The 56,495-nt window shown below is 63.1% G+C and carries 54 protein-coding genes (2 of these 54 only partly in view); 24 read left to right on the top strand and 30 right to left on the bottom strand.

Annotation, left to right across the window (positions count from 1 at the left end):
* Together SJ05684_RS03870 and SJ05684_RS03865 are read left to right on the top strand one after the other, a co-directional pair.
* Positions 1–341, top strand: the 3' portion of a protein-coding gene (locus tag SJ05684_RS03870; RefSeq protein ID WP_034854224.1) for a CGNR zinc finger domain-containing protein. The gene continues 220 nt to the left of window position 1, outside the view; the window shows 341 of its 561 coding nt (coding positions 221–561); its start codon lies off the left edge, out of view; the stop codon is at positions 339–341.
* Entirely contained in the window at positions 338–841 is a 504-nt protein-coding gene (locus SJ05684_RS03865) for a hypothetical protein (RefSeq protein ID WP_034854225.1), read from the top strand. Before SJ05684_RS03870 ends, SJ05684_RS03865 begins: the two co-directional genes overlap by 4 nt.
* A 73-nt stretch (positions 842–914) precedes the next feature.
* Here SJ05684_RS03865 and ndk read toward each other — a convergent pair whose 3' ends face one another.
* Both ndk and SJ05684_RS03855 read right to left on the bottom strand, forming a co-directional pair.
* The gene (gene ndk / locus SJ05684_RS03860; RefSeq protein WP_034854226.1) at positions 915–1,337 is read right to left on the bottom strand and encodes a nucleoside-diphosphate kinase; all 423 of its coding nucleotides are present in this window, start codon (positions 1,335–1,337) and stop codon (positions 915–917) included.
* Positions 1,338–1,440: 103 nt separating this feature from the next.
* The gene (locus SJ05684_RS03855; RefSeq protein ID WP_034854227.1) at positions 1,441–2,130 is read right to left on the bottom strand and encodes a glutathione S-transferase family protein; all 690 of its coding nucleotides are present in this window, start codon (positions 2,128–2,130) and stop codon (positions 1,441–1,443) included.
* A gap of 179 nt (positions 2,131–2,309) precedes the next feature.
* Here SJ05684_RS03855 and SJ05684_RS03850 point away from each other — a divergent pair, with 179 nt between their 5' ends.
* On the top strand, positions 2,310–2,822 hold the full coding sequence (locus SJ05684_RS03850) for a DinB family protein (protein WP_034854228.1): 513 nt from the start codon (positions 2,310–2,312) through the stop codon (positions 2,820–2,822).
* Here the strand turns inward: SJ05684_RS03850 and SJ05684_RS03845 are convergent.
* Both SJ05684_RS03845 and SJ05684_RS03835 read right to left on the bottom strand, forming a co-directional pair.
* Positions 2,763–5,426: an AMP-binding protein gene (locus SJ05684_RS03845; protein WP_085939039.1), complete on the bottom strand. Its 2,664-nt coding sequence runs from the start codon at positions 5,424–5,426 to the stop codon at positions 2,763–2,765. The genes SJ05684_RS03850 and SJ05684_RS03845 overlap by 60 nt on opposite strands.
* Before the next feature lie 469 nt (positions 5,427–5,895).
* Positions 5,896–6,180 (bottom strand): hypothetical protein, encoded by a 285-nt coding sequence (locus SJ05684_RS03835; protein ID WP_172901110.1) that lies wholly within the window; start codon positions 6,178–6,180, stop codon positions 5,896–5,898.
* A 355-nt stretch (positions 6,181–6,535) separates the two neighbouring features.
* Here SJ05684_RS03835 and abc-f point away from each other — a divergent pair, with 355 nt between their 5' ends.
* Entirely contained in the window at positions 6,536–8,425 is a 1,890-nt protein-coding gene (gene abc-f, locus SJ05684_RS03830) for a ribosomal protection-like ABC-F family protein (protein WP_034854230.1), read from the top strand.
* Between the two features lie 120 nt (positions 8,426–8,545).
* Here abc-f and SJ05684_RS03825 read toward each other — a convergent pair whose 3' ends face one another.
* On the bottom strand, positions 8,546–9,385 hold the full coding sequence (locus SJ05684_RS03825) for a GNAT family N-acetyltransferase (protein ID WP_034854231.1): 840 nt from the start codon (positions 9,383–9,385) through the stop codon (positions 8,546–8,548).
* 175 nt (positions 9,386–9,560) lie between these two features.
* On the opposite strand from SJ05684_RS03825, the gene SJ05684_RS03820 reads away from it, so the two are divergent.
* The gene (locus SJ05684_RS03820; RefSeq protein WP_034854232.1) at positions 9,561–10,487 is read left to right on the top strand and encodes a Gfo/Idh/MocA family protein; all 927 of its coding nucleotides are present in this window, start codon (positions 9,561–9,563) and stop codon (positions 10,485–10,487) included.
* 123 nt (positions 10,488–10,610) lie between these two features.
* On the opposite strand, the gene SJ05684_RS03815 is transcribed toward SJ05684_RS03820, so the two are convergent.
* Together SJ05684_RS03815 and SJ05684_RS03810 are read right to left on the bottom strand one after the other, a co-directional pair.
* On the bottom strand, positions 10,611–11,060 hold the full coding sequence (locus tag SJ05684_RS03815; RefSeq protein WP_034854233.1) for a DNA polymerase III subunit chi: 450 nt from the start codon (positions 11,058–11,060) through the stop codon (positions 10,611–10,613).
* Between the two features lie 38 nt (positions 11,061–11,098).
* A complete protein-coding gene (locus SJ05684_RS03810; protein WP_034854234.1) occupies positions 11,099–12,592 on the bottom strand; it encodes a leucyl aminopeptidase in 1,494 nt (497 codons plus the stop codon).
* 383 nt (positions 12,593–12,975) lie between these two features.
* On the opposite strand from SJ05684_RS03810, the gene lptF reads away from it, so the two are divergent.
* The 6 genes from lptF to rsmA all read left to right on the top strand — a co-directional run bounded on the left by lptF (position 12,976) and on the right by rsmA (position 20,672).
* A complete protein-coding gene (lptF, locus tag SJ05684_RS03805) occupies positions 12,976–14,145 on the top strand; it encodes an LPS export ABC transporter permease LptF (RefSeq protein ID WP_034854235.1) in 1,170 nt (389 codons plus the stop codon).
* Positions 14,142–15,224 carry an LPS export ABC transporter permease LptG gene (lptG, locus tag SJ05684_RS03800; protein WP_034854236.1) on the top strand — a complete coding sequence of 361 codons (1,083 nt, stop codon included), beginning with the start codon at positions 14,142–14,144 and terminating at the stop codon, positions 15,222–15,224. Before lptF ends, lptG begins: the two co-directional genes overlap by 4 nt.
* Positions 15,224–17,572 carry an LPS-assembly protein LptD gene (locus tag SJ05684_RS03795; RefSeq protein ID WP_034854237.1) on the top strand — a complete coding sequence of 783 codons (2,349 nt, stop codon included), beginning with the start codon at positions 15,224–15,226 and terminating at the stop codon, positions 17,570–17,572. Before lptG ends, SJ05684_RS03795 begins: the two co-directional genes overlap by 1 nt.
* A 296-nt stretch (positions 17,573–17,868) precedes the next feature.
* Complete coding sequence (locus SJ05684_RS03790) at positions 17,869–18,813, top strand: peptidylprolyl isomerase (protein WP_034854238.1); 945 nt, start codon at positions 17,869–17,871, stop codon at positions 18,811–18,813.
* A 6-nt stretch (positions 18,814–18,819) separates the two neighbouring features.
* Positions 18,820–19,848, top strand: a complete 1,029-nt coding sequence (gene pdxA / locus SJ05684_RS03785; RefSeq protein WP_034854239.1) for a 4-hydroxythreonine-4-phosphate dehydrogenase PdxA — start codon at positions 18,820–18,822, stop codon at positions 19,846–19,848.
* Entirely contained in the window at positions 19,848–20,672 is an 825-nt protein-coding gene (gene rsmA, locus SJ05684_RS03780) for a 16S rRNA (adenine(1518)-N(6)/adenine(1519)-N(6))-dimethyltransferase RsmA (protein ID WP_034854240.1), read from the top strand. The genes pdxA and rsmA overlap by 1 nt, the downstream gene beginning before the upstream one ends.
* Positions 20,673–20,737: 65 nt before the next feature.
* Here the strand turns inward: rsmA and gmk are convergent, their stop codons facing one another.
* From gmk to fabD, 7 genes are all read right to left on the bottom strand, one after another.
* Positions 20,738–21,397 carry a guanylate kinase gene (gene gmk / locus SJ05684_RS03775; RefSeq protein WP_034854241.1) on the bottom strand — a complete coding sequence of 220 codons (660 nt, stop codon included), beginning with the start codon at positions 21,395–21,397 and terminating at the stop codon, positions 20,738–20,740.
* Between the two features lie 3 nt (positions 21,398–21,400).
* Positions 21,401–22,288: a YicC/YloC family endoribonuclease gene (locus tag SJ05684_RS03770; RefSeq protein ID WP_034854242.1), complete on the bottom strand. Its 888-nt coding sequence runs from the start codon at positions 22,286–22,288 to the stop codon at positions 21,401–21,403.
* Positions 22,289–22,389: 101 nt separating this feature from the next.
* Positions 22,390–23,577: an endolytic transglycosylase MltG gene (mltG, locus tag SJ05684_RS03765; RefSeq protein ID WP_034854348.1), complete on the bottom strand. Its 1,188-nt coding sequence runs from the start codon at positions 23,575–23,577 to the stop codon at positions 22,390–22,392.
* Positions 23,578–23,961: 384 nt separating this feature from the next.
* Positions 23,962–25,227 carry a beta-ketoacyl-ACP synthase II gene (gene fabF / locus SJ05684_RS03760; RefSeq protein ID WP_034854243.1) on the bottom strand — a complete coding sequence of 422 codons (1,266 nt, stop codon included), beginning with the start codon at positions 25,225–25,227 and terminating at the stop codon, positions 23,962–23,964.
* A gap of 219 nt (positions 25,228–25,446) precedes the next feature.
* Positions 25,447–25,683, bottom strand: coding sequence for an acyl carrier protein (locus SJ05684_RS03755; protein ID WP_003531676.1), 237 nt, complete (start codon positions 25,681–25,683; stop codon positions 25,447–25,449).
* Positions 25,684–25,995: 312 nt separating this feature from the next.
* Positions 25,996–26,733: a 3-oxoacyl-[acyl-carrier-protein] reductase gene (fabG, locus tag SJ05684_RS03750; RefSeq protein WP_034854244.1), complete on the bottom strand. Its 738-nt coding sequence runs from the start codon at positions 26,731–26,733 to the stop codon at positions 25,996–25,998.
* Between the two features lie 43 nt (positions 26,734–26,776).
* Entirely contained in the window at positions 26,777–27,721 is a 945-nt protein-coding gene (fabD, locus tag SJ05684_RS03745) for an ACP S-malonyltransferase (protein WP_034854245.1), read from the bottom strand.
* A gap of 346 nt (positions 27,722–28,067) precedes the next feature.
* Between fabD and SJ05684_RS03740 the strand changes: the two genes are divergently transcribed.
* The gene (locus tag SJ05684_RS03740; protein WP_034854246.1) at positions 28,068–29,111 is read left to right on the top strand and encodes an aldo/keto reductase; all 1,044 of its coding nucleotides are present in this window, start codon (positions 28,068–28,070) and stop codon (positions 29,109–29,111) included.
* A 23-nt stretch (positions 29,112–29,134) separates the two neighbouring features.
* Here the strand turns inward: SJ05684_RS03740 and SJ05684_RS03735 are convergent, their stop codons facing one another.
* On the bottom strand, positions 29,135–29,467 hold the full coding sequence (locus tag SJ05684_RS03735) for a four-helix bundle copper-binding protein (protein ID WP_034854247.1): 333 nt from the start codon (positions 29,465–29,467) through the stop codon (positions 29,135–29,137).
* A gap of 389 nt (positions 29,468–29,856) precedes the next feature.
* On the opposite strand from SJ05684_RS03735, the gene rpsF reads away from it, so the two are divergent.
* The 5 genes from rpsF to SJ05684_RS03710 all read left to right on the top strand — a co-directional run bounded on the left by rpsF (position 29,857) and on the right by SJ05684_RS03710 (position 34,159).
* Positions 29,857–30,303, top strand: a complete 447-nt coding sequence (gene rpsF, locus SJ05684_RS03730; RefSeq protein WP_034854248.1) for a 30S ribosomal protein S6 — start codon at positions 29,857–29,859, stop codon at positions 30,301–30,303.
* A 26-nt stretch (positions 30,304–30,329) separates the two neighbouring features.
* Positions 30,330–30,578, top strand: coding sequence for a 30S ribosomal protein S18 (rpsR, locus tag SJ05684_RS03725; RefSeq protein ID WP_003531693.1), 249 nt, complete (start codon positions 30,330–30,332; stop codon positions 30,576–30,578).
* Positions 30,579–30,766: 188 nt separating this feature from the next.
* Positions 30,767–31,720 carry a YybS family protein gene (locus SJ05684_RS03720; protein ID WP_095694200.1) on the top strand — a complete coding sequence of 318 codons (954 nt, stop codon included), beginning with the start codon at positions 30,767–30,769 and terminating at the stop codon, positions 31,718–31,720.
* A 35-nt stretch (positions 31,721–31,755) separates the two neighbouring features.
* The gene (gene rplI / locus SJ05684_RS03715) at positions 31,756–32,331 is read left to right on the top strand and encodes a 50S ribosomal protein L9 (protein WP_034854250.1); all 576 of its coding nucleotides are present in this window, start codon (positions 31,756–31,758) and stop codon (positions 32,329–32,331) included.
* A 328-nt stretch (positions 32,332–32,659) separates the two neighbouring features.
* On the top strand, positions 32,660–34,159 hold the full coding sequence (locus SJ05684_RS03710) for a replicative DNA helicase (protein ID WP_034854251.1): 1,500 nt from the start codon (positions 32,660–32,662) through the stop codon (positions 34,157–34,159).
* Positions 34,160–34,201: 42 nt separating this feature from the next.
* Here the strand turns inward: SJ05684_RS03710 and SJ05684_RS03705 are convergent, their stop codons facing one another.
* From SJ05684_RS03705 to SJ05684_RS03695, 3 genes are all read right to left on the bottom strand, one after another.
* Positions 34,202–34,507 carry an AzlD family protein gene (locus tag SJ05684_RS03705; protein WP_034854252.1) on the bottom strand — a complete coding sequence of 102 codons (306 nt, stop codon included), beginning with the start codon at positions 34,505–34,507 and terminating at the stop codon, positions 34,202–34,204.
* Entirely contained in the window at positions 34,504–35,157 is a 654-nt protein-coding gene (locus tag SJ05684_RS03700; protein ID WP_085939048.1) for an AzlC family ABC transporter permease, read from the bottom strand. Before SJ05684_RS03700 ends, SJ05684_RS03705 begins: the two co-directional genes overlap by 4 nt.
* A gap of 119 nt (positions 35,158–35,276) precedes the next feature.
* A complete protein-coding gene (locus SJ05684_RS03695; protein ID WP_034854254.1) occupies positions 35,277–36,134 on the bottom strand; it encodes an AraC family transcriptional regulator in 858 nt (285 codons plus the stop codon).
* A gap of 243 nt (positions 36,135–36,377) precedes the next feature.
* On the opposite strand from SJ05684_RS03695, the gene alr reads away from it, so the two are divergent.
* From alr to SJ05684_RS03670, 5 genes are all read left to right on the top strand, one after another.
* Positions 36,378–37,517 carry an alanine racemase gene (alr, locus tag SJ05684_RS03690; protein ID WP_034854255.1) on the top strand — a complete coding sequence of 380 codons (1,140 nt, stop codon included), beginning with the start codon at positions 36,378–36,380 and terminating at the stop codon, positions 37,515–37,517.
* A 119-nt stretch (positions 37,518–37,636) separates the two neighbouring features.
* A complete protein-coding gene (gene radA / locus SJ05684_RS03685) occupies positions 37,637–39,040 on the top strand; it encodes a DNA repair protein RadA (RefSeq protein ID WP_034854256.1) in 1,404 nt (467 codons plus the stop codon).
* Between the two features lie 114 nt (positions 39,041–39,154).
* On the top strand, positions 39,155–39,739 hold the full coding sequence (locus SJ05684_RS03680; RefSeq protein ID WP_034854257.1) for a CvpA family protein: 585 nt from the start codon (positions 39,155–39,157) through the stop codon (positions 39,737–39,739).
* A 142-nt stretch (positions 39,740–39,881) separates the two neighbouring features.
* Entirely contained in the window at positions 39,882–41,372 is a 1,491-nt protein-coding gene (purF, locus tag SJ05684_RS03675) for an amidophosphoribosyltransferase (RefSeq protein ID WP_034854258.1), read from the top strand.
* Positions 41,373–41,384: 12 nt separating this feature from the next.
* Positions 41,385–42,125, top strand: coding sequence for an SDR family NAD(P)-dependent oxidoreductase (locus SJ05684_RS03670; RefSeq protein WP_034854259.1), 741 nt, complete (start codon positions 41,385–41,387; stop codon positions 42,123–42,125).
* A gap of 215 nt (positions 42,126–42,340) precedes the next feature.
* Here SJ05684_RS03670 and SJ05684_RS03665 read toward each other — a convergent pair whose 3' ends face one another.
* The 4 genes from SJ05684_RS03665 to SJ05684_RS03650 form a co-directional block, all read right to left on the bottom strand.
* Positions 42,341–43,207, bottom strand: a complete 867-nt coding sequence (locus SJ05684_RS03665) for a CDP-alcohol phosphatidyltransferase family protein (protein WP_034854260.1) — start codon at positions 43,205–43,207, stop codon at positions 42,341–42,343.
* A gap of 24 nt (positions 43,208–43,231) precedes the next feature.
* Positions 43,232–43,930: a phosphatidylserine decarboxylase gene (locus SJ05684_RS03660; protein ID WP_034854261.1), complete on the bottom strand. Its 699-nt coding sequence runs from the start codon at positions 43,928–43,930 to the stop codon at positions 43,232–43,234.
* Between the two features lie 303 nt (positions 43,931–44,233).
* Positions 44,234–46,126, bottom strand: a complete 1,893-nt coding sequence (locus SJ05684_RS03655; RefSeq protein ID WP_034854262.1) for an ABCB family ABC transporter ATP-binding protein/permease — start codon at positions 46,124–46,126, stop codon at positions 44,234–44,236.
* A gap of 196 nt (positions 46,127–46,322) precedes the next feature.
* A complete protein-coding gene (locus SJ05684_RS03650; protein ID WP_034854263.1) occupies positions 46,323–47,987 on the bottom strand; it encodes a LysM peptidoglycan-binding domain-containing protein in 1,665 nt (554 codons plus the stop codon).
* Between the two features lie 243 nt (positions 47,988–48,230).
* Here SJ05684_RS03650 and SJ05684_RS03645 point away from each other — a divergent pair, with 243 nt between their 5' ends.
* Positions 48,231–48,851 (top strand): LOG family protein, encoded by a 621-nt coding sequence (locus SJ05684_RS03645; RefSeq protein WP_083846112.1) that lies wholly within the window; start codon positions 48,231–48,233, stop codon positions 48,849–48,851.
* Positions 48,852–48,900: 49 nt separating this feature from the next.
* Here SJ05684_RS03645 and rarD read toward each other — a convergent pair whose 3' ends face one another.
* From rarD to cysS, 7 genes are all read right to left on the bottom strand, one after another.
* Positions 48,901–49,839 (bottom strand): EamA family transporter RarD, encoded by a 939-nt coding sequence (rarD, locus tag SJ05684_RS03640; RefSeq protein WP_034854265.1) that lies wholly within the window; start codon positions 49,837–49,839, stop codon positions 48,901–48,903.
* Between the two features lie 384 nt (positions 49,840–50,223).
* Entirely contained in the window at positions 50,224–51,840 is a 1,617-nt protein-coding gene (gene cimA, locus SJ05684_RS03635) for a citramalate synthase (RefSeq protein ID WP_034854266.1), read from the bottom strand.
* 49 nt (positions 51,841–51,889) lie between these two features.
* Positions 51,890–52,852 (bottom strand): prolyl aminopeptidase, encoded by a 963-nt coding sequence (pip, locus tag SJ05684_RS03630; protein ID WP_034854267.1) that lies wholly within the window; start codon positions 52,850–52,852, stop codon positions 51,890–51,892.
* Complete coding sequence (locus tag SJ05684_RS03625) at positions 52,842–53,348, bottom strand: GFA family protein (protein WP_034854349.1); 507 nt, start codon at positions 53,346–53,348, stop codon at positions 52,842–52,844. The genes pip and SJ05684_RS03625 overlap by 11 nt, the downstream gene beginning before the upstream one ends.
* On the bottom strand, positions 53,348–53,824 hold the full coding sequence (locus SJ05684_RS03620) for a GFA family protein (RefSeq protein WP_034854268.1): 477 nt from the start codon (positions 53,822–53,824) through the stop codon (positions 53,348–53,350). The genes SJ05684_RS03625 and SJ05684_RS03620 overlap by 1 nt, the downstream gene beginning before the upstream one ends.
* Positions 53,821–54,303, bottom strand: coding sequence for a GFA family protein (locus tag SJ05684_RS03615; RefSeq protein ID WP_034854269.1), 483 nt, complete (start codon positions 54,301–54,303; stop codon positions 53,821–53,823). Before SJ05684_RS03615 ends, SJ05684_RS03620 begins: the two co-directional genes overlap by 4 nt.
* A gap of 49 nt (positions 54,304–54,352) precedes the next feature.
* Entirely contained in the window at positions 54,353–55,753 is a 1,401-nt protein-coding gene (cysS, locus tag SJ05684_RS03610) for a cysteine--tRNA ligase (RefSeq protein WP_034854270.1), read from the bottom strand.
* Between the two features lie 202 nt (positions 55,754–55,955).
* Here cysS and SJ05684_RS29945 point away from each other — a divergent pair, with 202 nt between their 5' ends.
* Complete coding sequence (locus SJ05684_RS29945) at positions 55,956–56,303, top strand: hypothetical protein (RefSeq protein ID WP_162098808.1); 348 nt, start codon at positions 55,956–55,958, stop codon at positions 56,301–56,303.
* Between the two features lie 9 nt (positions 56,304–56,312).
* Here the strand turns inward: SJ05684_RS29945 and SJ05684_RS03600 are convergent, their stop codons facing one another.
* Positions 56,313–56,495: the final stretch of an SOS response-associated peptidase gene (locus SJ05684_RS03600; protein ID WP_034854271.1), read on the bottom strand. Its footprint extends 588 nt past the window's final position; only the last 183 of its 771 coding nucleotides appear in the window; its start codon lies off the right edge, out of view; the stop codon is at positions 56,313–56,315.

Genomic DNA, 56,495 nt, shown 5'->3' with positions numbered 1-56,495 from the left:
TTGAATTGCGCGAGGCAACGGACCGACATGTCCGGGCGATCATCAGGGCAGAGGATAGGCCGTATCTGCTTGCGGATCTGCTTGAGGCGATCGCCGCCATCCTGCGCCGGACGCCGCGGCGCGGCAGCTCCGTCGCGCTCGACGCGGCGACGGCGCATTCAGCGCTCAGCCTCGTCGCCAATCCGGAGACGGACCGCCTGAAAATCTGTCCCAATTGCGAATGGCTGTTTCTCGACCGCAGCCGCAACAGGAGCCGAACCTGGTGCGACATGGCTGTTTGCGGCAACCGCACGAAGGCCCGGCGCCACTATCGCCGCAACAGGGAGGAAACGCAGCCATGAAGAGAATAGTCCTTTGCGCCGTTCTGGCCGCGGCCGCTCTTACCGGCTGCCAGCGCGAAACCGGGCCGGACGCGTTGAAGCTGACCGGCAAGATGTTCGTGTTCAACTACCGGTTGGCCTACGCCACCTACATGATCACGCTCAACAAGGCGGGGCCGGTGCCGGACGGCAGCATCGTGGTGGCGAGTTTCGAGAACCCGGCCGGCGGCGATCCGCTGACACTCACGCGCAAGCTCTTCCCGAAGCTCGACAAGGTCGTGCTGGAAAGCCCCGATGTTACCTGCGTCAGGAAAGAGAGGCCCTATGCCGTGACGATCGAGGTCAAGGGGCCGGACGGAGCAACGCTGCAGAAGCTGGAGACGACGGTGATCTCCGACGTGGATCAGGATGTTCTGCCGGCGAGGCCCCTGGTGGTGGGGCCAGCCTATGACAAGAACCCGGAGGTCTTCCGCAACGGGCTGGCGCCGACGCAGTTCGACATGGCCGCCTGCCCGCCATAAAGCAAACGGGGCGTCGCCGCCCCGTTTCATGGAATCGTTTCAAGCCTTTGCGGCCCAAAGCGAAGACTTTGAATCAGCCGACGATCTCGGTGCCGGCGAACCAGTAGGCGATTTCCTCGGCGGCTGTTTCCGGACCGTCGGAACCGTGAACGGAGTTTTCGCCGATCGACAACGCGAAGACCTTGCGGATGGTGCCCTCGTCGGCATTGGCCGGGTTGGTGGCGCCCATGATTTCGCGGTTCTTGGCAATCGCGTTCTCGCCTTCGAGAACCTGAACGACGGTCGGACCGGAGGACATGAACTCGACCAGTTCGCCGAAGAACGGGCGCTCCTTGTGGACTGCGTAGAAGCCTTCGGCCTCGCGGCGGCTCATCCACACGCGCTTCGAAGCGACGACGCGCAAGCCGGCGTCTTCGAGCATCTTGGTGATGGCGCCGGTCAGGTTGCGCTTCGTCGCATCCGGCTTGATCATCGAAAAGGTACGTTCAATCGCCATTGGCTCAAATCCTCGTTTCTGGGGAAAGTGGCGGTTCCCTTAGCCGCCAATGCCGATCAAAACAAGGGGGCGCGGCGATGATTCGCCGCCGCCATGCGTCGTTTCACGCCGCTGTCACGGAGCGGCCGAGCCCGTCGTGCAGGTCGAGGCAGCGCTCGAACCAATCGGTTACCACGTCGCCGTCCGCCAGCAGGCGCTGCCTCGAAACGATGCGCGCCCATTGCAGCGCGCCGAAGACGATATAGTCGGCGAAGAGAGGACGGTCGCCGCCGAGGAAGGGCTGAAACTTCAGCATGTGGCGGAGCGGTTCGAGCTTGGCCGAAAAGGCTTCGAGATCGGCCTGCCCCGCTTCGGCAACCGCTTCGAGCGGCTTGCCGAAGCGTTGCTCGCGGCTTTGCCGGAAATAGGCTTGGTCGACCGGATCGAGGCGGTCGTGGATATCCATGATGGCAATGCGCCCGATCGCCGGGTGCAGCGTCGTTTGCGACCAGCCCTCGACGAAGCGAGCGGTCGCCTTGCCGCCCTCCCCGCCGAAGAGCGTTGGGCGCTCGCGATAGGTCGCTTCGAGATAAAGCGCGATCTCGAAACTGTCGCTGACGAGTATGTCGCCGTCGCGCAGCAGAGGCACGATCGTCGTTGCGCCCCGTTCCAGCTTCGGAATTTCGGTGAATCCGCCTGGCGCCACGTCGAAGTCGAGCCCCTTATGCGCCAGGGAAAGCTTGGTCTTCCACACATGCGGCGAGAAGGGGCGCGTGCGGTCGGTGCCGCAAAGGGCATAGAGTCTGCGGGTCATTCCACCTCCAGATGAGCGATTGCATCCTCGATTTGAGAGGAAATGCGGTAGGCGACCCATAGGACGACAGCGACGCCGTCCAATCAAATCAGTAAATTTCATGAATGGCATTCCACACGGAAATGCCTGCTCGCGGTAGTCTGCTTCAGCCAATGGAATCAGTATCCACGGAGAAGCCGATGCTCGAACATTACCGGATGTTTGCCGATTACAATCGCTGGGCCAACCGTCGGCTCTATGCCGCCGCCTCGGAGCTATCCGATGCGGAATACCGCACGGACAAGGGAGCCTTCTTCGGGTCGCTGCATGCCACACTCAACCACATCCTCGCCGCCGACCGGATCTGGATGAGACGCTTCACCGGGGAAGGCGAGGCACCCACGCGGCTCGATGCCACCCTGCACGAGGATCTCGCCAGCCTGGAGGCGGCGCGCCGGGCCGAAGACGAGCGCATCATCAGCTATGTCGACGGTCTCGACGAGGCCCGTCTTGGCGCGCATTTCACCTACACGCCCATCACCATGCCAGGCGAGATCAGGCAGAAGCTCGGACCGACGCTGGCCCACTTCTTCAACCACCAGACCCATCATCGCGGTCAGGCGCACGCCACCCTCACCGCGCTCGGCCGCCCATCACTGACGCTGGACCTGGTTTTCTTTCTGCGGACCGAAGGCGAGAAGTGGGCGGTCTGAGGCAATCCAGGGCCGCGTTGCGTTCGCCCATTCCATCGGACGAAGGCCAATTAGGGCGCGCGAGAGCCGGGTGAAGAGCCGGCGCTGCGCTGCCCATGCCGCAAGGCCGAGCAGGATGCCGCCGACGATCGCCAGGAGCGAATTGGCAATGGGCGACAGCAGCGGCTGCGCCGGCGCGAGCAGGAGCTCCGGCACGAAGCGGTGCAGGATGTAGATGTGAAAGCCTGCCGCGGCGACCGGCAGGATCAGCCGCGCGCCCCATTGCGGCAGTCGGATGCGCGGCAGGAACAGGAGTGCCCAAAGAACGGGGATCTGCAGGAGATACTTGATCTTGGTGCCGATCCAGACGCCCTTGTAGATGCCGAAGAAGAGAAAGATCGCCGTACCCGCCACCATCAGCGCCAGCCGCTGGCGCCGAGTCTCGGCGATCGCCGCGCACCAGCCGATAGCTGCGAGATAGAATATCCACGGCAAGGTGAAAATCTGGCGATTGCCGATATCCCAGAATTGCGGCAGCACGAGCCGGGCTGCAAGAGCTGCGGCCAGGAAAGCCATGCCGGTTTCGAAGGGCCGGGCGATTGCCGAGCGCCGGACGAAAGGCACGGCGAACAGGGCTGCAAAAACCAGCAGCATTTGGCAATAGGCCTCTATGAACCAGTAGAGATAGGGCAGCATGCTGTGGCGCTCCGGGTCGGCGAAGCCGAAATTGCCGACGAGGAAGACGGAAGCCCAGGGCACGTCGCCCCAGGCAAGCGCGTAAGCTGCGACGATCAGATAATAGGGAACGAGAATATGGACGAGCGGCCGCAAGAGCTGCTTGAGCGAACCGGAAATGAGCGCGCCGCTCTGAAACCGCGCGAAGCCAAAACCAACGAGAATGACCATCGCGGCCGCCCCGCCCGGTATCGGCCAAAGGGTTTCGTGATGGACTACGACCAGCAAGATCGCCAGCGCGCGGATGACCAGATCGATACCGATCTGCGGGCGTTTGCTGTCGCTTCGGTCCAAGGCCGCCAAGTCCCGGACCGGCATCCGTTCCCATTTGTCCGGCACCTCGCCGAGGATCTTCTCGAGGCCGAGCGACAATTGCACGAAGCGGAGCGAATCGCCGCCGAGCGACAGAAAGCTGTCCTCCGCCCGAATCCTTGCCGGAAAGAACAGCTGTTCGAACAGCTCCTGTACGCCTTTGCTTTCAGGAACCGCATCCGCCCTGCCCGCGCGATTGCGTAGCGCCTGATAGTCGATCTTGCCCGACGGCAATCGCGGCAGCGCGTCGATGCGTGAGGCTTTGACTTGCAGCAGAGTCAGGCCGCTTGCGGCGACGAGAAGCCGGCGAACGGCCTCCGAGCCGCATGCGCCGACGTAATGGGCAAGGATTTCCGCATCGTCGCCGGTGACGGCAGCGGAAATGCCGTGGCGCTCGAGCGCAGCTTCCAGGCTGTCATGCCCGATTCGAAGGCCGGCAATTTTCGAGATGCGCTTGCTTCGCCCGACGATACGGAAAAATCGGTCCGCATCCCGAATGGCGAGATCGCCGGTCCTGAGTACGCCAAGCTCGGCGCCGCGCGCGAGGTCGTCCCGGGATTGGGCGTAACCCATCATCACATTCGCACCGCGGTAGACGAGTTCCCCCGGCTGATCCACGCCGGAGATCAGGCGGCCCTCTTCATCCTCGATCGCCAGGCTGCCGCCCGGGATTGCAATGCCGATACGGTCCTCCCGGCCACGAAGATGCTCCGGCGGCATATAGGCCATGCGGGCGGTCGCCTCCGTCTGACCGTACATCACGAACAGAGAGGCACCGCATGCGGTGAGATGTTCGTTGTAGAGGCGAACGGTCTCGGGCGCCAGGCGACCGCCGGCGACCGTCATGAAGCGTAGCTGCGGAAAGAGGCGCCCGCGAAACCCCACCTTCTCCAGGAGCTCGTAGGAATAGGGAACGCCCGAAAGATTGGAACTGCCGCTTTCGGCAAGCCCGTCGAGGAAGCCCTCGTCGAGAATGGAGCCGCCCGGCAAGTAGACGCTGGCACCCACAGAGAGATGGGCGTTCAGGACGGAGAGCCCGTAGGAATAGTGAAGCGGAAGGATGAGGCAGGCCCTGTCCGCCGCCGTGAGACCGAGATATTCGGCGATCGCCCGTGCATTGGAGCAAAGATTGGCCGCGGAGAGGCGGACGCTCTTGCCCTGTCCGGTGCTGCCCGAGGTCGAAAGCAGGACGGCAAGATCGGGATGAGGGCCCGTTGCGTCGCCCTCGAGCCGCTCGATACGCCAGCGCCCGTCGAAACGGCGATAGCGATAGTCCGGCCTGAAGACGGCGCTGTCTGCCTCTGCGCCGCAGGGTGTCTGCATAGCGACCACATGGCCTGCCTCAAGCGCTGCGAGATAGCCGATGACCGCGTGCTCCGATAGATCCGTCTCCAACATCACCAGGCCGCGCCTGCCGCGCCACAGCGACGCCAGGCGATCGACGCGCTCGGCCAGTTCCCGATAGGTGACGGATCGCCCGCCCGGAAGGAGGAGCGCCGGCTGCTCGCCTCGGGCGGCCAGCGCCGCAACTCGAAACGGAAAATTCGAAATATCCCCAGCCCCCAAGATCGCCTCCATTTTAGCGAGGCGGCATATTATTGATGACTCCGATAGTCAAGTATGAGCCCGTTGCGGAAAATGCCGTGCAGAACGAGCGTTCAGCGGGGCATCGTCTTTCGGCAAGCATCTCCGCGCGACATCTCTAGTGCAGCCCGCAGGAGTTCGTCATCGTCTGCAACGACGTCGACGCCGGCAATGCCGAGATGATCGCGGCGCATCCGACAAACCTTCACCGACCTGCGGATCACGCCGGGCCGCGCATCCACCCTAAACGGCTCTCCCTCAGCGCCGGCATCGCGCTCACCGATAGCGCAGCCGGTGCCAAGGAGTTTGAGCGCCAGGCGGAACTCGCTTTGGCGTTGGCACATGTCCGAAAAGGGCGGAGGCATTCCGTTACTGCGTCAAATAAGCGAAACCCGGCCTCGCTCAGCGAAGCCGGGTGCTTGGGAGGATCGGCAGCGCGGGCGCATGCCGGCATCGCGGCAGTTTAGCGGCTGAGGCCCTGATAATATTCGCCCTCGCCGCCCGGGATCATCTTCGGCTGCCGTGCATAGCCGTAGACCGACCCGGTGGCGGTACGGTCGATGGTGCCGTTCGCATTGTGTCGGACAGTCTCACCGCCGGACTTGGCCGCGCGTCCGGTGTAGAGCGGGGACGGGCTGATGCCTTCGTAGTAGCTGCCGCCCGCAAAGGCGGCGGAGGCGCCGCCGATGACGGCGACGGCGACGAGGGCGGCGGCGAGCGCGCTGTGGATTGCATTCCTCATGAACATCACTCCAGATCGGTCGTTCACTTGAACGATGGTTTCATCACGACCAGCTTTTTCGGATGGGTCTCGCCGAACGCGGCGGGCTGCAGCGCCGCGCGTCTGACGAGATCGGCGACGATTTAGGGGAGTTCATGCTCCGATAACGTTCGTCCTGATCCCAAGCGATCGGAAGAGCAGCTCCTGCGCCCTTCGCCGATACATATGGTCCCTCATCATGAGGACCGGAAGTGTTGATTATTGGAACACGTTGTCCATGATCCGATAACAATATCCTCTTGAAAATGCCGTCCACGCGCATAGGGAACGGCCGAACCGCCGCCCCCTTGCCTAACCGGAAAAGTCCGGGCAAAAGGCCGGAATGATCCAGATCACCGGCCTTTCCGCCCGCATCGCGGGCCGTCTTCTCATCGAAAACGCTTCCGTGACGCTTCCGGCGGGCACGAAGGCCGGCCTCGTCGGTCGAAACGGCGCCGGCAAGTCGACGCTCTTCCGCATCATCACGGGCGAGCTTACGGCCGAGGCCGGCAAGGTTTCGCTGCCGAGGCACGCGCGGATCGGTCAGGTGGCGCAGGAAGCGCCCGGCACTGAGGAACCGCTGATCGAGATCGTCCTGAAGGCGGACAAGGAGCGCACGGCGCTTCTCGCCGAGGCAGAAACGGCGACGGACGCCCATAGGATCGCCGAGATCCAGACGCGGCTTGCCGATATCGGCGCCCACTCGGCGGAAGCACGTGCGGCGAGCATTCTCTCCGGGCTCGGCTTCGACCACGAGGCGCAGAAGCGCCCCGCCTCCGCTTTCTCCGGCGGCTGGCGCATGCGCGTGGCGCTTGCGGCCGTACTCTTTTCCGAGCCGGACCTGCTTCTCCTCGACGAGCCGACCAACTACCTCGACCTCGAAGGCACGCTCTGGCTCGAGGACTATATCCGCCGCTATCCGCACACGGTCATCATCATCAGCCACGACCGCGATCTCCTGAACACAGCGGTCAACGCCATCGTCCACCTCGACCAGAAGAAACTCACGTTCTACCGCGGCTCCTACGACCAGTTCGAGCGGCAGAAGGCGGAGGCCGACGAATTGCAGATGAAGGCGCGCGTCAAGAACGAAGCGGCGCGCAAGCACCTTCAGAGCTTCATCGACCGCTTCAGGGCAAAGGCGACGAAGGCCCGCCAGGCGCAAAGCCGCATCAAGGCGCTGGAGCGCATGGGCACCGTCGCGGCCGTAATCGAGGAGCATGTGCAGGGCTTCACCTTCCCGGACCCGGAAAAGCCGGTGGCCTCGCCCATTATCGCCATCCAGGGCGGCGCCGTCGGATACGAGCCAGACAAGCCGGTCCTGAAGAGGATCAATCTCCGCATCGACTCCGACGACCGGATTGCGCTCCTCGGCTCCAACGGCAACGGTAAGTCCACCTTCGCGAAATTCATCTCCGGCCGGCTCGCGGCTGACGCCGGCGAAGTGCGCGTCGCACCCGGCCTGAAGATCGGGTTCTTCGCCCAGCACCAACTCGACGATCTCATCCCGACGCAAAGCGCCGTCGAACACGTGCGTCGCCTGATGCCGGACGCGCCGGAAGCGAAAGTGCGATCGCGCGTGGCGCAAATGGGGCTCGCGACGGAAAAGATGGACACGGCCGCCAAGGACCTCTCCGGCGGCGAGAAGGCACGACTCCTGATGGGGCTCGCCGCCTTCGATCAACCGAACCTGCTCATTCTCGACGAGCCGACCAACCACTTGGACATCGACAGCCGCAACGCGCTGATCGCCGCGCTCAACGACTATTCCGGCGCCGTCATCCTGATCTCGCACGACCGGCACCTGATCGAGGCGACCGCCGATCGCCTATGGCTGGTGAGTAACGGGACGGTTTCAAGCTACGAGGGGGATCTGGAGGACTACCGAAGCCTGATCGTCGGCAGCCCCAGACCTCGGGACGACAGGCAGAAGGCGAACGGTGCGGATGAGACGCTGTCGAAGGCCGACCAGCGCAAAGCCAATGCCGACAAGCGCGCCTCGCTCGCGCCGCTCAAGAAAAAGATCAACGAGATCGAGTCCTTGACGGGAAAACTGGAGAAACAGATTCAGGCGCTCGATGCAGAACTCGCCGACCCCCTCCTTTACGAAAAGGCGCCCGCCAGGGCCGCGCATAGGGCAAAGGAACGCGCCGAGGCGGCGGCCAGACTGGCAGAGGCCGAGGAGCAGTGGCTCGCGCTGTCTGCCGAATACGAAGAGGCGATGGCGGGCTAGCGCGGGATGAGGAAAAGGGTGCGCGGTTTTCCGCCCGCATCCCGCTCCAACTTCTCGAATCACGTTTATGATTTTAGGTCGATCCGCCCTAAAATCATCGTGACCTGGGCTCGCCGATCATCAGCCAAGCTCGAAGGTCGTTATCCCATAGATCCGCGCCAAAGGCAGGTCCGGCGTCCGCCCCCGATACATGCGCGCGGTCTCGAAGACCGGCTTCATATTGTAGCGCGCGCAAAGCGCCCGCGCCGAGGCATTCGGTTCGGGAAGGTCGAGATGCACCCGTGCGCCTTTGACGCCCGCCGCGAGCTTGCGGAAGATCAGGTCGGCACCGGTCTCACTATCGGCGAAGAGCGGGCCGATCTTGAAGCCCTCTCGGCAGGCGCGGATCGCGCCGTAGCCGACAATGGTGCCGTCGCGCAGAAGCACGACGCTGCGCCGCGTTGGTAACTGTTTGGTCCATTCATGGAGAAACGCATCGCGCCGGGCCGGGTTGAAGCGGCGGTCATAGTCGATCAGCGCCGCGGCATGAACCGGCGCGGCATCGACGAGATCGATACCCGGCGGCTCGGTTACATTGACCGTCCCCCCATATCGGATATTCGCATGCGCCCTTGAGAAGCCGGATTTCCTGTAGTTCTCCTGCTGGGCCACGACGCCGTCGAGACCGATGGTCCCGCCGTCGGCGCTTTCGATCGCGTGTCTCCACAGTCGAAAGCCGATGCCCCTGCCCCGAAAGGCCGGCTCGGCGATATAAAGGCCGAGAAAGGCATATTCGCCGCCGTAACGGACGACGGAGATCGCCGCGGCCAGCGCATCGTCCTCCGTGGCAACCCAATAGCCTTGCGGATCGGCGGCCCAGAAGGCGTTGGCATCCTCAAGGCCCGGATTCCAGCCTTCACGTGCGGCCCAATCGATGATCGTATCGAGCTCGACGCGCGTCGCGTGGCGGATATTCGGCATGGCAACTCCTTGATGTCTTGCTCAAGCTCGGATCACGGGCCGGATCACCTAACTTTCCTGTTGGCATTTCGTGCCCAGACTGCCAGCTTTGATGTGCGGTGCGAAGCCCGCTTGCCCGCTCTCCCCAATCTGCTACAACAGCGGCAATAAGTCATACTAATCAGGGCGAAACACCATGTCTCCCATCAAAATTGCCATAGTCGGGGTCGGCAAGATCGTGCGCGATCAGCACCTGCCGGCACTGCAGAAGAACGCCGGCTACCAACTGATCGCCGCAGCGAGCCGCCATGGAACCGTCGACGGCATCGACAATTTCAAGTCGATCGAGGCGATGCTCGAAGCGGTGCCTGCGATCGAGGCCGTGTCGCTCTGCATGCCGCCGCAATATCGCTACGAGGCAGCCCGCACCGCCCTTGCGGCCGGCAAGCATGTCTTTCTCGAAAAGCCGCCGGGCGCGACCCTGAGCGAGGTCGCCGACATCGAGGCGCTTGCCGCCGCCAACAGCGTCTCCCTTTTTGCGAGCTGGCATTCTCGCTATGCGCCCGCGGTCGAAGCCGCCAAGGCCTTTCTCGCCTCGACCGCGATTCGCAACGTCCGGGTCATCTGGAAGGAGGATGTGCGCCACTGGCATCCAAATCAGGAATGGATCTGGGCCGCCGGCGGACTCGGTGTTTTCGACCCGGGCATCAACGCCCTTTCGATCGTCACCCATATCCTGCCGCGCCCGATCTTCATCACCTCGGCGACGCTCGAATTCCCCGAGAACCGTGACGCGCCGATCGCTGCTTCGATCGCATTCAGCGACGCCGACAAGCTCGACGTCGCCGCCGAATTCGACTGGCGCCAGACGGGCAAGCAGAGCTGGGACATCATTGCGGAAACCGAGGCCGGCGAAATGATCCTCTCCGAGGGCGGCGCCAAGCTCGCCGTCGAGGGTAAGATCGTCCACGAGGAACCCGAGCAGGAATATCCGATGCTCTACAGGCGCTTCGCCGAGATCATCAAGGCGGGCAAGTCCGATGTCGACCTCGCGCCGCTCCGCCACGTTGCCGACGCCTTCATGCTCGGCCGCCGCAAGTTCGTCGAGGCATTTCACGATTGATTTGATGTGCGGGCGGCGCAGGTCGTCGCTGCCTGCCCCTCATCCCCCCTGCCGGGACCTTCTCCTCGCAGGCGGGGAGTAGGCCGGATGAGGGCACGCGCCGTTCCGCTCGATGCGCGGTGATCACGCCTTCTTCTCCCACCGTCCATCGCGGTTCTGCTGCCAATAGGTGAGATTGTGCCCCTCGCCTTTCAGGCGTTTCCATTGGGCGCGCGCCGCCTCGAGCTGTGCCTGGTCGTAGCCGTCGAACATGAAGACGACCCGCTCGTAACCGGCGACTGCCGGTGGCTCGGCGCCGTCGACGAGGAAGCGTACGGTGGCCGCGCTTGGATTGCCGCCGTTGGCGACGATCAGGATCGGCTGCTCGGCCGCGAAGTCCCCCGCATCAGTGCCGTGCGGCAGGAAGCTGTCGTCGCGATAAACCCAGAGATGCGTGTCGAGAGCGTCGCGCCTTTCGGCGTCGACCGTCTGCACCACCACTCGCCATCCGCGCTCGATGCTCTTGTCGAGCAGCGGCGGCAAGGCGTCCTCGAGTTTCGATTCCGTCAGGTGGTAGAAAAGAATCTCGGTCATGCCGATCTCTCCCGGGCACCCGTTTCCTCGCTCAACGGTCAGGATTCGTAGTTTGCGCGGACCAGTTCGTCCAGCAGCCGCACACCGAAGCCGGAGCCCCAGGACTGGTTGATCTCGTCGGTCGGCGACCCCATGGCCGTGCCGGCGACGTCGAGATGCGCCCAGGGCGTGTCCTTGACGAAGCGCTTGAGGAACTGGGCCGCCGTAACCGAGCCGCCATGGCGGCCGCCGGTGTTCTTCATGTCGGCGAACTTGCTGTCAATCATCTTGTCGTATTCCTTGCCGAGCGGCATCCGCCACAGGCGCTCCCGTGTCGTGGTGCCTGCCGCAAGCAATTGCTCGGCCAGCCGATCGTCATTGGAGAACAGGCCGGCATAGTGATTGCTGAGCGCCACCAGGATCGCGCCCGTCAGCGTCGCCAGATCGATCATCGCTTTCGGCTTGAAGCGGTCGTTGCAATACCAGAGCGCATCGCAAAGGACCAGCCTGCCCTCGGCATCGGTATTGATCACCTCGATCGTCTGCCCCGACATCGAGGTCACGATGTCGCCCGGGCGCTGGGCACTGCCGTCCGGCATGTTCTCCACGAGGCCGATAATGCCGACCGCATTGACATTCGCCTTGCGCGCCGCCAGCACATGCATGAGACCGGTCACCGCAGCCGCCCCACCCATGTCGCCCTTCATTTCCTCCATCCCCGAGGCCGGCTTGATCGAGATGCCGCCGGTATCGAACACGACGCCCTTGCCGACGAATGCCAGCGGCTTGTCCTTCGCCTTGCCGCCCTTCCATTGCATGACGACGAGCCGCGGCGGCCGGGACGATCCTTGAGCGACGCCGAGCAGCGCGCCCATGCCAAGCTTCTTCATCTCCCGCTCGGTGAGGATTTCGACTTCGACGCCGAGCTTTTCCAGCTCCTTCGCACGTGCGGCGAACTCCACCGGGCCGAGAACATTGGCCGGCTCGTTGACGAGGTCGCGCGCCAGAAAGACGCCCTCGCCCACCGACTGGGCCGTGGCGAAGGCCTTCTTGGCGGCGATCACCGCGCCGGTGACGATCGTGACCTTCACTGGCTTCTGGGGCGTTTTCGCTTCGTCGTCGGACTTGCGCGTCTTGTAGCTGTCGAAGGCATAGGCGTTCATTTCCATGCCGAGCGCAAAGTCCGCGGCTGCCTTGCCGGTGACGTCGATGCCCGGAGCATCGAGGAAGATCGTCGCTTTCTCGGCCTTGCGCAACTTGGCAGCCGCCGCGCCGCCGGCTTTCAGCCAATCGTGATTCGTAACATCAGCCGCGCCGCCGAGGCCGAGAAGAACGATTCGATCGGCCGGCGATCCGTGCGGAGCGACGATGTCGAGGGTCGAGAGCGCCTTGCCCGTGAACTTGCCTATCTTTGCCGCCTTAGCGATAATCCCTTCAGGATCGGCTACAGCCGCGCCGGCCGCTTCCTTGGGATTCGCCACCTGCAGCAGAACGGCGACGCCGCCGGCCGGGCGGTGGGATTTCACGAAGGTGAACTCGAACTTCATCGGCATGCAGGACTCCGGACACTTCTGATTGGGAGGCGCCCGGTCTGTTACCGGGCAGCTACAGTGGGCGACATTCGCAATGTCGGCCGCGATCAAGACCGTGGCGCGTACCCTTCTCGCTTTTGAATCGCTTGGCAAGATGGCCGCACATGTTTACATGCGCTTAACCGCAGTTCTTCGCCTTATATTATCCCTGTTGTTCCAGATTCTGATTTGTAACGCAGGAACGAGAACCGGTCCGGTCGGGCAGCGCCAGTGGCGATTCGCGCGGACGGCAAGGCGGCGGGGCGGAATGGCGAAACGCGCATCCCGCACCGCTTGTTGGAATCGATCACGATGCCTAATCTGCGGGATCGTGGTCTCAAGCAGGATGTTGACCGGAAACGTCTATGAAGCTGATCGAACGCTACATTTTCCGGCGCGCGGCGATCATGTTCCTCGCGACGCTCCTGCCGCTGCTCGGAATCGTCTGGACCACGCAAGCGCTCACCAATGTCAATCTCGTGACCGACAGCGGCCAATCGGTGCTGGCTTTCCTGAAGCTCGCGACGCTGATCCTGCCGTCCGTCGTTCCGATCATCCTGCCTTTCGCGCTCGTGATCGGCGTGACGCAGACGCTGAGCGCAATGAACAGCGATTCGGAGCTGACCGTGCTCAACGCCGCCGGCAGTTCGCGCATGTCTATCATACGGCCGGTCATCTATCTCGCGGCCGGGTTAAGCATCCTTTCCTTTGCGATCGACAATTTCGTGGAGCCCTATTCGCGCGTCGCCGTCCGCAAGATGATCGCGACCGCGCATGCCGACCTGCTGTCTTCCGTGGTACAGGAGAATTCCTTCCGCAAGATCACGGACGGGCTCTACGTGCAGGTGGGCGCCCGGCGCAGCGGCGGCGTGCTGCACGGCATCTTCGTTGCCGATTCGCGCAATCCGAACTTCGAGCTCGTCTATTACGCGCGCGAAGGCGCGGTGGACGAGGAGAGTTCCGCGCTGGTGATGAAGGACGGCGAGGTTCACCGCAAACTGCCTGATGGCGGCGTGTCGGTCATCAAGTTCGATTCCTACGCCTTCGACCTCACGGACATGACGAAGTCTGCGGGAGAGGCAAACATCCGGGCCAAGGACCGCGACCTTTTCTACCTCTTGAATCCCGACCCGGAAGACCCCGCCTTCAAGAGAGCGCCGCTGGCCTTTACCGCGGAACTCCACCGGCGCTTCACCGAATGGACCTACCCGCTGCTTTTCGGCCTGATCGCGCTTGTGGTCAGCAGCGACGCCCGCTCTCATCGCGAGGCCCGCATGCATCCGACGATCAGCGCGGTCGGGGCAGCCCTGGTCATTCGATGGATGACCTTCTATGCCGGCAACAGTGCGGAAGACTCCGTCTGGTTCGTGCCGCTCATGTATCTCGTCCCGCTCGTGACCGGCGCATGGGCCATTCGCCAGCTGGCAAGCAATCGCGGCCTGGGCATCCCCACGTCCTGGCAGGACAAACTCTCCGATCTCATGGCCCGGCTCCGGCACTTCCGGGCCGGCGCTGACGCGGGGCCGGCATCATGATTCTCAATACGCTCGGACGGTATTTCTTCAAGCGTTACGTCGTCACGACGTTCTGGTTCCTCATCGGAATCTTCACGCTGATTTTCATCATCGACTTCAGCGAACTCGCGAGCCGCATGTCCAACCTGCCGCACTACACGGTTGCGGGTGCGCTGGTGATGACGACGTTCCGCATTCCGATGATCCTGCAGCAGACCATTCCCTTCGTTGCGCTGTTTGCGGCGATGGCGGCCCTGATTTCACTCAACCGTCGCTATGAACTGGTCGTCACGCGGGCCGCCGGCATCTCCGTCTGGCAGTTCCTGAGGCCCTTCGTGCTCGGCGCATTTCTGTTCGGCGTTCTGGCTGTGATCGCGCTCAACCCGCTTGCAGCCTGGGGCAACAAGCGAGCCGAGGCGCTGGAGGCCGAGTGGGGTTCGTCACGCGCGGCGCAAACGAACTCGGTTCCGTGGCTCAGACAGATCTATGACGGCACCGATACAATCATCGGCGCCCGGTCCGTGCAGAACGGCGGCACGGAGCTCATCAATGTCACCGTTATCCACTTCGATCCACAGGGAACGATCATTCTCAGGCAAGATGCAAAGTCGGCGAAACTGGAAGATGGTTACTGGCTGCTTAACGACGTCACCGAAACCGGGAACGGGCAACTGCCCCGCCGCTTGGAAACGGCACAACTTCGTACCAATCTGAAACCGGAATTCGTCCAGGAACGCCTTGCAAAGGCTGATTCCATTCAGTTTTTCGACCTTCCGCGCAAGATCGAGATCGCACGTTCCTTCGGGTTTTCGACGAACGGCATGGAGACGCAGCTTCACTCGCTTTTGTCCCTGCCGCTGCTTCTCGTTGCAATGACCCTGATCGCCGCATGCGTGTCCCTGAAATTTAGCCGGTTCAACCAATCGCGCTCGGTAATTCTCGGTGGAATCCTCTCAGGCTTCGTGCTTTATGTCGTCACCGTGCTTGTCAAAGCATTCGGGAGCAGCGGTATTGTGCCTCCGTTCGTTGCAGCCTGGTTGCCAGTTGTTGTAGCGATGGCGCTGGGCTCGACGATTCTACTGCATCAGGAGGATGGCTAGTGGCGGCAGGCAACCGCGAACGTAAGAAATTGTTCAATGCCGCCCTGCTCGCAGGTGTGGCGTTGCATGCCCTCGCCATCGGAATGTATGCGCCAGCCATGGCGCAGGACGCAGGAACGCGAATCGATTCGCTGCAGCCAAACATCCCGGCCCACGCCAAGATGCTGCTGACGGCCAACGAGCTCGTCTACAATCGCGACACCGAAACAGTGACCGTGCGCGGCAATGTCCAGATCGAATATGGCGGCTACAAGATGGTCGCCCGCCAGGTCGAATACGACCAGCGGTCCGGCCGCATCGTGGCGACCGGAGAGATCCAGTTGATCGAGCCGGACGGCAACATCGTCTATGCCGAAAGGATGAACGTGACGGACGATTTCGCTGACGGCATCGTCGAGGCGCTCAGGATCGAGACGACGGAGCTCACCAGGCTCGCGGCCGAGACCGGCGAACGGCGTAGCGGCGACCAGTTCATCCTGAACAGGGCCGTCTATACCGCCTGCACGCCCTGCGCCACCAAGCCCGAGCATCGCTCGCTGTGGCACATCAAGGCCGAGCGCGTCATCCAGGACGGCCGCACGCATACCATCCGGCTTGAAAACGCCTATTTCGAGCTCTTCGGCAAACCCATCGCCTATATTCCGGTGATGGAGATCCCCGACCATACGGTCAAGCGCAAGAGCGGCTTCCTGTTTCCTCAGTTCGGCTACGCGCAGAAACTCGGCGCCGGGGTCAGCGTGCCCTATTATTGGGCGATCTCGCCCTATATGGATGCGACGGTCACGGCGACGGGCCTGACGCGCCAGGGCTTTCTGCTCGAAGGCGAATTTCGCCAGCAGTTCCACAACGGCCTGCACACTCTGAACGTCGCCGGCATCAGCCAGCTGGACCGCGACCAGTTCACGCCGGGAACCGTCGACGCACTCGAAACGAACCGCGCCATGGTGGCTTCCAGAGGCCGGTTCGAGATCAATCCCCGCTGGACCTTCGGCTGGGACGTCCTCGTCCAGACGGACAACAACTTCGCCAAGACCTACGACCTGTCGAGCTTCGACGGCACCACCTATATTAATCAGGCCTATCTGACAGGCCTCGGCAGGCGCAATTATTTCGATCTGCGCGCCTTCTACTTCGACATCCAGGACGCAGACCCGGACAGCCTGGCGGAGAACCAGCAACCGGTCGCGCAGGTCCTCGACTATTCCTACACCGCGCCGGAACCGGTGCTGGGCGGAGAGCTTAACGCCGATATCAACCTGACAAACGTAAGGCGCAACCGACTGGACATCGACACCACCGTCTTCGGCGTCCAGCGCTTTCCCGGCCTCGAAGGCTCGTCGCACCGGCTGACGGCGGACGTGGAATGGAAGCGGACATTCATCGCGCCCGGCGGTCTCGTCCTGACGCCGCTCCTGGCGGCGCGCGGCGACGCCATCGGCATCAATATGGACGATCCGACCGGCTATACCGGCGACTTCACCAGCAGCGATGCGGTCACGCGGCGCATGCTGACCGCCGGTCTCGAGGCGCGTTACCCGATGCTCTTTGCAGGCGAGAGCAGCAGCCATATTCTGGAACCGATCGGCCAGATCTATGTGCGCCCGGACGAACAATATCCGGGCGGATTGCCGAACGAGGACGCCCAGAGCTTCGTCTTCGACGCGACCAATCTCTTCGAACGCGACAAATATTCGGGCTACGACCGGATCGAGGGCGGAACGCGCGCCAATATCGGCCTGCGCTATACCGGCACCTTCGACAACGGCTATGGCCTGCGCGCCGTTGCCGGCCAGTCCTTCCACCTTGGAGGCCTCAACTCCTTCGCAACCGACGATCTCGTCAAGGCCGGCGCGGATTCGGGCCTGGAAACCGACCGCTCCGACTATGTCGCAATGGTCGGCATCGACGCGCCGTCCGGTCTGATGGCGAGCCTTTCCGGGCGGCTGGACGAAGAGAGTTTTAACCTGCGCCGCGCCGACGCGACAGTCGGCTATCTCGGCCTGACCTGGCAAGCAGCCCTGACCTATACGCGGATCGAAGCACAGCCGCTCTACGGGTCTTCGTCCGATCAGGACGAAGTCCAGACGGCAGCCGCCTATCGCTTCCATGACTACTGGTCGGTCTTCGGCGCGTTGACTTACGACATCAACGAAGGTGTCGTATCCCGCAACGGTTTCGGCATCACCTATGACGATCAGGACACGCTGTTCTCGATCGTCTACAGACAGGAGCGCGACACCGACAGCTCCCTTGCCAACGACTGGTCCATCGGTGCGCGTATCAGCTTCCGCACGCTCGGCGATATCAATGTGGGCGATACCACGGTCGACGAACTCGACTATTTCTGACGCTTGAGCCTCAGCCCCAACCGGGACGGCGCAGATCCTAAGAGCGACGGCGACGCCTGAAAGACGGGCGGCGCTTTAACCCGACCGAGCGGGATGCACGCGATACGTTCAGGCGGCGCGCTTCGGCACGGCTCCTCCCCCGATGAGAATAGGCGGAAGCAGCGCTCAACGACGCTCTGCGGCCGCTCATGCGCTCTTGTCATCGTTTGGCCGCATGTATTATGCATTTGCGACGAATTACGGGAGAGCGCGGCCGCGGAAGGTCGCTCTCACTTGACACGCGTAACGGGCAAGGAATGACGATGGGTGGGAAATTCTCGATCGTGAGGGCACTTACGGCGCTGGCGCTTGCCGGCGCATTGAGCTTTGCGGCCGCAACGGTCGCCAGGGCGGCAAGCGAGGTCAAGGTGATCGTCAACAATGTCGTGATCACCTCGGGCGACATTGCCAAGCGGGCGGCTTTCCTTCGTCTTCAGAAGCAGGGCGGCGGAGCCGCCGAAGCGAAAAAGCAGTTGATCGACGAAGTCCTCAAGCGCGGCGAGATCGCCCGCGTCCAGCAGTCGGTGAGCACCCAGGAGGTCGATGCCGCCTATGCGCGTTTTGCCGCCGGCAACAAGCTCACGACGGAGCAGCTCGGCAAGATTCTCGAACAGGCGGGCGTGGGGGTCGAGCACTTCAAACAATATATCGCGGTTCAGATGAGCTGGCCGCGTCTCGTGAACTTCCGCTATGGCAGCGCCAGCCGCCTTTCCGGCGGTGACCTCGTCAAGCGCATGATGGAAGCCGGCGGCGACAAGCCGGTAACGACGGAGTACTTCCTCCAGCAAGTCATCTTCGTCATTCCGGAATCGAAACGCGGCACGATCACCGGCAAGCGGCAGGCGGAAGCGAACGCCTCGCGCTCGAAATTCCCCGGCTGCGAGACCTCGAAGGTCTTTGCAGCGAACTACCGCGACGTGTCGATCCGCAACCTCGGCCGCGTGCTCGCGCAGCAACTGCCGGAGGAATGGAAGCCGCTCATCGAAAAGGCCGGCGACGGCATGACCACGGGCACGCGCGTGACGGAAAAGGGTGTCGAATATCTGGCGATCTGCAAGAAGCGTCAGGTCAATGACGACACCGCCGCCGAAATCGTCTTCCGCGCCGAGGACCTTGGCAAGAAGAAGACCGGCGGCGAGGATCCGAACAGCGTCGAATATCTCGAAGAACTGCGCGCCAAGGCGCAGATCATCAACAAGTAACGCGACATGAACAAGACGAGCGGCGGTCCGATCGCCCTGACGATGGGCGATCCGGCCGGCATTGGCCCGGACATCAGCCTCTCCACATGGGCGCTGCGGCGGTCGGATGATATCCCGCCCTTCCTCTTCATCGGTGACCCGTCCGTGCTCTCCGAGCGTGCCAAGGCCCTCGGAGAGACGGTCCAGATCAGGGAAACCGACTGCGAAGGTGCGGCCGCGGCTTTCGCGGACGCGCTCCCAGTCCTGCCGATCCGCTGTCCCGCTTCGGTCGTCGCCGGCCAACCCAACCCGGAGAACGCCGGCGCCGTCACCGAGGCCATCGACACCGCCGTCCGGCTGGTGATGAGCGGCAAGGCCTCCGCCGTGGCGACCAACCCCATCGCAAAGGCCGTGCTCTACGAGGCTGGGTTCCGCTTCCCCGGCCATACGGAATATCTCGCCGACCTCTCGAAAAAGGCGATGGGCGCACCCGTCCTGCCGGTGATGATGCTCGCCGGACCGAAGCTGCGCACTGTCCCCGTGACCATACATATTCCGCTCAAGGACGTGCCAGGCGCCTTGACGCCGGATCTCATATACAGAACATCCGTGATTACGGCCGGCGATCTCAAGCGCCTCTTCGGGGTTGCGGCGCCCCGCCTCGCGATTGCCGGCCTCAACCCGCATGCGGGCGAGGGCGGGGCGCTCGGCCTCGAGGACGATGCGATAATCCGCCCCGTTATCGACCGGCTTCGAGCCGAAGGACTGGATGTTGCAGGCCCGCTTCCGGCCGACACCATGTTCCACGACCGCGCCAGGGAAACCTATGACGTCGCCATCTGCATGTATCACGACCAGGCGCTGATCCCTGCCAAGGCGCTCGGCTTCGACGACAGCGTCAATGTCACACTTGGCCTGCCCTTCATCAGGACGTCGCCCGACCACGGCACCGCTTTCGGCATTGCCGGAAAGGGCATCGCGCGTGCAGACAGCCTGATGGCCGCACTGCGCCTGGCAGCGGAACTCGCCGCCAACACGGCGGGAGCTTCTCGCTAATGGCAGCGCTTGACGGACTGCCGCCGCTCCGAGACGTCATTCAGCGCCATGGACTGGACGCGAAGAAGGCCCTCGGGCAGAACTTCCTGCTCGACCTCAACCTCACCCAGAAGATCGCCCGTACGGCCGGTCCGCTCGAGGACATGACCGTTATCGAAGTCGGCCCCGGACCGGGCGGACTGACGCGCGCGATTCTCGCGCTGGGTGCGAAGAAGGTCATCGCAATCGAACGCGATGCCCGTTGCCTCCCGGCACTCGCGGAAATCCAAGGCCATTATCCGGACCGCCTGGAGGTGATCGAGGCCGACGCGCTGAAGATCGACTTCGAAACGCTCGCCGACGGCCCGACATGCATCATCGCCAACCTGCCCTACAACGTCGGTACCCAGCTCCTCGTCAACTGGCTGCTGCCGAAGCGCTGGCCGCCCTTCTGGCGGTCCATGACCCTGATGTTCCAGCGCGAGGTGGGACTGCGAATCGTCGCAAGTGCCGATGACGATCATTACGGCCGACTGGGCGTACTCTGCGGCTGGCGGACGAAGGCGCGGCTTGCCTTCGACGTGCCGCCACAGGCCTTCACGCCGCCGCCGAAAGTGACCTCCACGGTCGTACACCTGGAGCCGGTCGAGGATCCGATCCCCTGCCCGGTTTCGGCCCTCGAGAAAGTCACCCTGGCTGCATTCGGCCAGCGCCGAAAGATGCTGCGGCAGAGCCTGAAACCGCTCGGCGGCGAGGCTTTGCTTTCCAAGGCCGCCATCGACCCGCAGCGCCGCGCCGAAACGCTCACGGTCGAAGAATTCTGTCGTCTGGCCAATTGCCTTTGAGCGGCAGCGGGGTAACCCCTGCGCCTTCGCCGACCGACCTCACCTCTGCAAATTGGCAGGAGCCGTCAGAAGGGATTTTCCGTCAGAAGCCCGTTGACGAACTCGAACAATCCGGGGCGCCGGTCGCGGCGCAGACGCTCGGCTTCGATGATCGAGCGGACCGCAGAGAAGGCGCGGTCGAGGTCGTCGTTCACGACGATGTAATCATATTCCCGCCAGTGCTCGATCTCGGCGCGGGAGTTGGCGAGCCGGGTGGCGATGACTTCCTCGGTGTCTTCGGCGCGCCGGTGCAGGCGCGACTGCAGTTCGGCCATGGTCGGCGGCAGGATGAAGATCGAGACCACGTCGCCGGCCATCTTTTCCTGAAGCTGCTGGGCCCCCTGCCAGTCGATGTCGAAGAGCATGTCGCGGCCCTCCGCCATCGCGGTCTCGACGGCGTCGCGCGGCGTGCCATAGTAGTTTCCGTGGACTTCTGCCCATTCGAGCAGCGAGTCCGTCGCCTTCAGGGCTTCGAACTCCCGGACCGACTTGAAGAAATAGTGGCGACCCTCGATCTCGCTTGGCCGGCGCGCACGCGTCGTCACGCTGACCGAGATGCTAAGCTCCGGATCCGCCTCGAGGAGATTGCGCGCAATCGTCGATTTTCCGGCGCCCGAGGGGGACGATATCACGAGCATCAATCCGCGACGGGCAATCTTGACGGGCGAAGCGGTCGCCGATTTCATGTCTTACTCCAAGTTCTGAACCTGTTCGCGGAACTGGTCGATGACCACCTTCAATTCGATACCGGCAGCGGAGACGGCGGCGGCGTTCGACTTCGAACAGATCGTATTCGATTCGCGGTTAAATTCCTGTGCAAGGAAATCGAGCTTGCGCCCAACCGGCCCGCCCTTCGCCAAGAGGTCGCGCGCGACGGCGATATGAGCACCAAGACGATCGATTTCCTCCCGGAGATCGGCCCTGGTGGCGAGCAAGGCCACCTCGGCATGCAGCCTCTCGCGGTCGAGCGAGGACGCGTTGTCCATCACCAGCGCTACTTGCTGCGCGAGCCGATCGGCAATGGACTGCGGACTGCGCGACGGGTCGTTCTCGACCGTTGCCCTCAACTGCTCGATGCGGTTCACCTGGGCGGAAAGAATCTGTCCGAGTGCACTCCCCTCCTCCTCCCGCATGCTCCTCAGATCGGCAAGCGCCTGATCCAGGCCGGCAAGGATGTCCGCATCGCGGGCGTCGCGCTCGCTCTCGCTTTCTTCCGGCTCCCGAAAATCGATGATACCGCGGATGGTAAGCAGCGTGTCGAAGCGAAGCGGCGCCGGGTCAATGCTATCGCCGATCTGCTCCCGCAACTTCAGCACCGCCGCCAATGCTTCATGGTTGATCACGGCCTCGATCGCCGTCTCACTGCTTGCAAGCGACAAGCCGACCTGCAGATTGCCGCGCGAAAAATACTGCGCCGTGAGGCGCCGACAGTCCGGCTCCAGTCGCTCGAGGCCTGGCGGCAGTCGCAGCCGCACGTCAAGCCCCTTGCCGTTGACCGAGCGCAATTCCCAGGCCCAGCGAAAGCGCCCGCTGCTCCCCTCTTTCCTGGCAAAGCCGGTCATCGATTGGAGCGGCATATCATCCTCCGTCATTCCTTGTAGAAGCATTAGGCCGGCGGCGCGGCATCCCGCAAGGGATATCCGCGCCGCCGGCCAACCGTCCACAAATCAGCCTGTCTTCACTGCGCCTGGACTGCGGGATCCCCTTCGGCAGCGGCCTTGGCCGCCTCCGCCGCCTTTTCGGCCTCGATCTTCCGCCAACGCCGAACATTGGCGTTGTGCTCCTCGAGCGTTTCGGCGAAGACGTGTCCACCGGTTCCGTCGGCGACGAAGTAGAGTTCGGGCGTGCGCGAAGGATTGGCGACAGCCTCCAGAGCCGCCCGGCCGGGATTGGCGATCGGAGTGGGCGGCAACCCCTTGACGATATAGGTGTTGTACGGCGTGTCCTTGTCGAGATCCGATTTGAAGATCGGCCGATCCGCTGGTTTGCCTTCCCCACCGAAGATGCCGTAGATAATTGTCGGGTCCGACTGCAGCCGCATACCCTTTTCGAGCCGGTTGATGAACACCGACGCGACCCGCGGCCGCTCGTCGGCGCGTCCCGTTTCCTTTTCGACGATCGATGCAAGCGTCACGAATTCCTCGACCGTTGAAATCGGCAACTCGGGGTCGCGTTTGCTCCAGATCTGCTCGACCAGGGCTTTCTGCGCGGCGATCATCTGTTCAATGACTTCCATGCGTTGCGTGCCGCGCATGAATTTGTAGGTATCCGGCTTGAGCGATCCCTCCGGCGGAAGCTCGTCCGGAAGATCGCCGACGAGAACCGGATCATCGGCAAGCTTGCGGAACATCTGCTTGACCGTCAGGCCCTCCGGCAGCGAGACCGAATAGAGAATCGACTTGCCCGATTTCAAAAGTTGCATGATCTCCTGCATCGACGCATGGGCCTTGATCTCGTATTCGCCGGCCTTCAGCGTGTCGTCGTCGAGATAGGCTTCGGAGACGAAGCGGAAGACGCGGCTGTCGGTGATGATGTCGTTGCGCTCCAGGGCGTTGGCGATTTCCTGCATGCCGGCGCCCCGTTTAACAATGAAGTTCTTGTTCGCCTCGAGCGGCCCCGGCTTCTCATATTCGTGCATAGCGTAATAGACGGCGCCGGCCGCCGCCAGTGCCACAAGAACCACAACCGTCATCATGAAGTTCAAGAAGATCACGATCTGGCTGCGTGCCTTGCGGGAGCGCTTGGGCGGCTGCGGCACCTTCTCCGGGCGCAGCGCCTCGTTGGCCGACTTCGGAATGATCGGCCCGTTGCTCCCGTTTTCATTGCGGCCGAACTGCGCCGCGCCGTTCTCGTTTGAGTCGCTCACGATGATCCCGAATCCGAAATTCGCTCCTTCTATCAAGCAGCCCGCCGGCGCGAATTTCGGCCTGGACCGGCGGCAAGCATGAATGTGTCAGGGCAATGGATATACTACAGTTGCCAGCTGTGCCTTGCGCGAACATAGCCACCCCGTGGCGATGAAGCCAATTCGTTCCAGATCACCACGACGATCCACAACCTTCGAGACGGCCTGCGCACATAACGTTGCCTGCATTCCCCCGTCCGGCGCCCGGACACACCTTTCTCCGACAGCTTTTAGCGAGCATTGCGGCAAAAAGCGGGACATGCGGCGGCGATGTCGGGCATGACAACGCGAGCAATGCGCGCCGTCATTCACGGCCACGACCGTTGCCATGTCGATAGCGCAGGATCAATCGCCCGTGTAGCGGCGAAGAACCAGCGACGCGTTCGTGCCGCCGAAACCAAAGGAATTCGACAGCGCCACATTGATCTCCCGCTCCCGGGCGACGTGCGGCACAAGGTCGATCCTGGTTTGGACCGACGGATTGTCGAGATTGAGCGTGGGTGGCGCGACATTGTCGCGAATCGCCAGGGCCGAAAAGATCGCCTCGACCGCGCCCGCGGCCCCGAGCAGATGCCCGATCGCCGACTTCGTCGAAGACATGGATATCTGCGAGGCGCTGTCGCCGACCAGTCGCTCGACGGCGCCGAGCTCAATGGTATCGGCCATGGTCGAGGTGCCGTGCGCGTTGATATAGTCGATGTCGGCGGGCGTCAGGCCCGCGCGCTTCAGCGCCATCTGCATGCAGCGATAGGCGCCTTCGCCGTCCTCCGACGGGGCCGTGATGTGAAACGCGTCGCCGGAGAGGCCGTAGCCGACCACTTCGGCATAGATCTTGGCGCCGCGCGCCTTGGCATGCTCGAGTTCTTCCAGAACGACGATGCCGGCGCCCTCGCCCATGACGAAGCCGTCGCGATCGGCATCATAGGGCCGCGACGCTTTTTGCGGGTCGTCATTGTGCTGGGTCGACAGCGCCTTGCAGGCGGCAAACCCCGCGAGCGAGATTCGGCAGATCGGCGATTCGGTTCCGCCAGCCACCATCACGTCGGCATCGCCGAGCGCAATTAGCCGGCTTGCGTCGCCGATCGCGTGCGCGCCGGTCGAGCAGGCCGTGACGACGGAATGGTTGGGGCCGCGCAGCCTGTGCCGAATCGAAACCTGACCCGAGGCCAGATTGATCAGACGGCCCGGAATGAAGAAGGGCGAAAGCCGGCGGGGACCCTTGTCGCGCAAGGTGTAGCCGCCCTCGACGATCCCTTCCAGGCCGCCGATGCCCGAACCGATCAACACGCCGGTCGCGATCTGATCCTGGTCGCTTTCCGGCTTCCAGCCCGCATCGGCCAGCGCCATATCGGCGGCGGCCATTGCGTAGACGATGAAGGGATCGACCTTGCGCTGTTCCTTCGGCTCCATCCAGTCGTCGGCATTGAAGGTGCCGTCGGCTCCGTCGCCGAAGGGGATACGACAAGCAATCTTGGCGGGGAGATCCTCGACCTCGAATTCAGTGACCTTGCGCGCCGCGTTGCCGCCGGCAAGAAGACGCGACCAGCTAACCTCGGTTCCGCAACCCAAAGGCGATACCATGCCGGTACCGGTGATAACGACACGTCTCATAAACCGTGATCCACCCTGACTGTTCGATTCCGGAGCCGGACCACCTGCGATGCCCCGATCCGTGCCTCCGCTGAAAATCTTGTGACGACGATCATGGGGAAAGGCGGGAACGCTTTTGCTGATCGCAACCCGCGACAGGCACGGGCCAGCCCACCTCCCCAGGGCTGAGCGGGCCGCAAGAAGTGCGGCCCGTCAAGCGGCCTCGGCCGCGAAATGCGATCAGGCCTGGGCCTTCTCGATGAACTTAACGGCGTCGCCGACGGTCAGGATCGAGTCTGCTGCGTCGTCCGGGATTTCGACACCGAATTCTTCTTCGAATGCCATGACCAGTTCGACCGTGTCGAGCGAGTCCGCGCCGAGGTCATCGATGAAGCTTGCGCCTTCGCTGACCTTTTCGGCGTCGACGCCAAGATGATCAATAACAATTTTCTTCACGCGTTCTGCGATATCGCTCATGTCGGAGTTCCTCGACCTTCGTTTCTCTGCGGCGCCATGTGGCGCCGGTATTCAATTCACGCCTGATAGACCAAGATGGGCCAACGGGCAATCCATTCAACCGACACCGCGGAAACCCGTGGCAGCGAGGCTGCCGGACGACCTGACCGGACCGGTCGACTGCGCACAGTCATGGCCCGATTAACACGGTTTAAGTCTGTCGCAAAGTCGGAAAATGCCTGACATTCGCTTGCTCAACATTGAATTTCAGGCATTTGGCCTGCGTGAGACGGCCGGCCGCTTATTGCGAAAACCGACCGCCGGAACGCGGGATCAGATCATTGCCATGCCGCCATTGACGTGGATGGTCTGACCAGTGACGTAGCCCGCTTCATTGGAGGCGAGATAGACGACGGCGGAGGCCACCTCCGTGCCGCTTCCCATGCGCCGCATCGGGATGGCGGCCATGATGCCTTCCTTCTGCTTCTCGTTCAGCTTGCCGGTCATGGCGCTTTCGATAAAGCCCGGCGCAACGCTGTTGACGGTGACGTTGCGGGTGGCGATCTCCTGGGCAAGAGATTTGGAGAAGCCGATCATGCCCGCCTTAGACGCGCAATAATTGGCCTGACCCGGGTTGCCGGTGACGCCGACGACGGAGGTGATGTTGATGATGCGGCCGAAGCGGCGGCGCATCATGGGATGGGTCAGTTCCCGCGTCAGGCGGAACACGGACGTCAGGTTGACCTCCAACACGTTGTCCCAGTCCTCGTCGCTCATGCGAACGAAGAGACCGTCCTTGGTGATGCCGGCATTGTTGACGAGGATGTCCACACCTCCGAGCTCGGCCTCCGCCTTCTCGCCAAGCGCTTTGACCTCGCCCCGGTCGGACAGGTTCGCGGGAAAGATCTGGACCCGCTCGCCGAGCGAATTGGCCAGCGCCTCGAGTTTCTCCACGCGCGTACCGTGCAGGCCGACGGTGGCGCCTTGGGCATGCAGCAGACGGGCGATTTCCTCGCCAATGCCGCCGGATGCGCCGGTTACGAGGGCCTTGCGGCCGGAAAGATCGAACATGGATTTCTCCCTTGTAATTGGGGCGCTCTTGTAATTGGGGCGCTCAGGCCAGAAGGGCGGTCATCACCGCATCGATGTCGGCGGGCGTGTTGACTGCGATGCCGTTGAGATTCCTGTCTATCCGCCGGGAAAGCCCCGTCAGCACCTTGCCCGAACCGATCTCATAAAGGGTCGTGACGCCATTGGCGGCGAACCATTGCACCGTCTCGCGCCAGCGCACCTGCCCGGTCACCTGCTCTACGAGCAGCCGGGCGATCTCGTCGGCATCGCCGACCGGGGCGGCGCGCACGTTCGCCACGACCGGCACGACCGGATGGCGCTTTTCGACCTTGGAGAGCGCCTCGCGCATGGCTTCGGCGGCGGGCGCCATCAGGGCGGAATGGAAGGGAGCCGAGACCGGCAGCATCAAGGCGCGCTTGGCACCCTTTTCCGAAGCCAGCGCCGCCGCCCTTTCGACCGCCGGCTTTTCGCCGGAGATCACCAATTGTCCACCGCCATTGTCGTTGGCGATCTGGCATGCGCCGAGTGACGCAGCCTCGCGACAGACGGCCTCGACGTCATCATGCTCCAGCCCCATGATCGCGGCCATCGCGCCCTTTCCCACCGGAACGGCCGCCTGCATCGCATTGCCGCGAATGCGCAGGAGCCGCGCCGTGTCGGCAAGCGAAAAGGTCCCGGCGGCACAAAGGGCCGAGTATTCGCCGAGCGAATGGCCGGCGACGAACGAGATCCTGCTCTTCAGATCCAATCCCTTTGCCTCGAGAACGCGGATCACGGCGATCGAGACCGCCATCAGCGCCGGCTGGGCATTCGCGGTCAGCGTCAGCGTCTCTTCGGGCCCGTTCCACATGATATCGGACAATTTCTCGCCGAGCGCCTCGTCCACCTCGGCAAAGACGGATGCCGCCTCCGGAAAGGCCTCCGCCAAATCCTTGCCCATGCCGACGGCCTGGCTGCCCTGACCGGGGAACGTGAATGCAATGCTCATCAGGAGTGCCTCTTCCCTTGATCGCTGCAGGAGCGGAGCGATCCGGCCCGACGCGAACGATTCCCGTGGTTCAAGCGGAGCACTGGCGACGACTGCGTTCGCCTCCGGCCCGCCCGCTGTTTTCCCCTCTCCATTCACATTCCTGAACGGCGAGTCAAGCGCGCGGGGCCGTCTTCGTCGGTCTCTCCGGGCTTTTGCCCTTGAACTTCGTCGATCAAGACGTAAGTTTGCCTCCGTCATTGCCGCCGCGCCCCATCTGCTTTCGGCTGCGGCCATCATCCCGTTTTGTAGGGCGCGCCTTCTCCTCCCCCGGCGCGCATCCGCCACGACCAAGGAACGTCAACTCATGCGCTACAACCCGCTTGGCCGCACCGGCATCAAGGTCTCCGAAATCTGCCTCGGCACCATGACCTGGGGCTCCCAGAACACCGAAGCCGAGGCCCATGGTCAGCTCGACTATGCCTTCGAGCTTGGCGTCAACTTCATCGACACGGCCGAACTCTATCCGACGACGCCGCTTTCGGCCGAGACCTATGGCAATACCGAACGCATCATCGGCGAATGGCTGGCGAAACGGCGGCGACGCGGCGATGTGGTTCTCGCGACCAAGGTCGCCGGCTCCGGCCGCCCCTATATCCGCAACGGCGGCCCGATCACCCCGGAAGGGATCGACCAGGCGATCGATGCCAGCCTGAAGCGCCTGAAGACCGATTACGTCGATCTTTATCAGATCCACTGGCCGAATCGCGGCCACTATCATTTCCGCAACGCCTGGTCCTATGATCCATCGAAGCAGGACAAGGCGCATGTCGCCGCCGATCTGAGGGCGATTCTCGACAAGCTCGGCGATCTTGTGAAGGCCGGAAAGGTCCGCGCCATCGGGCTTTCGAACGACACGGCATGGGGCACAATGAAGATGCTTGACCTCGCGGAGAAGCATGGCCTTCCGCGCGTGGCGACGATCCAGAACGAATACAATCTGCTTTATCGCAGCTACGATCTCGATTTGGCGGAGCTGTCGCAGCACGAGGATGTCGGCCTGCTCGCCTATTCACCGCTCGCGGCCGGCCTCCTGACCGGCAAATATCTCGACGGGGCGAAGCCCGCCGGATCGCGCCTGTCGATCAACGGCGACCTCGGCGGCCGCTTCACGCCGCATCAGGAGCCTGCGGTCGCGGCCTATGTGGCGCTCGCGCGCGAAAAGGGCCTCGATCCGGCGCAAATGGCGCTCGCCTTCTGCCTGACGCGTCCGTTCATGGCTTCGGTCATCATCGGCGCCACATCGATCGCACAGCTGAAGACCGATATCGGCGCCGCCGAGGTTTCGCTATCACAGGACGTCATGAACGGCATTCGCCGCCTGCATCGGCTCTATCCGGCGCCGATCTGATCGGGACTGTGGCGACCCGCCCGTCAGGCCGCCATCAAGCGGCAGCTTTCGGCGCAGCGCCGACAGGCTTCGACGCAATCCTGCATCTCACCGATGCGTTCGCAATCGGTCGCGCATTCGGCGCAGATTTCCGCGCATTCGGCACAGACGTGCCGGTGATGGCGCGTTCCGACAAGCATGAAATGTGCCGCGGTCCGACAAATTTCGGCGCAGGCCATCATCAACCGGAAATGCGCCGGCTCGGTGTGCTTGCCACCGGTTTCCAGGCAATGACCCATCGCCGTCGAGAGACAGGCACTGTAGCAGGCGAGGCACCGGTCGATGCACTCCTGCACCTTGGGGTCTATACGGTTCATCTTTATCTCCTGCTGTTTGCGGGGTTAGCTGCTTGCGGGGGTACAGGGGGCAGAACAAGGAAGGCGGGTGTATGTTCCCCAGTTTCGGGCAGCAGCGCCCACAGATGGCCAAGCGCGGCAAGTTCTCCGCGATCGCGCCTTGCATTTGTCCGGAAAATCCGTATAAGCGCGCTGTTCGAAACGCCCGGTCTTCTGGCTGGTGGCTGAACGGAGGGCCGGCTTCCGCCTTGGAGGCCGCCAGGAATGACAGATGTTCCGGCCTCCCGTGTCTCCGCTCTCGACCGTCTCGATACAACACTTTCTTGCCGGCTCGTCGCAGCCAATAAGAACAGTCGTTGAGGCTTAGCCGCCGAGGTCCGGGCTGATTAACGCAAGAAAGGCAAGCCACAATGGCTCTTTATGAACACGTATTCCTTGCCCGGCAGGATATCACGCCGCAGCAGGTCGACGCCCTCGTCGAACAGTACAAGGGCGTAATCGAAGCGAATGGCGGCAAGGTTGGTCGCGTCGAGAACTGGGGCCTGAAGTCCCTCACCTACCGCATCAAGAAGAACCGCAAGGCTCACTACGTCCTCATGGACATCGATGCTCCGGCACCGGCAGTCCACGAAGTCGAGCGCCAGATGCGCATCAACGAGGACGTCCTGCGCTACATGACGATCGCCGTCGAGAAGCACGAGGAAGGCCCATCCGCGATGATGCAGAAGCGTGACCGCGACGATCGTCCGCGCGGCGAAGGCCGTGGCCCGCGTGAGGGCGGTTTCGACCGTGGCCCGCGTCCGGACCGTGGCGACCGCGAAGACCGTCCGCGCCGTCCGCGTGAAGACCGCGCGTAACCAGAAGCCGAAGGAGATAGATGACAATGGCTGAAGTTTCTTCCGCTCCGGTACGCCGTCCGTTCCACCGCCGCCGCAAGACCTGCCCCTTCTCGGGCGCAAACGCTCCGCGGATCGACTACAAGGACGTTCGCCTCCTGCAGCGCTACATTTCCGAGCGCGGCAAGATCGTTCCGTCCCGCATCACGGCCGTTTCCCAGAAGAAGCAGCGCGAACTCGCACAGGCGATCAAGCGCGCACGCTTCCTCGGCCTGCTGCCCTACATCGTATCGTAAGGACATGACTCTCCGTTGATCACCTGACTCAACGGAAGCTCAAATCCAGGGCAGGGCATTCTTCAGGTGATGCCCTGCCCTCTCCCTTCCGCGGTGGGCGCGGATCGGAACCGGCGGTAAACGCCAAATCCCATGTTGGGGCTACGCCGAATAGCAGCCCCTAACTGCGTTGAAGCAGGACAGCGAACGTGCAGAACTGGAACAGGACATCGCTGATCGTCGGCGCACTTGCCGGCATTACCGCCGCCCTTCTGTCGATGGGCGCGAATACGCAGTCGTCCTTTGCAATCGTCCTCTATGCTGCTTCCGCGCTGCCGATCCTGATTGCCGGGCTCGGCTGGGGCAATGCCGCGGCGATCGCCGCCATCGCCGCCGCCAGTGTGACGGCAGCAGGCCTCGCGTCCCCCTATTTCGCGCTGCTGATCCTCGTGGTCACCCTCATCCCTGCAGGCTGGCTCAGCCATCTTGCCAATCTCGCCCGCCCGGCCAGCGAGATCGGCGGCCCTGAAGGTGCGCTCGCCTGGTATCCGCTGTCGGACATTCTCAGCCACCTCGCCGGCCTCGTCACCGTCGGCATGATCATTGTCGGCTACATCGTCGGATATGACTCGAGCGTCTCCGACTTGATGGTCGATATGCTGATCGAGGCGGTAAAGGCGCAGGAGCCGCTCTACGATCCTGACGCGGCCGCCATCGCCCAACTGAAGGCGATGTTTACGCTGGCGCTCCCCCTCGTGCAGGGGGCTGTCTGGGTGATGATGCTGTTTTCGGCCTACTATCTTGCCACCCGCATCGTGCAGATGTCCGGGCGCTCCATGCGGCCACGGGAAGATATCCCGTCCACGTTGCGCATGCATCGCAACGCCATCTTCCTCTTTCTCGGCGGGCTCGTCCTTGCCTTTATCGGCGGCGCGCCGGCGGCGATCGGCGCCCTCGTCTGCGGCACCTTCGGCGCGGGCTTCCTGCTTTCGGGCTTTGCCTCCTTCCACTATCGCACGCGCGGCAGGGCATGGCGGCTCCCCGTGCTGTGGATCGCCTATCTGTCGGTATTCGTATTCACGCTTCCGGCGCTCTTCTTCCTTCTCTTCGGATTGACCGACACGCGACGCACCATCGCTGTCACGCCGACGGGAAAAAGCTAACCAACGAACAATGCCAAACTGAAAGGAACGAAATCATGGAAGTCATTCTCCTCGAACGCATCGCGAAGCTCGGCCAGATGGGCGAAACCGTGAAGGTTCGCGACGGCTTTGCACGCAACTACCTGCTGCCGCTCGGCAAGGCGCTGCGCGCCAACGCCGCCAACAAGGCCCGCTTCGAAGCAGAGCGCACTACGCTGGAAGCCCGCAATCTGGAGCGCAAGTCAGAAGCCCAGAAGGTCGCCGAAACGCTCGACGGCAAGTCCTTCGTCATCGTTCGTTCCGCTGGCGAGACCGGCCAGCTCTACGGCTCGGTTGCCGCTCGCGACATCGTCGAAGCGCTGGCTGCAGAAGGTTTCAACATCAACCGCAATCAGGTGAACCTCAACCAGCCGATCAAGGCCATCGGTGTACATAAGGTCACGCTGCAGCTGCATGCGGAAGTCGATGTGGTCATCGAAATCAACGTCGCCCGTTCGGCTGAAGAAGCCGAGCGCCAGGCCAAGGGCGAAAGCCTGACCTCCGCCGAGGCGATCTACGGCGTCGACGAAGACGCGCTGAAGCCGGGAGACTTCTTCAACCCGGAAGCTGAGTTCGAAGGCGAAGAAGAATAAGCGCCAGCGAGAGCTGATGAAGGAAAAACCCGGATCCCTTGCGGTCCGGGTTTTTCTTTGGGGCTCTACCGACTCAAAGCGCACGCTTTGCGGGCGACGCCAAAGTGCGAATCAGATAATTTCTTCGGGCCCCTTGCGTCAATTTCCCTTGCCTTGCAACAGGCCCGTTTCGTGCCTCGCGGCGGCCCTGTGGATGAGTGTGGACAACGGGCAAAGGCGACGGGCGGGGTTGCATGCCGCGGCACTGTTGCACGGCTACACTAGACGTGGACCGGAGCAGACAGCAAACCGGATTTGCTCGAAGGAACGACAGGCGGAACGGAAGATCATGAACGACGCAGCGCGAAAGCTCGCCCCCTTGGCCAAGGATCAGGCGGACCAGCACTATCGCGAGGCGCCGAACAACCTGGAAGCCGAGCAGGCGCTGCTCGGCGCCATTCTCGTCAACAACGACGCCTTCTACCGCGTGTCGGACTTCCTCAAACCCGTGCATCTCTACGAGCCGCTGCATCGCAAGATCTTCGAGATCGCCGGCGAAATCATCCGCATGGGCAAGACCGCCAATCCGGTGACGGTCAAGACCTTCCTCAAGGCCGACGAGAAGGTTGGCGACCTGACGGTCGCGCAATATCTCGCACGCCTTGCGGCCGAAGCCGTCTCGATCATCAATGCGGAGGATTACGGCCGCGCGATCTACGACCTGGCGCTGCGCCGCTCACTGATCACCATCGGCGAGGACATGGTCAACATCGCCTATGACGCGCCGCTCGACATGCCGCCTCAAAGCCAGATCGAGGATGCCGAACGGCGGCTCTTCGAACTCGCGGAGACCGGGCGTTACGACGGCGGCTTCCAGTCGTTCAACGATGCCGTTGCCCTTGCCATCGACATGGCGGGCCAGGCTTTCGAGCGCGACGGACACCTTTCGGGCATATCCACCGGCATCCATTCGCTGGACGGCAAGATGGGCGGGTTGCAGCGCTCGGACCTGATCATCCTCGCGGGACGCCCCGGCATGGGCAAGACCTCGCTTGCGACGAACATCGCCTACAACATCGCCGCGGCCTACGAACCGGAGGTGCAGCCTGACGGCTCCTTCAAGGCGAAGAACGGCGGCGTCGTCGGCTTCTACTCGCTCGAAATGTCGTCGGAACAGCTCGCCACCCGTATCATCTCCGAGCAGACCGAGGTCTCCTCTTCGAAGATCCGCCGCGGCGACATTTCGGAAGCCGATTTCGAGAAGCTCGTCGCCTGCTCGCAGATGATGCAGAAGGTGCCGCTCTATATCGACCAGACCGGCGGCATCTCCATTGCGCAATTGGCGGCGCGCGCCCGCCGACTGAAGCGGCAGCGCGGGCTCGACGTGCTCGTCGTCGACTACGTACAGCTGATGACCGGCTCGAAGAAGTCGGGCGAGAACCGCGTGCAGGAGATCACCGAGATCACCACCGGCCTCAAGGCGCTCGGCAAGGAACTCAACGTGCCGATCATCGCGCTTTCGCAGCTCTCGCGTGCCGTCGAAAGCCGCGAAGACAAGCGCCCGCAGCTCTCGGACCTGCGCGAATCAGGCTCGATCGAACAGGACGCCGACGTGGTGCTCTTCGTGTTCCGCGAGGAATACTATGTGAAGAACATGGAGCCGCGCGACGAGTTCGACCCGAAATACGAAGAATGGAAGATGCAGATGGACAAGGTGAAGGGCACGGCCGACGTGATCATCGCCAAGCAGCGCCACGGGCCGACCGGCACCGTCAAGCTCGCCTTCCAGTCCGAATTCACCCGCTTCTCGGATCTGGCCGATCCGTCCTTTACGCAGTATGAGCATTGAGTTTTTTCGGCGTCCTGACGCCAGCTACTCAAGCAGCAGCAGTCACCCGCCGATCATGGCCCTTCCGATGGCTACCACAAAAACACCGATCGCAACGGCTGCAAGCAGCGGCAGCCGCGTGGCGGCGATCGCGGTCGCAAGGGTGGCGAGCGTTTCGGCCGGGCCTGTGGCGAGTGCCGTCGGAGCGATGACGGCCATCAGCACGGCCGGCGGAATGGCCTCGAGCGCCCGCTTCTGCTGCGGACCGATGGCGATGAAGCGGATGAGGACGAGCCCGGCGATGCGCGTCAGCACCGTGGCTGCGGCCATGGCGACAATCGCGAGGAAGACATTCGGATCCAGCGTCATGCGGAGGCCTCCCGCTGCCGCCCCCTCGTGAGGGTTGCAACGACTCCGGCAGCGGCACCGGCCGCGATGTACCAGACGCCGGGTAGAAGCTGGTAAACGAGGACGGCGGCGGCGGCACTGGCCGCGAGCACCGCGCCGGTCTCCCGCCCCTTCCAAAAACTCATGACGAGAACCGTGAATACCGCCGGAAAGGCGAAATCGAGACCGATCGCCTTCGGATCCCCCAGGAAGGCGCCGACGAGCGACCCCGCAAGACTTGTCAGCACCCAGACGCAATAGAAGGGTATCGCAAGGCCGGCATACCAGGCAGGCGTCAACCGCGTCTGCCCAGCGCGCAGCTCCGCCATCGCCCAGATTTCGTCGGCAAGCAGCAGCACCGCGGCACACTTCGCCGGCCCGGAAAAGGCCGGCATCCTCATGCCGATCGAGGCGCCCATCAGCACATGTCGGATGTTGACGAGCAAGGCCGAGAAGGCGAGCGCGCTCCAGGAGGCCGGATGCATCCAGATGTCCATGGCCACGAATTGCGAGCCACCGGCAAAGACCAAGGCGCTCATCATCGCCGCTTCGAGACTGCTCAACCCCTTGGCAGCGGCAACGGCGCCGAAGACCAGCCCGATCGGCACCACGGCTGTCGTGAGCGGGGCCATCGCCCGCATGCCGCCGACAAATTCATGCAGGATTTCGGCCCTTTTCACGTCCGCGATCTCCGTCGTTGTTCACCAGAGCTCATAGGAGGAGAACCACGCCGGGTCTTGAACGAAAGTGATCAGCCGGCGCGGAAAGCACCCGGCGTGACGCCGGTTCGCGCCTTGAAGTGTCGGGTAAAATGCGCCTGGTCGGCGAAGCCGCACTGGTAGGCCGTGTCGGCCGCCGACCAGCCGAGCCGCAGCAGGCCTCGCGCCTCGCGCACGCGCTTGTCGGTGAGGAAAGCGTGCGGGGTGATGTGGAACTCCTTGCGGAAAGCGCGGATCAGATGTGCGCGGCTGAGCCCCGCCACCTTGGCAAGCTCGTCGAGGCCGATGTCACGCGCGTAATTTTCGATCAGATAGTCTCGCGCGCGATGCACGGCGGAGCTCTCGCGCGATCGGACGGGAACGATGATGGCGCTTCCGTGCCGCTGAAAAAGTGTTGCCAGGAAACTGAAAAGGCCTTCGTCCGCCTCGAGCGCTCCCGCCTTACCTTCGAGCGTACGGTGAGCACGGTGGAAGGCGCCGGCAAGCTCCGGATCCGTCAGCCATTGCCGCGAAAAGCAGGGCGTTCCACGGAACGGTCGGCCGGTGACATCCTCGAGAACCTCGACGAAGAGCTCCACCGAGGGATAGATCATGCGATAGCGGTAGCCGTCAGCGCCCGGATGCCCGTCATGCACCTCGTCGGGGTTGATGAGATAAAAGTCGCCCGGCCCTGTCCGGGATCGCTCGCCCTTGATGGTGCTGATCTGAGAGCCGGCTTCGATGGCGCCGATGCTGAACGTGTCGTGCGCGTGCGGCGCGAATTCGTGGGTGATGAATGTGGCGCTCAGACACTCCATGCCGTTGAAGCGGTGATCCCGCCAGAATCGGGTCCGTTCGGCGCCCTTGAGCGGCATGGCCCCGGTGGCCTCTTCCTGGGAAATCGTATGCATCGACCGATCCTACAGCGCCGCGCATCTTACCAAACGCGCAATGGCCGCCGTAGCACTTTTGAATTGCTGCATGTCCATTTCCTAAATCGAGGTCGACTTAAGGAAACAAGCAGTAGCGCCGTCACGGCGGGGCGTCTTGTACAAAAGTGCTCGCCCGCATCGCAGGCCGCATGGGCGAAGCCGTTTGCTGCCATCGACGCTTGCATGTAAAGCTCAAGCCATCGCCAAAGAGAGCCCCGCCTCATGCACAGTCCCGAATTTCTCGCTGCCTCCAACCGGCTCACCATCGACCTCGCCGCGCTTGCCGACAACTGGCGGTCCATGGACGAGCGCTCGGGCAAGGCCCGCGCCGCCGCCGTACTCAAGGCCGACGCCTATGGCATCGGGGTCTTCGAGGCGGCGCCGGCGCTCTATGCCGCCGGAGCGCGTGATTTCTTCGTCGCCAGCGTCGAGGAAGGCGCCGAACTTCGCCCGCTGATACCGGACGCACGAATCTACATCCTAGCCGGCATGTGGCCGGGCAACGAGGAGCTCTTCTTCGCCAACGACCTCGTGCCGATCGTCAACTCGGACGAGCAGCTTGCCGTCTTCATGGCCGCGCTTTCCGAGCGGGGCGACTATCCTTGCGTGCTGCATGTCGACACCGGCATGAACCGCCTCGGCCTCTCCGTGGAGGAAGCTCTCGCGCTTGCCCAAGACCCGGCGCGACCCGCAAGCTTCTCGCCCGTGCTCGTCATGAGTCACCTCGCCTGCGCCGACGACCCGCCGCATCCGATGAATCTCGGCCAGCTTCAGCGCTTCCGCGAGGTGACGGCGGCCTTTGACGGCATCCCCGCGAGTCTCGCCAATTCGGGCGGCGTGTTCCTCGGCGTGGACTATCATTTCGATCTCACACGTCCGGGAATCTCCGTCTATGGCGGCGAGGCGGTGAACGGCGCCGCCAATCGGATGAAGCCGGTCGTAGCCGCGGAAGCGCGCATCCTGCAGGTCCGTACCGTCCCCTCTGGCGGCACGGCGAGCTACGGCGCCTCGGCGCGCTTTACCCGCGATAGCCGCATCGCCACGGTCGCGGTCGGCTATGCCGACGGCTATCACCGCTCGCTTTCGGGCGGCGGTGTCACGCTCCGGCAGGCGATGCCGTCGGGCGCCGATGGCTTCCTGCACGGACAGAGGGTGCCGCATGTCGGGCGGGTGACGATGGACTTGAGCCTCTTCGACGTCACGGACCTGCCGGAAGGGGCCGTTCGCGCCGGCGACTATGTCGAGCTCTTCGGCCGCAATATCGCGATCGACGACGTGGCCCGTGCCGGCGGCACGATCGGTTACGAACTGCTGACGAGCCTCGGCCGCCGCTACTGCCGCGAATATATCGACAACAGCTGAGCCAGTCCGCTGTTGAAAACCATCCTTTAAAACGGCATTTCGCGTCATTATGTGACCGCCGAAAGCGATTCCCGGGTGGAGAGGCGCCGCCCACATCCGACTTCCGAAAGCGAATTCTCATGGCGAAAGCCCGCACCCAGTTCACCTGCCAGAATTGCGGCACCGTCCACTCCCGCTGGGCGGGCAAATGCGACGGCTGCGGCGAATGGAACACCATCATCGAGGAAGACCCGATGGGCGGTATCGGCGGCGGCCCCTCGCGTGCGCCGAAGAAGGGGCGCCCCGTAGCGCTGACGACGCTTTCCGGCGAGATCGAGGATGCGCCGCGGATCGAGACAGGTATCTCCGAACTCGACCGCGTGACCGGCGGCGGTTTCGTGCGCGGCTCGGCGCTCCTCGTTGGCGGCGATCCCGGCATCGGCAAGTCAACGGTGCTGATGCAGGCAGCAGCGGCGCTTTCGCGCCGCAAACATCGGGTGATCTACGTCTCGGGCGAAGAGGCGGTCGCTCAGGTGCGGCTGCGCGCCCAGCGGCTCGGCGCCGCCGACAGCGACGTGCTGCTTGCGGCCGAAACCAATGTCGAGGACATTTTGGCGACGCTTTCCGAAGGCAAACGGCCGGATCTCGTCATCATCGATTCGATCCAGACGCTATGGAGCGACACGGTCGATTCCGCTCCCGGGACGGTGACGCAGGTGCGCACCGGGGTGCAGGCGATGATCCGTTTCGCCAAACAGACCGGCACGGCGATCGTGCTCGTCGGCCATGTCACCAAGGAAGGTCAGATCGCCGGTCCGCGGGTGGTCGAGCATATGGTCGACGCGGTGCTCTATTTCGAAGGCGATCGCGGTCATCACTACCGTATCTTGCGAACCGTCAAGAACCGCTTCGGCGCCACGGACGAGATCGGCGTGTTCGAGATGTCGGACCGCGGTTTGCGCGAAGTCGCAAATCCATCGGAGCTCTTTCTCGGGGAGCGCAATGAGAAATCGCCGGGTGCTGCCGTCTTTGCCGGCGTGGAAGGAACCCGGCCGCTGCTCGTCGAGGTGCAGGCACTCGTCGCGCCGACCTCGCTCGGCACGCCGCGGCGCGCAGTGCTAGGCTGGGATTCGGCGCGGCTCTCAATGATCCTCGCCGTGCTCGAGGCCCATTGCGGCGTGCGCCTCGGCCAGCACGACGTCTATCTGAATGTCGCCGGCGGCTATCGCATTTCCGAACCCGCGGCCGACCTCGCCGTCGCTTCCGCACTGGTTTCGTCGCTTGCCGGGCTTGCCCTTCCGGCTGATTGCGTCTATTTCGGCGAAGTCAGCTTGTCGGGCGCCGTCCGGCCGGTTGCGCATACCGCTCAACGTCTCAAGGAAGCCGAAAAGCTCGGTTTCTCCCAGGCCGTATTGCCGTCCGCATCGACCGACCTGCCGAAGAGCGGCAATGGCCGGTGGAGCGAGATGGAAAGCCTGCCGGACCTCGTGGCGCAGATCGCCGGATCACGGCGCGCGCTGCAGCGGGCGGAAGAAGCGGAATGAGGCATCGGCCGCGCGATCGGCAGTGAATAGATGTTCTCAAGCGCGTGCGCGAGCGGCCGGTGTCGGATAAGCGTTGTATGACCCGCTTGGAGACGGGGTCGGAGTAAGGACAACATGCCCATCACAATTCTCGACGGTATCGTTCTCGGCGTCGCACTGTTTTCGGCAATTCTCGCCATGGTCCGCGGTTTCTCGCGCGAGGTTCTTTCGGTCGCAAGCTGGATCGGTGCCGCCGCCGCCGCGTATTTTCTCTACCCGCACCTGCTGCCCTATGCGAAACAATATACCGACAACGACACGGTCGCGATGATCGGTTCGGCCGCCGTCATCTTTCTGGTGGCGCTGATCGTCATTTCCTTCATCACGATGCGGATCGCCGATTTCATCATCGACAGCCGCATCGGCGCTCTCGACCGTACGCTCGGATTCCTCTTCGGTGCGGCGCGCGGCGTTCTCCTCGTCGTCGTCGCCATGCTGTTCTTCAACTGGCTGGTCGTGCCCCAGCAGCAGCCGATCTGGGTCACGCAAGCAAAGTCGAAGCCGCTGCTCGACAATCTCGGCAACAAGCTGGTCGAACTGCTGCCGGAAGAAGCGGACGCCACCATTCTCGACCGTCTGCGCGGCCGCGATACGACCGGCGAGGGGGAGAGCGAAAACCCGCCCGCCGCCACCGAACAGGCGCCGGCGACGAACGGCTGACAGAGGAAGCGTTTGCAAGAAAGCCCGCTGTGCGGGCTTTGTCTATTTGAAATGACGCTCGCCAGGCTTTTCGGCTAAGATTGCTTGACGACTGGCGGACCGATCACGATATGCGCACGGCACGGAGCAAAGGCAGACTGCGATGACCGATCTCAGATCCAGTGAAATCCACGACGAACTCGATGGCGATACGCTGCACGAAGAGTGCGGCGTTTTCGGCATTCTCGGGCATCCGGATGCAGCGACGTTGACGGCCCTCGGCCTGCACGCGCTCCAACACCGCGGCCAGGAAGCAGCCGGCATCGTTACCTTCGATGGCAAGCAGTTCTACACCGAAAAGCGCATGGGCCTCGTCGGGGATCACTATACGGATCCCGCAACGCTGGCGAAGCTGCCGGGGTATATTTCCATCGGGCATACGCGCTACTCGACGACCGGCGAGGTGGCGCTGCGTAACGTTCAGCCGCTCTTTGCCGAGCTCGAAGTCGGCGGCATCGCCATCGCCCATAATGGGAACTTCACCAATGGCCTGACGCTCCGCCGCCAGCTGATCGCCGACGGCGCGATCTGTCAGTCGACCTCGGACACCGAAGTCGTCCTTCACCTCATCGCCCGCTCCAAGCAGACCTCCTCCTCCGATCGCTTCATCGACGCCATCCGCCAGATGGAGGGGGGTTATTCCATGCTGGCCATGACGCGGACCAAGCTGATCGCCGCGCGCGACCCGATCGGTATCCGCCCGCTCGTGATGGGCGAGCTCGACGGCAAACCGATCTTCTGTTCGGAAACCTGCGCGCTCGACATCATCGGGGCCAAGTACATCCGCGATGTCGAGAACGGCGAAGTGGTCATTTGCGAAATCCAGCCGGATGGCTCGATCTCGATCGACGCGCGCAAGCCGGAATCGCCGCGGACCGAACGGCTCTGCCTTTTCGAATATGTTTATTTCGCCCGTCCCGACTCGGTTGTCGGGGGCCGCAGCGTCTATGTGGCGCGCAAGAACATGGGTATCAATCTCGCCAGGGAAGCACCCGTCGAGGCCGACGTTGTCGTTCCCGTGCCCGACGGCGGAACTCCGGCCGCACTCGGTTACGCACAGCAGAGCGGAATTCCCTTCGAATATGGCATCATCCGAAATCACTATGTCGGGCGGACATTCATCGAGCCGACGCAGCAGATCCGCGCCTTCGGCGTCAAGCTAAAGCATTCGGCCAACCGCGCCATGATCAAGGACAAGCGCGTGGTGCTCGTCGACGATTCCATCGTGCGCGGTACGACCTCGGTCAAGATCGTGCAGATGATTCGCGATGCCGGCGCACGCGAGGTGCATGTGCGCGTCGCAAGCCCGATGATCTTCCATCCGGACTTCTACGGCATCGACACGCCGGACCGCGACAAGCTGCTTGCCAATCAGTATGCCGACCTGGCCTCGATGTGCCGCTATATCGGCGCGGATTCGCTCGAGTTCCTCTCGATCGACGGCCTTTACCAGGCCGTCGGCGGCGCGCCGCGCGACGCGCAGGCGCCGCAGTTCACCGACCACTATTTCACCGGTGACTACCCCACCCGCCTCCTCGACCAGGAAGGCGCGAGCAACGTCCGCAAGCTCTCGGTTCTTGCCAGCAACGGATAACAAGACAACACAATGACGCCCAATCTGAAAGACCGGATCGCCGTCGTCACCGGCGCATCGCGCGGTATCGGCTACTTCACCGCCCTCGAACTCGCCAAGGCCGGCGCACATGTCATCGCCTGCGCCCGCACCGTCGGCGGACTGGAAGAGCTCGACGACGCCATCAAAGCTGGCGGTGGTTCGGCAACGCTCGTTCCCTTCGATCTCGCCGATATGGCCGCCATCGACAAGCTCGGCGGCGCCATCAACGAGCGCTGGGGCAAGCTCGACATCCTGGTTGCCAATGCCGGCGTGCTCGGGACAATTTCGCCGATCGGCCATGTGGAGGCAAAGGTCTTCGAAAAGGTGATGACGATCAACGTCACCGCCACGTGGCGGCTGATCCGCTCGCTCGAGCCGCTGCTCGTGCGCTCCGATGCCGGACGTGCGCTCCTTCTTTCGTCAGGCGCCGCGCACAAATGCAAGCCCTTCTGGGGACCCTACTCCGCCTCGAAGGCCGCCGTCGAAGCGCTGGCGCGCACCTGGGCGCATGAAACGCAACGCCTGCCGCTGCGTGTCCTGAGCGTCGACCCCGGCCCGACCCGCACCGCCATGCGGGCGCAAGCGATGCCGGGCGAGGATCCGTCGTCGGTGCCGCACCCTTCCGAGGTCGCCGCCGCGCTGATGCCGCTCTTCGGTCCCGAGCAGACGGAAACGGGCAAGCTCTTCATCGTCCGCGAGAAGAAGATCGTCGATTATCGGATGCCGGAATAGGTTCGGCCAGCTTCACAGCCCCCCATCCTGCAGCGCCGCGCGTCTTTTCGGACGCGCAAACGTCGCTATGACTCTTGGAATCTGCGCATAGAGCTTTCGGAAAATCGTTGGCGGAAGAGGGAGCTGGAAGCGCGACCGCAAATCCCCTTTCGCCCCGCTGCGGGAGAGAAGGTGCCGGCAGACGGATGAGGGACAGACGCGTCTGAACCCTCCGCCTATTCACTATCTCCCGGTAGCCCGTCGGTGCCATGCCCCGCAGGCCAATCGCCATATTTCCGCTGCCAGGCGCGCGCGCCGAACGGCAGACTGATCAGGTAGGCAAGCGCGGTCACCACCATGGTTTCCCAGGTATAGGTCATCAGCGTCGCGACATAGAGGACGACGATGAGAATGACCGGCAGCACGAGATCGCGGCGCACCCGGCTGGTTTCGGACTTTCCGGACCAGACCGGCAGGCGGCTGACCAGCAGGAAGGCGATCAGCACGGTGTAGGCTGACGCGACCACCGCAAAAATCCGCTCCGGCGCGAAGCCGAGCAGGCCGATATAGACCGGCAGGAGCACGAGTATGGCGCCCGCCGGCGCCGGAACGCCGACGAAATATTCCGACTGCCAGGAGGCTTTCACCTGACGCTCGGCCATGACGTTGAAACGGGCGAGCCGCAGGCCGGTCGCAATTGCGTAGATCAGGGCCGCGATCCAGCCGATCGAGCGCGCCTGATCGAGCAGGAACACGTAAAGGACAAGCGCCGGAGCCACACCGAAATTGATGATATCGGCGAGCGAATCCATCTGCCCACCGAAGTTCGAGGTGGCTTTGAGCAGGCGTGCGACGCGTCCATCGATCCCATCAAGGAAGGCCGCCAGCAAGACCATGCCGACGGCGAGTTCGAAGCGGTTCTCGAAGGCCAGGCGAATGCCGGAAAGGCCGGCGCAGATCGCCAGAACCGTGATCATATTCGGGATCATCAGGCGCAGCGGAATTTCGCGCAGCCGCGGCCCGCGCGCCTTGTCATGGGTGCCGTTCACCTCGGCGTCCGATGCCGGGCTGCCTGCCGCCTCGTTGTGCCTGGGTTCTTCCATCCGGGGCTCTTCCATGACCGCTCCTTACGCGCGCCGACTGATGACCGGCCCTTTTTCCGAGCCGAATTCGGCGAGCACCGTTTCGCCGGCAACGGCTGTCTGGCCGACGCTGACGCGCGGGGCAGCGCCTTCGGGCAGGAAGACATCGAGGCGCGAGCCGAACCGGATGAGCCCGAAGCGCTCGCCCGCTTCCAGCGCGGCGTTTTCCCCCGTCCAGCAGAGGATGCGGCGCGCGACCAGGCCGGCGATCTGCACGACGCCGATCGCACCATGGTTCGTTTCGATGACGAGGCCGTTGCGCTCGTTTTCGTGGCTGGCCTTGTCGAGTTCCGCATTGAGGAAGCTGCCGGCCCGATAGGCGATGCGCCGGACCGTTCCGCTCATCGGCGCGCGATTCACATGGCAGTCGAAGACGTTCATGAACACGGAAATGCGCAGCATCGGCTCCGAACCGAGACCCAGTTCCTCCGGCGGCGTCACATGGGCGACCGCCGATACGCGCCCGTCGGCCGGGCTGACGACGAGGTCCTCATCGACCGGGGTCATGCGCTCGGGGTCTCTGAAGAAATAGGCGCACCACGCGGTCAGCAGGAAGCCGATCCACATCAAGGGTTCCCACAGAAGGCCAAGCACCAGTGAAACGGCGAAGAAGATCGCAATGAAGCGATAGCCTTCCTTGTGCACCGGAACGAGCGTGTTGCGCACCGTGTCGACCAAGTTCATGAAATCTACTCCAGCTTTACGCGAAACGTCGCCTGAAGCGCGTCGCATTTTGAACGGTTTCGTGCAACGCGCTTCGGGCTTTTTCTTGTGCATGTCGCCGTCCAAAAACCGCTGCAGACTTTCGGGCGATATGCCCTACGGCGACCTTTGCGCGTCCTATCAGACGCGCAAAGGTCGCTGTAGGGCTTTGAATTGCTGCATGTCTTTGTCCTTCTATCGATTTCGATCCAAGGAAACATGCAGTAGCGCGAATTCGATGGCCCGGCAACGCCTGACGCCGCCGGGGCCGCAAGCGGGCATTCGTCAGACGGCGGGCACTCCACGGTCGATGATGCCGAAATCGTCGCTTTCGAGCACCCGCTTCAATTGTTCTTCGGCCTGTGTCGCCTCGCGCTGGCGGCTCCACATCGAAGCATAAAGGCCGTCGCGCTCGATGAGTTCCCGATGCGTGCCGCGCTCGGCAATGACGCCGTCCTTCAGAACGATGATCTCGTCGGCATTGATGACCGTCGACAGACGGTGGGCGATGACCAGCGTCGTCCGGTTGCGGGAAATCACGTCGAGCGCCGCCTGGATCTCCTGTTCCGTCTTCGTGTCGAGCGCCGATGTCGCCTCGTCGAGGATCAGGATCGGCGGTGCCTTGAGGATGGTCCGGGCGATGGCGACCCGCTGCTTCTCGCCGCCCGAGAGCTTCAGCCCGCGCTCGCCGACCGTTGCGCGGTAGCCCTCCGGCAGGCCCCGAATGAAATCGGCGATCTGCGCGGCTTCGGCGGCCGCCTCGACCTCGGCATCGGACGCACTCACCCGGCCATAGCGGATATTGTAGGCGATCGTATCGTTGAAGAGCACCGTGTCCTGCGGCACCATGCCGATGACTGCGCGCAGGCTCTTCTGGGTGACATCACGAACGTCCTGACCATCGATGGTGATCGATCCGCGCTGCACATCGTAGAAGCGGTAGAGAAGCCGCGACAGGGTGGACTTGCCGGCGCCGGACGGGCCGACGACCGCGACTGTCTTGCCGGCGGGCACTTCGAAGGATATCCCCTTCAGGATCGGCCGCGCCTGATCGTAGGCGAAATGCACGTCGCGGAAGGCGATCGCTCCGCGCTCGATCTTGAGATCCGCCGCATTCGGCCGATCGACGACCTCGGGACGTACGTCCAAGAGGTCGAACATGTGCTCGATATCGGTGAGGCCCTGGCGAATTTCGCGATAGACGAAGCCGATGAAGTTCAACGGAATGGCGAGCTGGATCAGCATCGCATTGACGAAGACGAAGTCGCCGATCGTCTGTTCGCCGCGCTGAACGGCCAGCGCCGAGATCGTCATCATGACGGCGGTGCCGGCGCCGAAGATCAGCGCCTGCCCGAAGTTCAGCCAGCCAAGCGATGTCCAGACCTGGGTCGCGGCCCGTTCATAGCGCTCCATCGAGCGATCGAAGCGCCCGGCCTCCATTTCCTCGTTGCCGAAATATTTGACCGTCTCGAAGTTCAGGAGCGAGTCGATCGCCTTGGTGTTGGCGTCCGTGTCGCTGTCGTTCATCGAACGACGGATGGCAATTCGCCAGTCACTGGCGCGCACGGTGAACCAGATATAGAGCCAGACGGTAACGGCGGTAACGAAGAGATAGCTGAAGCCGTAGCCCCACCAGAAGATCACCGCTGTCAGCAGGAATTCGAGGAGCGTCGGCACGCTGTTCAGAATGGTGAAGCGGACGATCGTCTCGATGCCCTTGGTACCGCGCTCGATGATGCGTGAAAGCCCGCCGGTGCGCCGCTCGAGATGGAAGCGCAGCGACAGCTGGTGCATGTGGACGAATGTTCGGTAGGCAAGCTGCCGAACGGCGTGCTGGCCGACACTGGCGAAAAGCGCGTCGCGCAGCTGGTTGAGGCCGCTCTGCAGCAGACGCGCGACGTTATAGGCGAGCACCAGCATGACGGCGCCGGTGAGGAATTGCGGCAGGAAGGCCAGATCCGCCGGCCTGCCATTGAGCGCGTCCGTGGCCCATTTGAAGAAATAGGGCACGAGGATGAGCACGACCTTGGCGACCACGAGAATGACCGTCGCCCAAACGACCCTGAGCTTCAGATCCATACGGTCTGCCGGCCACATGTAGGGCCAGAGATTCGCAATTGTCGCCAAAGGGTTGCTGGTATCGGTGGAAACCGTTTTCGTCTGGGTACTGGATGCCACGTTTCAGTCCGCTTCCGGTGCTCTTGAAGGCCGTCGCTTTCCGGGCGCGACAGGGCCGTCGCACCCCGCAACCCGTCCGGCTCAATGAAAGGCGGCGTCTTTGAGGACGCCGCCTTTGCTTCACAGATAGGTCAGCTCTCCCGCAGCCGCAATGGAAGCGCGGCCGAATGCGCGATTAATCCTACAGCCCGCGCGTCTAGTGCCGCATATGCTTGCGATGGATCTCCCGCGATTCCACATCGGAAAGCGCCTCGCCCGGCACGCCAAAAACCTGCCCCGGTTGAATGAGGTCGGGATTTTCGATCTGCTCGCGGTTGGCGAGATAGATCGTCGTGTAGCGAACGCCTGCCCCGTATACGCGCCTCGAAATCTCCCAAAGCGTGTCGCCGCGGCGAATGATCACTGAGGACTTGCTCTCCTCGAGCGGCGCCTGACGGATCGTCGCCGGCTGCTCATCCGTGTCGGCTGGCGCGGACGCGGCCATGTCCCTCGTCTCGATTTCGGGCTTGGCCGCGGCATCTTCCGCCTCCCCGACCTTTGGCCGCTCGGCAGTGCTCAAGGTTGCCGGTTGCGTTGCCATTACGGGCCTGTCGGAAGCAAGCGCCAGCGCAACACTCGCCGGCTGCGGCAATGCGGGGCCGATTACGCCGTCCACCTTGTCCAAGGCCGCAACGACGCTCGCCGGATCCTCCGGCAAAGACTTCATAACCGCCAGCGCCTCCTCCGCAGCCTTGGCGGCATCGTGCGCCGCCGCGAGCAGCGCCGGCTCGGAATTGTCCGCGGGCTTGAACTCCGCAAGCGACTGAAGGGCGAACTCGGTGGCCGATCGCGCCGCGGCCAGTTCCTCCGCCGTCGGCTGTTTGCCGTCGGCGAAGAGGCCCTTCAGCAAAGCGAGCGCCTTGCCCGCTTCCGTCTTCAGACCATCGAGGCCCGTCGCCGCGGCGTCCGCCGGCGCAGCGGCAATTGCTGCGACTTGGACTCCCTCAGGCCGATCGAAGGGCACCGACGCACGCATGGCCACCTTGGTGGCGTCGTCGTTCATCATGTCGGCCCGGATGATATGGCTACCGACCGCAAGATCGATCATACCATCGACGACGAAGTGCCCCTTTTCGTCGGCCCTCATCTCTCCGAACAGCGTGTCGTCGGCATATATGCGCACCAGCGCCCCCGGCTTTGCATTGCCGGCAACGTACATCGTCTTGCCTTCGATCTCCACGGCTGTCACCTGCAGCCCCGGTACCGCATTGGGCGTGTCCGGCGTCGCCAGGGCAGCAGCAGCACCCGCCTGCGCGGCGGGGGCCGCGGCCACCTGCGCCAGCTCGTCCTCGGCACTCGGCGTGGTGATCAGCCGGCTCGCCTCGCCCGGCCGCGAGACCATCGCCAGCAATTGGCCGCCCGGTTCCTTCGGGACGGAAACGGTCGCAACCTCTTCCGACGTCCGGCTTGCACCGCCGACGCCGACGCTCCTCAGCCTCAGCTGGTGGTCGCCGGCCGGCAAAGGCTTTTCGAAGACGGCTGCGAAATCCCCTGCGGCACTGACATCCGCCGTGCCGAGAACCATGTCACCGCTCAGAATTTCAAGCTTTGTGCCCGGTTCAGCACGACCGGCTATCACGGTCGAACCGTCGGGCTCGACGCGGAGGATGTCAAATCCAGGAACGGTCCAGTTCTTCACCGCATCGGAGGCGGCCGTTTCGGCCGTTGCCGGTGCCAGTTCAGCCGGGACGTCGCCAGCCGTGGACTGCGCGGCCTCTTCCGTCACCTCGTCGTTCAGGTTCGGCTGGACTACGAAAACCATCAGCGCAGTCGCAATCGCCAGCACGCTAAGTGCCACCCAACTGGCCTTGTTCTTTATCATGCCACTCTCCACAGGAGCGGAGTCCTGCTCCGCGCATCCCCATTGCAGGCCTACGCTCGCCAAGCTTTTGGCGCATTATAGCGCAACGGTGGCCCGTCCGTCGGAATTCTTCAATGCATCGCTGAAATTGCTAACGTTTCCTGGGGTTCGGCACAAGCACCGAGTGTGCAGGTGCACACCCGCGGATCGGCTTTTTCCCTCATTATCCTTGACCCATGCTGCGCTGCAATGTCTCTTGGCGGCATGAGCAAGGAAACTTCCCCGATTCGATCCGTCTGCGTCTATTGCGGCTCTCAACCCGGGCGCGATCCCGACCATATGCAGGCGGGTCGTCTTCTCGGCAAGTCGATCGCCGAGCACGCCCTGCAACTCGTCTACGGCGGCGGCACGCGAGGCATCATGGGCGCGGTGGCAAGCGGCGTTCTCTCGGCGGGCGGTCACGTCACCGGTATTATTCCCGAGTTCCTGATGGACAAGGAAGCGACGCGCCATTCGCTGGGGCAGCTCAATGAGCTGATCGTCACGGCGGATATGCACGAGCGCAAGCACAAGATGTTCGAGCGCGCCGATGCCTTCGTCGCGCTTCCCGGCGGCATCGGCACGCTGGAAGAGATCGTCGAGATCATGACATGGGCGCAACTCGGCCGGCACCGCAAGCCGATGGTGTTCGGCAATATCAATGGCTTCTGGACGCCGATGCTGGAACTGCTTCAACACATGCGCGACGAAGGCTTCGTCCACACGGCCCATCTCGTTCAGCCGCTCGTGGTCGACAGGGCCGAGGAGATCGTTCCCCGCATTCTAGCCGCCGCGGCGGCTTCAAAAGGCCGCGAGGGCGAGCGCGAGATCATCTCCAAGCTCTGAATTCGATCTTTCGGAAGAAAGGGGCCACAGATATTGCCCCTTCATCCGCTCATTCTGCCGGCGTCGGCTGCGCCGCTCGTCGCGCCCGGCTTTCCACCAGCATCGCGCCGGAATAGATGAACAGGGCAGCCCAGATCAGAATGAATGCGACGAGCTTCGTGGCCCCGAAGGGCTCGTTGAAGACGAAGACCGCGATCAGGAATATCATCGTCGGGGCGATATATTGCATGATACCTATGGTCGAGAGCCTGAGCAGCTTGGCGCCGTTGGCGTAGATCATCAACGGCACGGCCGTGACGATGCCGCAGGAGAGAAGCAAGAGGACATCGGTCATGCCGGTGTCGCCGAAATGCCCCTCACCCGTTGCCTCCAGCAAGACGATGTAGCCGACCGCCGGGACGCTCAAGAGAAGCACCTCCAGGAAGAAGCCCTGGTTCGGTCCGATCGGCAGCGTCTTGCGGAAGAAGGCGTAAAAACCCCAGGAGATGCAGAGTCCGATCGAGACCCAGGGAAGACCACCCGCATCGAAGGCGAGAACGGCAACGGCGAGTGCGGCAAGCGCGATCGCTACCATCTGCGCCGGGTTCGGCCTCTCCTTGAGCAGCACGGCGCCAAGGAAAATCGAGAAGAGCGGGTTGATATAATAGCCGAGAGCCGTCTCGATCGCACGGCCGGCGCCGATCGCCCAGACATAGATGCCCCAGTTCACCGTGATGAGCGCGGCCGTCAAGGTCGCCATCTTCAGCATGCGCGGAGAGCTGAGCGCCGCCTTGAGCTCCTGTGTGCGGCCGAGCCACACAAGCACCAGCCCGGCGAGCGGCACCGACCAGACGATACGATGCGCGACGACCTCGGGCGCGGGAATATGCGCCACCGCCTTCATGAAGAAGGGCAGGAAGCCCCAAAGGAGATAGGCCGTCAGCGCGAAGGCGAAGCCTCTCGCGGAATCGGTATTGTCGGCGGGCAATTTCGCGTTCGGCTCGGCCATGATCGTGGTCCTGAAAAAATCCGCCGGGCCACGCGAAGAGGCGGGTGCCTACGGCATCACTTAACGGCTCGTCCCATGAACCGCCGTTCCTTCATCGTCCTACCCCAACGAATGATGATGTACCAATTCATTTCCGTGAAGCGAAGAGTGAGGAGCGCTTAAGTCGCGGGAATCGATGGTCGATAGCCCCTCTGGCCTGCCGGCCATCTCCCCCACAAGCGGGGCGACTGGCAAGCGGCACGCGCCCCGTGCCCTCATCAGAAGGTTCTGCATTTGCCAAGCTTCACTGTCGGGCGATCAACCCGCCACGAGTCGCCCCCCTTGTGGGGGAGATGGCCGGCAGCAGAAGGGGTTACCACCAGCCCATGGTGCAACCAGCTTCCCCTACTCCGCCGCCACCAGGCCGACCTGGTCGCGGTTCTTGAGCAGCTTGTAGACAATGCTGTCCATCAGCGCCTGGAAGGAGGCGTCGATGATGTTGTCGGAAACGCCGACCGTCCACCAGCGTGCACCGGTCCGGTCCGTCGATTCGATCAGCACCCGGGTCACGGCCTCGGTACCGCCGTTGAGGATACGCACCTTGTAATCGGCGAGTTCCAGGTCGGCGATTTCCGACTGGTACTTGCCTAGGTCCTTGCGCAAGGCGAGATCGAGCGCATTGACCGGACCATGGCCCTCGGCGACCGACATCATCGTCTCGCCGTTGACGACCACCCTGGCCACGGCTTCCGAGACAGTCTTCAGATTGCCGTTCGCATCGAAGCGCCGCTCGACCATGACCCGGAAGCTCTCGACATGAAAGAAATCCGGCACCGTGCCGAGAATACGGTTGGCGAGTAGTGTGAAGCTCGCATCCGCCCCCTCATAGGCATAGCCCGTCGCCTCACGCTCCTTGACGATCGAGATCAGTTTGTCGAGTCGCGGATCGTCCTTGCCGACCGTGATGCCGCGGCGCTTCAGCGCGTTGATGAAATTGGCCTTGCCGCCCTGATCCGAGACCATGACCTTGCGCAGGTTGCCGACGCTTTCCGGCGCGACATGCTCGTAGGTGCGCGGGTCCTTCAGAAGGGCCGAGGCGTGGATGCCGGCCTTGGTGGCGAAGGCCGAAGCGCCGACATAGGGCGCCTGCGGATCCGGCGAGCGATTGAGGAGCTCGTCGAAAGCGTGGGCAAGCTCGGTTAATTCCTGCAGCCTCTCGGCATCGATGCCGGTCTCGAAACGCGCCGAATAGGTTTCCTTGAGTCCGAGCGTCGCGATCAGTGTCACGAGATTGGCGTTGCCACAGCGCTCGCCGATCCCGTTCAGCGTTCCCTGGATCTGGCGCACGCCGGCCTCGACGGCCGCAAGCGAATTCGCCACGGCCTGCCCCGTGTCGTTATGGGCGTGGATGCCGAGCCTTGCGCCCGGCACGCCCGCCGCAATAACCGCGGCGACGATGTCGCGGATTTCCGGCGGCTGCGTGCCGCCATTGGTGTCGCAGAGCACTACCCAACGTGCGCCCGCCTCGAGCGCAGCTCTTGCGCAGGCGGTGGCATAGGCCGGGTTTGCCTTAAAGCCGTCGAAGAAATGCTCGCAGTCGACCATCGCCTCGCGGCCGGAGGCGACGACCGCCTCCACCGATGCGCGGATGCTCTCGACGTTCTCCTCATTGGAACAGCCGAGCGCCACGGAGACGTGGTAGTCCCAGCTCTTGGCGACGAGACAGATCGCGTCGCTCTCGGCGGCGAGCAGCGCCTTGAGACCGGGATCGTTGGAGGCCGAGACACCCGCACGCTTGGTCATGCCGAAGGCGACGAAAGACGCCTGCGCCGTGCGTTTGCGCTTGAAAAATTCCGTGTCGGTCGGATTGGCGCCCGGATAGCCGCCTTCGACATAGTCGACGCCGAATTCATCGAGCATGGCCGCGATTGCAATCTTGTCCTCGACGGAAAAGTCGATGCCGGGCGTCTGCTGCCCGTCCCGAAGCGTCGTGTCGAAGAGATAGATGCGTTCCCTGGTCATGGCTTGGTTCCAAAATGCAAAGTCTACAAAAGGCGCGGCGGCTTCCGCATCATTCGGTTTTGCCGGCGAACTTGTCAGTCGCGCGGATCAGGCGATCGAGAATCCCCGGCTCGGAATAGGCGTGACCCGCCCCCTCGATCAGGTGGAATTCGGCCCCGGGCCAAGCCTTGTGCAATTGCCAGGCATATCTGGCCGGGCACGGCATGTCGTAGCGGCCGTGTACGACCATGCCCGGGATGCCGTGCAGCTTGTGCGCGTCGCGCAGCAATTGCCCCTCCTCGAGCCAGCCGGCATTGACGAAGAAGTGGTTTTCGATCCGGGCGAAGGCGTCGGCGAATTCCTCCTCCTCGAAACGGGTGCTGGTCTCCGGCTCCGGCAAGAGCGTGATCGTCTCGCCCTCCCAGAGGCTCCAGGCCTTTGCCGCTGCGATCCGCGTCGCGCGGTCCTCGCTCGTCAACCGCCGGTTATAGGCCCGCATCATCTCGTGGCGCTCTTCCGGTGGGATCGGAGCGATGAAGCGCTCCCACTTGTCCGGGAACATCTCCGAGACGCCGAACTGGTAGTACCAGTCGAGCTCACCCCTGGTGAGCATGTAGATGCCGCGCAGGACAAGCTCGGAAACGCGCTCCGGATGGGTTTCGGCGTAAGCGAGCGCCAGCGTCGATCCCCAGGAGCCGCCGAAGACCAGCCACTTTTCCACACCGGCCAATTCCCTGAGCAGCTCGATATCGGCCACGAGATGCCACGTCGTATTCGCCTCCAGTTCTGCATGCGGCGTCGACTTGCCGCAGCCGCGCTGGTCAAAGAGCAACACGTCGTAGAGCTCCGGATCAAAGAGGCGGCGGTGGTTCGGCGAGATCGTGCCGCCAGGCCCCCCATGCAGGAAGACCGCCGGCTTGGCGCCGGGCGTACCGACCCGCTCCCAATAGACGTGGTGTCCGTCGCCCACGTCCAGGTGACCGGAAGCGTATGGCTCGATTTCGGGATAGAGGGTGCGCAGATCAGCACTCACTGAAGTCTTCCTCGGGTGGCCAGTGGATGGTGTCGAAATCGGGATGCTGGCGGTTGGATTCCAGCACGGCGAGATGGCGCGCGGCGGCCGCTTCGCTGCCGTCGTCGGTCTCCTTTTCACGCAGGCCCGGCAGGTGCGAAAACCACAGCATGCGCGACTCGACGCCGGACTGGTACCCCGGCTGCACGTCGTCCGGATCGTCGAGAGAGCCGAGCGTGATATTCAGGAAACTCTCGTTCGGCATCTCGTAGAAAAGCGGGGTGCCGCATGCGCGGCAAAACCCGCGCCGCACGAGGTCCGACGACCGGAACCAGGCGGGCTCACCACGCGTGATCTGGAAATCCTCGCGCGCGATATTGGCGAGCGGCAGGAAATAATTTCCGGCCGCCTTCTGGCACATGCGGCAATGGCAGATATGCGCATCCTCGAGCGTGCCCTCGGCGCGATAACGCACCGCGCCGCATTGACAGCCGCCCGTGAAGATGCGCCGGATCATCATGACCAGGCTCCCGCCGCCGGCCAATGCTCGGTCTCGTGGTCCGGATGCTGGAACGAGATGATCTGCTCCTGGCGCGCATAGTAATCCGGATCTTCGTGAACCGGCTGGTCGAAGATGGTCTCGACCCAAGGCAGCCGCGCCTGAAAGTTGACCTGGACGCGCGGCGCCAGATCGGAGCGGTCATCAAAGGCGCCGATCGCGATTTCGAGCCCGCCGGGATGCCGGTAGGTCAGCGGCGTGCCGCATTTCGGACAGAAGCCGCGATCGATGTTGACGGAAGACTGGAAATAGCTCGGTTCGGCACGGGTCCATTCGACGCCATCCTTCGGCGCGGTCACCAGGGCTGAGAAGAACGAGCCGAACTGCTTCTGGCACATACGGCAATGGCAGATCGACGGGCGTCCAAGCGCGCCGCGGATGCGGAAGCGAACGGCGCCGCACTGGCACCCTCCTGTTCTGACGGTCTCGCTCATCGTCTCTCCTTTCGTGGCCAGGTTTCCGTGTCATGGTCCGGGTGCTGATAGGAAACGAGATCGGCGAGGAAAGATGTCGAATCCAGGTCGGCCATCGTGTCCTCGCCGGGAAGTTCCGGGACGCGATCGACATAAGGCAACTTCGCCTCGACGCCCCATTGGATCGTCGGCGCGATCCCTTCCGGCCTGTCGAAAGCCGCGATCGTCAACGCCATCCCGTCCGGCGCCTCGTAGGTAAGCGGTGTCCCACAGTTTCCGCAGAAGCCGCGCCACACGTGGTTCGAGGATTGGAAGCGCGTTCGCTCGCCACGCGTCCAGATAAGCTTTGCACCACGAACGGAGACAAGCGGCAGGTAGAAGTTGCCGCTCGCCTTCTGGCACATACGGCAATGGCAGACCGAGGCGTCGCCGAGCTTGCCTTCCAGGCGAAAGCGAACCGCACCGCATTGGCATCCGCCAGTATGGATATCGTCAACCATGTGGCCCTCCTCTTGCCTCGCGTGCCGTCGGTCCTTGCACTCGCGTCAGTCAGGTCTGCGAGCGCTTCACTTCCCAGGTGGTCACCCGTTCACCGGTTTCCGGGTCCTTGCTGTCCTTGAGCTGGATGCCCCGCGCCTGGAGATCGGCGCGAATCGCGTCGGCCTCGGCAAAATTCTTCGCCTTCAGGAGTTCGAGGCGCGCGCGCACCCGGGCGTCGATCTCGTGCACGACCGCTTCGTCGAGTTCGATCTCCTTCGGCACGATGCCGATCAACGCGGCGCTCGCGGCGAAGGAACCGAGATATTGGGCATCAGCCGATGCCTTCTGTGCCAGCGCATGCAGCGCCTGGATCGCTGTAACCGTATTGAGGTCGTCCGCAAGAGCTGCCAGGACCTGGCGGTCCGGCTCGCCGGCCGCGTCGCCCGGCACCGGCCACTTGGAGAGCAGATGCTCGGCTTCCTCCAGCCGCTTGATCGAAAAGTCGATCGGCTCGCGATAATGCGTCATCAGCATGGCGAGCCTCAGGACCTCTCCCGGCCATTGGCGGCCGCCGAATTTCTCCGTGTGCAGAAGATCGTAGATGGTGATGAAATTGCCTTCCGACTTCGACATCTTGCGGCCTTCGACCTGCAGGAAGCCGTTATGCATCCAGACATTCGCCATTACCTCGGTGCCGTGAGCACAACGCGATTGGGCGATCTCGTTCTCGTGGTGCGGAAAAATCAGGTCGATGCCGCCGCCATGAATGTCGAAGGTTTCGCCAAGATAGCGTCCGCTCATAGCCGAGCACTCGATGTGCCAGCCGGGCCGGCCCCGCCCCCAGGGGCTTTCCCAGCCAGGCTCATGCTCCTCGGAGAGCTTCCAGAGCACGAAGTCTCCCGGGTTTCGCTTGTGTGCGTCGACGGCGACGCGTGCGCCTGCCTGCTGTTCCTCGAGGACGCGCTTGGAAAGCTGCCCGTAATCGGCCATCGACGTCGTGTCGAACAGCACCTCGCCCTCGGCCTCATAGGCATGGCCTTTGGCGATGAGCTTCTCGATGATCTCGATCATCTGAGCGATGTTCTCGGTGGCGCGCGGCTGCATGGTCGGGTCGAGGCAGCCGAGCACCGCGGCGTCTTCCAGGAACTGCTTCTCGGTCGTTTCCGTCACACGGCGAATCGCCTCGTTCAACGGGAGGCCGGGATAGTCGCGCAAAGCCCGCGCATTGATCTTGTCGTCGACGTCAGTGATGTTGCGCGCATAGGTGACATGGCTTTCACCGTAGACATGGCGTAGCAGCCGGAAAAGCACGTCAAAGACGATGATCGGCCGCGCGTTGCCGATATGGGCATAGTCGTAGACCGTCGGCCCGCAGACATACATGCGGACGTTCTGAGGATCGATCGGCCGGAAATCGGCCTTTTCGCGCGTCAGGGTGTTGTACAGCTTCAAAAGCGGCATTCCGCCCATCCCAAATCTCCAAGCCTGCATGCAACCGTTGCAATAGCGCGTCCGGGGCGGCCCGCACGTTTTGTCATCTTGGATTTCTGGAGACGAAAACGGCCAGGCCAGCGGAACGCTAGCGAATAATCTTCCGGCAAATAATGCAGATAACCGTTTTCATGACGCCCCTTATCGCGCGTCGCTCCGCCTCGGTCAAGAGGCGAGCCGCATGCAAGCGAAAGTCGTCGTCAAAGCTCATGGCCACGGATTTGTCATGATTTGGCTTATCCGAAATCGCCACTCGGGAAAGCGATTCGTGACGGCTGTGCGCCGCGTCCTGTTTCCCGAGGAAACGAAAAGTGACGCCGCTTTCGGGCACAAAAAAGAAAGCGATGCGTTACCCAGGACCAGGGAAACACCAGGGAGAGATGAAATGAAATCCGCGAAGACCACGAGGCCACCGTCATCGGATCTCGTCAGGAAATACCGGCCACTCGGCATCAAGGCCGTGCTGGCTGCCGCCCTGCAAGCCAAGGTCAAACCGACAAACTCCAGGACCATCAAGCGCCGCGCGTGAGCGCGCCCCCTAGAACAGCGACAGCTGGCCGCTCCCGTCTCCGCTCAGATCCTCCGTCTCAGATGCAGCCCCTGTGGCCGGCGTGACTTCTTCCTGAATCTCGGGGCCCGAATTCGCGACCTTGTTGACCCGGCCAGAGACGGGAATCGCCTCGAAGAGCTCCTCTGGCGCAGGGCCCATGAGATCGGCAAC

It is taken from the genome of Sinorhizobium sojae CCBAU 05684 (genome assembly GCF_002288525.1).
Lineage (GTDB): Bacteria > Pseudomonadota > Alphaproteobacteria > Rhizobiales > Rhizobiaceae > Sinorhizobium > Sinorhizobium sojae.
This window is presented reverse-complemented; position numbering and strand designations above follow the sequence as displayed.

Bases quoted from the DNA above. Each gene is read 5' to 3' on its own strand.
- purF (WP_034854258.1), top strand. From the start codon at position 39,882: ATGACCGATCTCAGATCCAGTGAAATCCACGACGAACTCGATGGCGAT.
- SJ05684_RS03625 (WP_034854349.1), bottom strand. From the start codon at position 53,348: ATGATCCGGCGCATCTTCACGGGCGGCTGTCAATGCGGCGCGGTGCGT.
- alr (WP_034854255.1), top strand. From the start codon at position 36,378: ATGCACAGTCCCGAATTTCTCGCTGCCTCCAACCGGCTCACCATCGAC.
- SJ05684_RS03705 (WP_034854252.1), bottom strand. From the start codon at position 34,507: ATGACGCTGGATCCGAATGTCTTCCTCGCGATTGTCGCCATGGCCGCA.
- SJ05684_RS03645 (WP_083846112.1), top strand. From the start codon at position 48,231: ATGAGCAAGGAAACTTCCCCGATTCGATCCGTCTGCGTCTATTGCGGC.
- cysS (WP_034854270.1), bottom strand. From the start codon at position 55,753: ATGGGCGGAATGCCGCTTTTGAAGCTGTACAACACCCTGACGCGCGAA.
- SJ05684_RS03845 (WP_085939039.1), bottom strand. From the start codon at position 5,426: ATGGAGGCGATCTTGGGGGCTGGGGATATTTCGAATTTTCCGTTTCGA.
- SJ05684_RS03855 (WP_034854227.1), bottom strand. From the start codon at position 2,130: ATGACCCGCAGACTCTATGCCCTTTGCGGCACCGACCGCACGCGCCCC.
- SJ05684_RS03615 (WP_034854269.1), bottom strand. From the start codon at position 54,303: ATGGTTGACGATATCCATACTGGCGGATGCCAATGCGGTGCGGTTCGC.
- gmk (WP_034854241.1), bottom strand. From the start codon at position 21,397: ATGAAATCGGCGACCGCTTCGCCCGTCAAGATTGCCCGTCGCGGATTG.
- SJ05684_RS03700 (WP_085939048.1), bottom strand. From the start codon at position 35,157: ATGGCCCCGCTCACGACAGCCGTGGTGCCGATCGGGCTGGTCTTCGGC.
- SJ05684_RS03680 (WP_034854257.1), top strand. From the start codon at position 39,155: ATGCCCATCACAATTCTCGACGGTATCGTTCTCGGCGTCGCACTGTTT.
- SJ05684_RS03825 (WP_034854231.1), bottom strand. From the start codon at position 9,385: ATGCCGAATATCCGCCACGCGACGCGCGTCGAGCTCGATACGATCATC.
- SJ05684_RS03735 (WP_034854247.1), bottom strand. From the start codon at position 29,467: ATGAACCGTATAGACCCCAAGGTGCAGGAGTGCATCGACCGGTGCCTC.
- rpsR (WP_003531693.1), top strand. From the start codon at position 30,330: ATGGCTGAAGTTTCTTCCGCTCCGGTACGCCGTCCGTTCCACCGCCGC.
- lptF (WP_034854235.1), top strand. From the start codon at position 12,976: ATGAAGCTGATCGAACGCTACATTTTCCGGCGCGCGGCGATCATGTTC.
- SJ05684_RS03650 (WP_034854263.1), bottom strand. From the start codon at position 47,987: ATGATAAAGAACAAGGCCAGTTGGGTGGCACTTAGCGTGCTGGCGATT.
- SJ05684_RS29945 (WP_162098808.1), top strand. From the start codon at position 55,956: ATGCAAGCGAAAGTCGTCGTCAAAGCTCATGGCCACGGATTTGTCATG.
- SJ05684_RS03835 (WP_172901110.1), bottom strand. From the start codon at position 6,180: ATGTTCATGAGGAATGCAATCCACAGCGCGCTCGCCGCCGCCCTCGTC.
- rpsF (WP_034854248.1), top strand. From the start codon at position 29,857: ATGGCTCTTTATGAACACGTATTCCTTGCCCGGCAGGATATCACGCCG.
- fabF (WP_034854243.1), bottom strand. From the start codon at position 25,227: ATGAGACGTGTCGTTATCACCGGTACCGGCATGGTATCGCCTTTGGGT.
- SJ05684_RS03770 (WP_034854242.1), bottom strand. From the start codon at position 22,288: ATGCCGCTCCAATCGATGACCGGCTTTGCCAGGAAAGAGGGGAGCAGC.
- ndk (WP_034854226.1), bottom strand. From the start codon at position 1,337: ATGGCGATTGAACGTACCTTTTCGATGATCAAGCCGGATGCGACGAAG.
- SJ05684_RS03755 (WP_003531676.1), bottom strand. From the start codon at position 25,683: ATGAGCGATATCGCAGAACGCGTGAAGAAAATTGTTATTGATCATCTT.
- rsmA (WP_034854240.1), top strand. From the start codon at position 19,848: ATGGCAGCGCTTGACGGACTGCCGCCGCTCCGAGACGTCATTCAGCGC.
- fabG (WP_034854244.1), bottom strand. From the start codon at position 26,733: ATGTTCGATCTTTCCGGCCGCAAGGCCCTCGTAACCGGCGCATCCGGC.
- SJ05684_RS03820 (WP_034854232.1), top strand. From the start codon at position 9,561: ATGTCTCCCATCAAAATTGCCATAGTCGGGGTCGGCAAGATCGTGCGC.
- cimA (WP_034854266.1), bottom strand. From the start codon at position 51,840: ATGACCAGGGAACGCATCTATCTCTTCGACACGACGCTTCGGGACGGG.
- abc-f (WP_034854230.1), top strand. From the start codon at position 6,536: ATGATCCAGATCACCGGCCTTTCCGCCCGCATCGCGGGCCGTCTTCTC.
- SJ05684_RS03740 (WP_034854246.1), top strand. From the start codon at position 28,068: ATGCGCTACAACCCGCTTGGCCGCACCGGCATCAAGGTCTCCGAAATC.
- pdxA (WP_034854239.1), top strand. From the start codon at position 18,820: ATGAACAAGACGAGCGGCGGTCCGATCGCCCTGACGATGGGCGATCCG.
- SJ05684_RS03670 (WP_034854259.1), top strand. From the start codon at position 41,385: ATGACGCCCAATCTGAAAGACCGGATCGCCGTCGTCACCGGCGCATCG.
- SJ05684_RS03695 (WP_034854254.1), bottom strand. From the start codon at position 36,134: ATGCATACGATTTCCCAGGAAGAGGCCACCGGGGCCATGCCGCTCAAG.
- rplI (WP_034854250.1), top strand. From the start codon at position 31,756: ATGGAAGTCATTCTCCTCGAACGCATCGCGAAGCTCGGCCAGATGGGC.
- SJ05684_RS03815 (WP_034854233.1), bottom strand. From the start codon at position 11,060: ATGACCGAGATTCTTTTCTACCACCTGACGGAATCGAAACTCGAGGAC.
- SJ05684_RS03790 (WP_034854238.1), top strand. From the start codon at position 17,869: ATGACGATGGGTGGGAAATTCTCGATCGTGAGGGCACTTACGGCGCTG.
- SJ05684_RS03660 (WP_034854261.1), bottom strand. From the start codon at position 43,930: ATGAACTTGGTCGACACGGTGCGCAACACGCTCGTTCCGGTGCACAAG.
- SJ05684_RS03710 (WP_034854251.1), top strand. From the start codon at position 32,660: ATGAACGACGCAGCGCGAAAGCTCGCCCCCTTGGCCAAGGATCAGGCG.
- SJ05684_RS03810 (WP_034854234.1), bottom strand. From the start codon at position 12,592: ATGCCGATGAAGTTCGAGTTCACCTTCGTGAAATCCCACCGCCCGGCC.
- rarD (WP_034854265.1), bottom strand. From the start codon at position 49,839: ATGGCCGAGCCGAACGCGAAATTGCCCGCCGACAATACCGATTCCGCG.
- radA (WP_034854256.1), top strand. From the start codon at position 37,637: ATGGCGAAAGCCCGCACCCAGTTCACCTGCCAGAATTGCGGCACCGTC.
- fabD (WP_034854245.1), bottom strand. From the start codon at position 27,721: ATGAGCATTGCATTCACGTTCCCCGGTCAGGGCAGCCAGGCCGTCGGC.
- SJ05684_RS03865 (WP_034854225.1), top strand. From the start codon at position 338: ATGAAGAGAATAGTCCTTTGCGCCGTTCTGGCCGCGGCCGCTCTTACC.
- lptG (WP_034854236.1), top strand. From the start codon at position 14,142: ATGATTCTCAATACGCTCGGACGGTATTTCTTCAAGCGTTACGTCGTC.
- SJ05684_RS03665 (WP_034854260.1), bottom strand. From the start codon at position 43,207: ATGGAAGAACCCAGGCACAACGAGGCGGCAGGCAGCCCGGCATCGGAC.
- SJ05684_RS03620 (WP_034854268.1), bottom strand. From the start codon at position 53,824: ATGAGCGAGACCGTCAGAACAGGAGGGTGCCAGTGCGGCGCCGTTCGC.
- SJ05684_RS03850 (WP_034854228.1), top strand. From the start codon at position 2,310: ATGCTCGAACATTACCGGATGTTTGCCGATTACAATCGCTGGGCCAAC.